The following is a 57,671-nucleotide window of genomic DNA, read 5'->3' as shown; positions in this document are numbered from 1 at the left end:
TGATTCAAATGGATGTAAGGAATGTAAAAGGAACGAAAGATTATTTGCCCGAGGAACAGTTGTTACGAAATAAAATTAAACGGACTTGTGAAGAAACTTTTGAACGATATGGCTGTAAACCACTTGAAACACCTACTGTGAATATGTGTGAACTTATGGCCTACAAATATGGCGGCGGTGCTGAAATTTTAAAAGAAATGTATACATTACGCGATCAAGGAAATCGCGAACTCGCACTTCGGTATGATTTAACAATCCCATTTGCAAAAGTAGTAGCAATGAACCCTGATATCAGGCTCCCATTTAAACGCTATGAAATCGGAAAAGTCTTTCGTGATGGACCGATAAAACAAGGAAGGTTCCGTGAATTTATTCAATGTGACGTTGATATAGTTGGCGTAGAATCTGTTATTGCTGAAGCTGAATTAATGGCTATGGCCTTTGATCTTTTCAAAAATTTAAACTTAGATGTTACCATTCAATATAATAATCGTAAGTTATTAACAGGTATCCTTAAGTCAATTGAAATTCCAGATGAACAAACAAACGATGTTATTTTATCATTAGATAAACTTGAAAAGATTGGGATTGATGGCGTACGAAAGGATTTACAAAGCCGTGGAATCATAAATGACACTGTAGAGGTTGTTTGTAATACTGTTGAATCTTGCACAACATTAGAGCTTGATGAATTTAAACAAACTTTCTCCAATTCACTTGTTACAGATGGAATCGATGAACTACAGCAATTACAGCAATATCTACTCGCACTTGGTACCCAAAACAATACCATTTTCAATCCATTTTTAGCAAGAGGGCTTACAATGTATACAGGCACAGTTTATGAAATCTTTTTAGCAGATGGAAGTATCACTTCCAGTATTGGTAGTGGTGGACGTTATGATAATATCATTGGAGCCTTTCGTAAGGATAATGCCTCCTATCCAACAGTAGGAATTTCCTTTGGCCTAGATGTTATTTATACAGCTCTTGCGCAAAAAGAAACGGAATCTTCTTCTGTCGATATTTTTATTATTCCCATTAACACCGAAGTGGAATGTTTACGAATTACACAACAGTTACGTTTTAACAGTAACTTCAAAGTTGAATTAGAACTGACTGGGCGTAAATTAAAACGTGCGCTTAATTACGCTAACAAGGAAAGTATTCCATATGTGCTTATAATTGGTGAAAATGAAATCAGCACAGAAACAATCGTTTTACGAGATATGAAAAACAGTATTGAAAGCACCATTCCCCTATCCTGTATTGAAGATGGGACTTTAAAGGACTATTTATAAAAAAGGATCTACTAAAAAAGTTAAGCGGTTCTCGTTTGAAGTATCCGTAACTATAAAAGTAGGTATAATAGCAGAGCAATTCGCACATGAATGCGCTCTGTTTTTTTATTGTTGTATCAATGATTTGTATACGAAAAGCATTTTGATGAAGAACTTGTTTATATATACTTTTTGCAATGCGGATACCTCAAAAGAGAACGGCTTGCTAAAAGGTGGGCCACTTTTCTATACATAATCTTTTAGCTATAATTACAAATTTAGTTCACATAATAATTTTATAGTATTCTATTTTATTTATCTAAATAGCAAATTCGCTCTTCACTTGTTAAAAACTGAAACCATCTCTGCCGAAACTTAATTTGAGCTGCATCTGCGTATACATGTGCCTCCATTTTTAAAGCTTCTGGTATGGGTCTTGGATGCTGACTTTCTACTACCACTTGATCTTCTTGAAGAACTTTCAAACTATACCGGCTAAAAATTGTATGTAGAAACGGCATTTTTTTCGCAAAGTTTCTTCCTGCTAATCCAAAAATCATCGTTTCTTCTTCATCTATCGGTGTAAAAGTAACAAAATTAATAAACTTCTTGTTTACTCCTTCTAACGGCTTTAACAGCCATTGCTGAGGAAACTTATAACATAAATAGGCCTCACCATTTTTCAAGGAAAAGGCATCTAAATCACCTTCAATTTGCAATTCTTCTAACTCAGGATTCGTACCTTTCCCAATTGTATTCTTATGAACAAAACTTAAATGGACAACATCTAGTACACTTTCTACAACTCTTGTAAAGTGAGCATTCCAATTCGCTTTATACGTTGAAAATACAAAGCTTGTATCTTCAACTTCTTCAAATAGTTCCAATACCGGTAATTCCTCATCACTTACCTGGCAGTCTGGATATACCCAAATCAGTCCAGCTTTTTCAATTACAGGATAAGACTTCGTGTGTGCAAATTTCGGTATCGGTTTCGAAGGCTGAGATGGAATGCATACACAAGTACCTCCTCCATCGAACTCCCATCCATGGTATGCACATGTTACTCTCCCTTTTCTCATGGAACCTAAAGATAAATCTGCCCCTCGGTGCGGACAATAAGCCGCTATTGCTTGTATATTCCCATCTTTATTTCGAAATAAAACCAAATCCCTTCCTATTATTTTTTTCTTTATCGGTCGTCTCGTAACATCCTTTGAAAAACAGATAGCATACCAAGTACACGGGAACATGCGATTTATATTATCGTCCATATGTGCCTCCTCATCACCCTAAACTAGTATTTTCACATTGTATGTACATTCAAGTTTCAATAGACACAAATAAAAGAAGAAACCTATATTGTTTCTCCTTTTCACTATACGTTATTTCATTTAAGAAAGTTTGTTTAAAAGCTGATTTAAATCTTGCTTTGTTTTCGTCGTCAATGATTTGATCCGTTTCACATCTATTTTTTCTTTTTCAGCTGCGACAATTAAAGGGTACATACTTTGCCCAATCGTTTTATAATCAGTTGGATGAGTCGCTTCTAACTCTTTTTCGATTACATCCCATTTTTCATTAATTTGCTTTCCTAGCTTATTCACTGTATCTAGCTTAGGGTTGGCAGCTAATTGTTTATCTAAACTGTCAATAAGTTGTGCAACTGCTTTCACATTTGTTTTCACAGCCGCACTTTTATTTGTATCTTTCGTTGCAGTTTTTCCGTTCGTAGATTGTTCTGTTGCTTTTGAATTCGTTTCTTTTTCTGTCGTTTTTCCATTTGTCGCTTGCTCGTTAGTTTTAGCATTTGTTTCTTTTTCTGTAGATTTAGCATTGCTCTCCGTTCCAGACGATTCTTTGGAATTTTTGTGATCTTTTTCTGTTTTTTCATTAGTAGTTGTACTTGTTTCTTTCCCGTCGTTCTTTGTTGCAGATGTTTCATCAGCATTCGTTGTTTTTGCTTCTTCTTGTGCGTTCGTTTGTTCCTTTTTCGCTTGATCTTTTTCTGCAGAAGGACTACAAGCTGTAATGGAGAGCATTGTACCAATTGCTAGTGATGCAATCGTGATTTTTTTCATTTTCATAAAAAGCCTCCTATATTTACAATTTTATCCTCCCCTTTACGATTCTATTTTGCCATAAAAATCCCTTTTTGTTCTAACTCTCATCTTTCCGACAGAAATCTTCATATTGATATGCGATTTGACCAATTGTTTACATTTAATATTCGAGCTTTTTCTACCCGATCAACCTTTCTTAACATAAGAGAAGGAGAATATATTGTCATATCAAGAACTGTATTCTTTATATGACAATATATTCCCCTATCAAAAGCCGCTATTTACTGACAATCTATTTATTTTATATAAAAATCAATTCAATAATTATTTTTCACTTCATATTATTTCTCAACCTTTTTGTTAACATAATAAAATTATAAACTATTAATAGAATCCACCATTCGAATGAATGACTTGTCCCGTTATCCATTTTGCTTCCTTGCTTACTAAAAATTGTATGAGACGTGCTATATCTACAGGCTCTCCTATTCTTCCCGCTGGAAATTTGGTTACTAAATACGATTGAACTTCTTCTGTCATCCACCCTGTATTGGTCGGACCTGGGTCAACAGCATTTACAGTAATCCCTTTTTCCATAGCAACAGGTGCTACTGACTTAGTAAAAGCTTCAATTGCCCCTTTCGTTGCGATATAAGCAAGTTCATTTGGCATTGGACCTAACGATTGGCCAGATGTAAGGTTTACAATACTTCCACTTGTTTCAAGTGAATAATGATTAATAAATAGTGTACTTAGTAACATCGTAGCGCGCATATTTACCGTATAGTGCCTATCTAGTTGCTCTACATCAAGTTCTTCAACAGTTGTATCAGTGGAATAAGCAGCATTGTTAATGAGAATAGACGGCTCTCCTAATCGTTCTGATACCATATATAATAACCGGTTTGGTGCATACGATTGTGATAAGTTCACCTCAGCCATTTCACAACGCACGCCATAATTTTCAATTTCTCTTTTCAATAAAAATGGTTCTTCCTCATTCATACTCCATGGCATTGCCTTATCATACCTAGGCCAGTACGTGAAAAAAATATCGATGCCTTTTTGAGCAAGTGCCTTACAAATCGCTGCCCCAATTCCATTTAAACGTGTCGCACCTGTAACAATTGCTATTTTCGTCACTGGTTTATTCCCCCTATTCCGTAAAATAAATCCCCTGCATGTATGCAGAGGATTTATCGTGTTATTTAATATTCGCTAAAATGCGCTCTGCTCCTAACTGTAAACTACGTGTTACAATTACATTTATAATAATAAATGCGATTAATAAAATACTAAACATTCCCCACATACCGATGCCAAAGAAAAAGTATAATCCAACAACTCCAGCTACGATTACTAGATCCATCGCAATATTTGCAAGGAAATTCCATAAAGTTGTGTACCTGCTTTTAAACAACTTTTGCTCCGAATCCCAATGTATATCCGCCGTTTGAGCGTCCCAACGTGTACCAATTAAGTTTGTTAACCAAAGACCATTTGCACTTAGTAAAAACCATAGCAACATAAAGATTGGTGACACACCAGCAACAATTGTCATAATAAGACCAAACACAGCTAAAATTGTTATATTAATAAGCCATGCTGTAAATACTTTTGCAAAAAATATATCTGATGCCTTTACTGGTAAATAACGATTGATAAACCACGAACTCCCATCTCTAGAAAAAGATGTTGTGGCAATGACATTACTTCCCATTAAGAATAAACCTGCACAGAAACCGATGCCAAGAGCTAGACCAGACCATTCCGGTTCTTGTATAAACTTAGTTAACCACTTTAAGTTTCCCTCTTGTATGAAAAGTATAAAGAATAACATAATTGGCATCACAAAAGTTTGCACGATACAATTTATAAAAAATTGTGGTGTTCGGAATAAAATTTTAAACTCTTTTTTGACATAAGCTTTTATGTGTGAGCTTTGTACAGTTGATTTTTTTAAGTTTTCTGCTGAGATGGCCTCTTTTTTTGCAGTGCTCGTTGAAAGTCCGATAACTCCTTTTAAATACGTACGCTGTGCAACATAGAAAAACAATCCAAAAAATGCTAAGGAAATCGCTGCAAAAATTAGAACATATATAATTCCTTTCCAAGAAGCATTTTCTATTAACCCCATCGCACCAAAGTATGTTGTCGGAAAATAATTTGTCATCTGAACGAATAGAGACGATTGATTATCAGCAAAGTAATTTGCCATCATATCTCCTGATACTGCACTTTTGTTTCGCCACTGAATAAATACATTAATACCTACGACAAACAGTAAGGTTAATATTCCAATAAATATATTACTACGATCTTTATTCTTAGCTATATTTGTATAACGCATAATAACTGTCATTAAAAGTGATGCAAGTACTAGCGGGATAATGGGGAAAAATATGTAAATAAGTATTACATATAAATAGTACGTAATAAATGCACCACTTTGCACACCATATACAATAAAGATTGGAAATAAAATGAAAGATCCCATTACATATTGTGTAATTAATACCGTAATAAATTTTGCTGTAATGATCTGTGATGGTTGCAGTGGTAAAGGTAATAAAGTTTCAACATCATTATTATAATAAAATACTGTTAAAATGTTCGTAATACTAATTACAAATACCCATATGCTCGCAACAGCTAATCCCATTCCAATTATCGATGTTTCTTGTCCGATTGTTTTCATTCCAGCGTACATTCCATATGTAAGTGGACCGATAAATATAAAGCCAGCAAATAATAATGCTAGAAATGAAAATGCATACGCCCATCGTTTCTTCTTATCCGTTATGATATCTGCATAATTTAATTTCAATAATACTTTTGTTAATGTCCAAATTTTATTCATTTCCTGTCATCTCCAAGAACATTTTCTCAAGTGGTTCATCGGATTTAAAATGATCCCTCATTTCATTTAAATTACCTTGGAACTGCAAATTCCCCTTATTTATAATCGCAACTCGATCACATAATTTCTCAGCTACTTCAAGCACGTGTGTTGAGAAAAATACTATTTTCCCTTTATCTGCATGCTCTCTCATCATCTGTTTTAAAATAAACGCTGATTTTGGATCAAGCCCTGTCATTGGTTCATCTAAAATCCATACATCTGGATCATGCAGCAGTACACCAATAATAATAATCTTCTGCCTCATTCCGTGTGAATAACTTTGAATTTGATCCGACAAAGCATTATAAAGATCAAACCTCTTAGTCAACGATTGAATTTTCTCCTGCCGGATTGCATTGGGAACCTCGTACATATCAGCCATAAAATTTAAATATTCAATTCCTTTTAAACGTAAAAACATGTCTGGGCTATCCGGCACATACCCAAATGTTTTCTTTGCCTCTAAAGGTTCCTTTGTCACATCTTTTCCATTGATCGAAATTGTTCCTTTATCTATCGCATGTATACCCGTTACCATCTTAATTGTTGTCGATTTCCCAGCACCATTTGGCCCTAAGAACCCAAAAATTTCTCCGCTTGGTACTGTTAAACTTAAATCTTTTACTGCATATGACGAACCATTATAACTCTTTGATACATTGACAATCTCAATCATTTTATCCAATCCTTTCCTCAATTACCAATAAACTATATCTCTATTATAGCATACTTCTATTTTTAGATTTTTGTATTTTTCAGATTAAACAGATCGACAAAATGTATCAGTTTATTAAGAAAGGTTATTGTCCATATTTATTTTGATTTTCCGATCGTTTCACTTAATATTTGGCTAAAACCGCTTCTACGCAAAAACAAACGCTCTCGTTTTATATTGGTTTTTGATTATATATATCTAACCATTAAAATAAATATATAAACCTAGTCCAACAATTAAAACCACTGCTAATAAAAGATAAATCATTGTAAGCCTTGTAATATTACCTTTCGTTGCTTTACTATAATTTTCATCTCCATTTTTCCCGACTACTATTGTTCCAACAACTATTACTGCCACAATCATTAACATAATTAACATCCACTTAATCATACATTGCCCCCTCCCTTCCTCTTGCAACCATTTTACGATATTTTTACTGTTGATAACCTAATAATATTATCATTTTTCTGAATTTTAACTAAATATATAACCTTCATTCGTAGAGAAAGGAAGGTATAATCCTTCTTTACAACTCGCGCATAACGTTGCGAAAGCATTGAATGCTTTCATTGATGAAATTCAAAAAATCCCTCCTATTTATAGAGAGGGATTTTTATAAGAGTTACACGTATTGTTAAAAGTAATTCCTATCTAATCAACAAATATTTATTCAAGTCCCCTCAGTTCTCCTTCTCTCCTACAATCCTTATAATCTCAGTTAACTCACGAATTTCATATGTTGGTTGAATACCTATATGATTTTCCTTACCATTTGGATTAAACCAACAAGTATCAATCCCGTAATTTATTCCTCCTTGGATATCAGAAGTTAAAGAATCTCCTACAATTAACACTTCCGTTTTATCAGTAATCTTCAACTTAGAAAATGCATATTCAAAAACACCTTGGTCCGGCTTCTGAAACCCAGCTTCTTCTGAAATGATAAGATGCTCAAAGGTATTACAAAGAGGAGATTCCTCTATTCTGTTTTTTTGCACATCAGTAAATCCATTTGTTATAATAGCTAGCCTGCACCCAGTAAGACTGCTGCACAATTCTACAGCTCCCGGTACAAGATGTACTTCTTTTCCTAAGTATGTAAGATACACACTGTTAAATGTAGCCGCGTCAATCTCTAAGTTATGTTCTAAAAACAACCTTCTAAATCGTTCTACACCCAATTCTGATACAGTAGTAGTTCCCTGTTCTAAATCTCTCCATAATACTTTACTAATCTCTTTATAGCTGTTTTTATAATCTACTAGTCCCGTAGGTAATCCAAATTTTATAAAAGCTTTATGTAGTGCATTTTTTTCTGACATACTGAAATCTAATAATGTATCATCCACATCGAAGAATATAACTTTGTATTTCATAACTTCCTCCATTACGCATCTGCTGATTAATAAAAACAATCCTGTATTACTGACATAATACAGGATTGTTTGATTACTTCTCTTCTAATAACAATGTCTTCATATTTTCTAACTGGTCTTTTGTAAAACCAAGTCCTTTTTCAGCATAGTTTTCAATACTGCCAAATGTGCGTGTAATTTCATCAATTGCTGCTTGTAAATACTCCGCACGAGCTTCAAACATAGCTCCTAATATTTCTTTACTTTCCTCATTTTGCAGCTTCGCACCTAAAAAGGCCATCATTTTTTGATTTAACTTTTCACGGAATCCATTACTTAACAAATAGTCTTGCATAACCGTTTCTTCTGAAACACCAAGAAGAAGTAATAATAGTGCTGAACCAAATCCTGTTCGATCTTTTCCGGCTGTACAATGGTTCACTAAAGGTAAATTTTCCGGATTTTGAGCTAGTTGTAGAAAACGTAAAAATGCCTCATTCCCATCTACAAAACCTTTATTCATTTTTACTAAATACTCACCTGGTTTTCCAAGCATTGATAAATCCCCCACTTGGAAAAACTCATTAATATTTAAATCTTTCGCTATATCTTGCATAACTGGCAAACAAACTTGGCGAGCACCAGCAATGCTCGGATTTGGTTTATGCGTCACTTCGAAATCTGTTCGATAATCACAGATTAGTTTTAAACCAGACTGTTGTAAATAAGCAATATCCCAGTCTGTTAATCCTGCTAATTCTTCTGAACGATATAATTTCCCCCACTTTACTTTATGGCCATCACTTGTTTCATAGCCACCTAAATCGCGGAAATTAAACGCTCCTTGTAATGGCAAACGACGCTCAGCTACAGTAACTGCTTGTCCATTACTTGCTACTAATCGGAAATAAGGACGTACGTTAGGGCTAGGATCTTCTATTGTACATGAAGCTGCTTTAGTAGCGTTTAATAACAATTGTCCATTTTCTTCAATATGTTCTGATGAAGTACTCCAATAAATAGTAACTTCTCCTATTCCATCTTCCCATACTATATGTAACTTATTATCTTGATTTCGTTCTACACTTGCTTGTAACCAGTTTTTTTGTTGTGTCATAATTTCACCAATACTTTCTCTGTATAATCCATTAAATAAAGCAATACTCTATTTTATTTTATTACAAATGCATGGGTCCTGTCGTGACTATATTTATGACATTCTTTTGTCTATTCTTTGAAATTAAGAAAAGATTTCTTGTACTTTTGCGAATATTGTACATGGAGTACCACGAAATACGTAGGCAATCTGCTCGTCACCTAAATCTTGATATACAACGGTGCCACGCTGAGGATGGTTATAAAATTCTAATCCATTAATCATTTGCATTGGGCTATAATTTTGAGTCCACGAAGATACTGGATAATAATTACGCTTTACATGACGACACGCCCAAAGTGCATATAGTTGATTCTTTTTATCCCAGTACACATATTGTATTTCGTCATCTCTAAAACCAACCGATTCAAGCCGCCAATCATCTAGTGTTGTAATTGGTAACGATTCAAATTGCACTTCATTTGGTGAATACCACTTACTGCATCTACTTATTTCACCGTCAATTTGTACTCTTGCTTGAAAACTTAATTGATGAAACGGCTTATTTACATGTTTTTTTGCTTTTTCTAGATCTAATGGCTGGAAACCTTCTAAAAACTGCTCCATTTCTTGTTGCTGCACGAATCCTTCATCAATCGAAATTTCAACCTGCGTTTTCCATTTAGAGGTGACATAACTGACTTTCCCTTTATAATTTAATCCCCTCCAATATACAAGATGATTATACTGAAAACATTCACCTTGCGCTTGATAAATGCAGCTATCAGGAAATGTTGGTTCCATAATATCTAGAAAAAATTCTTTTACCCGAAACACTCCTGTTGGTGTAAAAACTTGAAACCAAAGTGTTTCCCATTTCTCTCCTTCTCTGCGCTCCGATACATTTTCAATATGCCACCCATCAAATAACACAGCTGGGTATAGTACAATCATATGTTGAAGATTTTGTTTTAACATAAGCAGCGCCCCCCTGTTGACTACTTCGAGAGAGGTTATGATTTATCCTTGCATGAGCAGGATTGTCTTTGAATATATAGAATACTAGGAAACAATGCATTACGAAAGCATAGAGGAGGAGGAGCTTTGGATATCACCACATTGCAACAACAATTGGAGCTCATTCAGCAAAATGACTATACACAGATGCAGAACATCGATCTTAATGAGTTAAGTTCCCATATGATTGGGCATATTGGAACGACCGATAGCTATGTACGTAATCAATTAATATATAAAAGTTTTGCACATTTTATTCAAAATGAATTTCTATCCCATGATAACTTAGAAACTTTGTTAACAACCTGTCTAAGTGACGATTACTTATATCAAGAAATCTCCTCTCCCAATACAGATGGAGTTTTCACTCGTTCTTATACCACTTTATTAATAGGACTAATTATACAGTTCGATAATTCTCACTCGTTCTTATTACAAGAAACTGTGCAAAACGTAAAAGAAAAGCTTATTACATATACGAATCTTGAAATGGATTATCGTGGCTATGTACAAGATAAAGGCTGGGCTCATAGCGTTGCCCATGTATCCGATGCTTTTAACGAACTGGTACACAGTGCGCATATTACCTGTTCCTGTTATGAAGAGATTGCTCATTGCTTATTAAATAAAATCTTCATTTATTCTACCGTATATCATAATAATGAAGATGAACGAATTGTAACTCCCCTCTTATCTATGCTTTATTATGACTTTCCAAGGGATCAACTTTTTTCGATTATCTATAAAAAAATAAAACGTTTAACACAGTTAAAAATTAGACTTTCTTGTCATGAATACTTTATATTATGTGCAAATGTAAAAACTTTTTTACGCACCTTGTTTTTCAGAACAAAAACAGACCCTAACCTTACTTCTGTAGCAAATCGAGCTGAAAAAATGTTAAGGGAATTACCGAAGTATTGTTAATTCTAAAGGAGAAAATGAAAATGGGATATATCGAAGACATACGAAAACTTGTAGGGAACCATCCGCTTATCATAACTGGTTCACACGTAATCGTTTTAAATAAACAAAATGAAATATTACTTCAGCTTCGCACTGATTTCAATATGTGGGGCATTATTGGTGGCGCTCTTGAATATGGAGAAACATTAGAAGAAGCTGCAAAACGAGAAGCATTTGAAGAAACAGGACTTATTGTAAAAGATTTAGAACTCTTTCACACCTTTTCAGGACCAAACTTGTTTCAAATATACCCAAACGGCGATCAAGTATTTGGTGTCATGGCAGTTTATATTTGCCAAAATTATGAAGGTGAGTTGCAATGTGACCGTACTGAATCAAAAGGATTGCGTTTTTTCTCATTGCATACACTCTCACATAATATTGGCGCTGTACCTAAAATGATTATTGATCAATTTCAGCAATCGATTGCAATGAAAACAGAAAAATAAGGGAACGCTTATCGTTCCCTCTCATATCCAATCCTCTTTTTAATTTCAGCTAAATTCACCTTCGCTATTTCCCTCACACGCTTCGCACCTTTTTCTAAAGCCTCATACAACAAGTGAGGCTCATTCATATATCTCTCATATTTTTCTCTTGGTTCTTCTAATTCTCGGTTTACAACACGAAATAGTTCTTTCTTTACCTCTCCCCAGCCAATGCCTGTTCTGTACTGCTCTCGCAAACTTTTTGTTTCTTCCTCTGTGGCAAATTCCCTATATATCATAAATAACGTCTCAGGTTCTTTCGGTTCATGAGGTGATGAAGAATCCGTTTTAATTTTAAAAATTAACTTTTTAAGCTTTTCAGGTTCTGCAAATAGCGGAATGACATTTCCATAACTTTTACTCATCTTTCGTCCATCAAGTCCTGGTAAAATAGCCCCCTCTTCTTGCACTACATACTCTGGGAGTGTAAATGTCTCTCCAAAAGTATGATTAAAATACATAGCAATATCACGAGCGATTTCAATATGTTGAATTTGATCTTTTCCAACGGGTACATGACTAGACTGAAATAATAATATGTCAGCAGCCATTAATATTGGGTACGTATATAATCCCATATTGACACCTGTATCAATATCAACACTTATTTCTTTATTTTGTTCTATCTTTGCTTTATATGCATGAGCGCGATTCATAAGTCCTTTTGGAGTCAGACAAGCCAAAATCCATGCCAATTCTAAAATTTCCGGGACTTCAGTTTGTCGATAAAAGATAATATCTTCTCCAAGTCCTAACGATAACCATGTTGCAGCTACCTCTTTTGTATAATCACAAAATAGATTAGGGTCTTGTACGGCATTTAACGCATGATAATCCGCTATAAAGTATAGGGCTTTTCCGTCTTTCTTTTTAGACATGTTTAATGCTGGTTTAATCGCTCCTATATAATTTCCTAAATGCGGGTGACCAGTTGGCTTAATTCCTGTTAACATGATTTTCTCACTCACACTAACTCCTCCTTTCTACAATTAAAAGAGTCCCTCATCCTAGAAAAGGACGAGGGACTCCCGCGGTACCACCTTAATTAACTATTAGTCATAGCTCACTTGATGCTTCTTTAACGCGAAGCAAATCGTCTTAGCCTACTCATTTCAGCTAGAAGCTCCAGAGTCCATTCCATATTCATCCCTTACTGATTTCCACCAACCATCAGCTCTCTGTAAAATTCCGAACATGTACTATTCTCCATCATTGCTTTTGTTTATTTCTTACATTTTACCACGTTTATTTTTCTAATAAACATAAATTTTCTGTTTAATTTATTTTTTACAAAAATATGAATCGGAAAATGAAAAAGAGCTAAAACAAACACATTCTGTTTTAGCTCCTCTTTTTAAGAGTTCAGTTTAATAAATCTATACCCATGTGTAACAAGCACTTTTAATATCGCATATCCCGGAATCGCTAAGATAACTCCCATAATTCCAAACAGATTCCCTGCTGTTAAAATAATAAAGATAATGGTAATTGGATGAATGTCTAATTTTTTCCCCATGACTTGTGGTGAAATAAACTTCCCTTCTGCCAATTGTACAATCATCATCACAATAATAACTTTTAGAATCATGGCTGGTGAATCAATAAAGGCAATGATTAAAGCCGGTGTAATCGCAATAATCGGTCCTACATAAGGTACTACGTTTACAATCATCGCTAAAATAGCAAGTAAGACCGCATATTTAATCCCAATAATGAAATAACCGATTAATAACATAATCCCAATAAACAAACTAACAATAATTTGCCCTCTAATATATGAGCTAATGGCGTAATGCATATCATCTAATATAAGCTTAGCTGAAGGCCTTCTTTGTTCTGAAATAATCCTTAAAAAGTACTTCGGTAATTGCTCTCCGTCTTTTAAAAGATAGAATAATATAAAAGGTACCATTACAAATGTAAGCACGACTTCTGTAAGTGTACTTAAGAATCCAGTTACATTCCCAGTCACTGATGATAGCGAATTTGTAAAGTTCATTGTAGAATCTTTCACGATACTACCTACATCAATATTTAAGCTATCTTGAATCTTTCCAATTATATTACTTTCCCCAAATTTACGTGCTGCCCTTTCAATTTCATGACCGAAATATGGCAAGTTATCTATTAACGCATTTACTTGATCTTTAATAATCGGAATCACTGTTACAACAAGAAAAACAAACAACCCCATTACAAGTATGTATATAGAAGCAATGGAAATGATTCTAGAAACACCTTTTCTTTCTAAAAGCGAAACCAATGGATGTAAAATATAAAATAGTACCCCAGCTAACAACACTGGAAAAAAGATTGTTTTTAAAAAGACAATGAAGGGTGTAAATACAAACGAAATTTTTGTTAGTAATAATATATTCACAAACAGTAAGGCAAATCCAAGTAGCACTGCTAAATAATTTTGTTCTTTAAAAAACTTTTTCAGCTTATCTCTTTTTCGTAAATTGACTTTCTCCAAATATACCACCTCTCTAAGTATGAAAAGCCCTTGAAAAGGGCTTTATGAAACAATCAGTAATATATTTCTATTCATTTGCAGCTTTAACTACAAACGATACAACTACACCTTGTAATGCTAGTCACCCTTCTCTAAATAATGTACCGAATAAGCTAAAAATAATATTACCAAACTTGGAAAGAGAAATTTCTTATCTGTTATAGCACGATCCATCTCATTTTTAGGTCTTCTCTTCTATTAAGATGTAAATTTATGATTCAATAGAAAAGTTATACACACCCTTAGTTCATTACTGGCACTTTATAATTTCTCATTGAATGACAACCACTCATAACAGGAGAGTTACTATCATATCACGAAATTTATGTACATACATTGTATCCAAGGGAGCTAAAATTTGTCAAATTTCAAAGCGATTAATGTTATATAAATATATTTTTTATCTCACCTTAAATAACAATTATATCAATATTTAATACATATTTTTTCTTATTTTAAGATAAAATTTAACATACAAAAAGGAGATTAGATAATGATTCGTAAAATTCCACCTACTTCTATTAAAGTAGCATCAGCTATTTTAGCGATTCAAATCCCTGCTTATCAAGTTGAAGCAAAGTACATGAACAGCACAGCAATCCCACGTTTATATGATACGATAGAAGACATCCAAAATTGTAATGAAACCTTTTATGGCTACTTCTTTGAAAATAAACTAATAGGCTTTATTTCTTTTATAAATAAAGGGGCTATTATTGATATCCATCGCCTAGTTATATCTCCTGACTATTTTCATAGAGGAATTGCAACAAAGTTACTCCTTCATTTATTTAGCATATCCCCTGATACAAAGAAATATATTGTACAAACAGGGAAAGCAAACATCCCTGCACTGTCTCTATATAAAAAACACGGATTCATTGAAGTAACAGATATTATTTTACCTGACGGACTCGTTCTTACACAGTTGAAAAGGACAGAAAACGCAAAATAATTTGACTTTTCTAACAAGTTATGTTATCTTATTTTTTATAAAACCTTTTGCTGAATCCAATTTTTTGGAACGGGGGAACCATTTACGTAGCCTACGCTACTTGGGGCGAATCTTTTTTAAGTAGGGAAACTCTCACTTCCCGAGTCCGACAGCTAACCTCGTAAGCGTAATGGGAGAGGGAAGGTGCTTTTTACCTATGATACACAGTATCCCTCCTTAACTATAAAGTATGTGGAATCGTTGTCATTAGAAACCTATATTTATAGAAAAGGAGACTCGTACAATGTTACGTTTATCAGATCATGAAATGAAAATGATGGAGCAACGTATTCGATTGGAACAACAACGTACGTATCAAGCAAACAAAATTGTAGATAGTTTACATCACAAATACTTTTTTCAACATATTTTTCAGCCGAAAAGATGAAGTGAAATTCTTACCTATGTAAGATCATTTATACGTACAGTATGACGGAACATGAAAAAAGCTTTGCTATTACTGCAAAGCTTTTTTCTGTTACACTTTCTCTTTTGCACAAAAACTTATTTTCTTGATTTAACAATTAAAGTCGTTGGCGCTCTTCTTACTTTATCCAAAGAACAACAACTCACATAAAGTGAAACTTTAATCAGCCCTCACCAATCGGGCCGTTAGTGCGAGATAAAATCCCATCTGTTGTTCATTACAATCACTAGATGGCTCCCCCTTCTGCTCTTTCAATTATAAATCCCGCTTGAATAAGTTCATTTATGTATATGCTTAATTTTCTTTTATACAGCACCGCTTGTACATCTTCCAACTTCTTTCTTACTCATCAAGTTAAACAACATTCCCTCAATTCACATTTCCCTCTAAAGTTTACATCGTGTAACTCGATCTTCCTTTTCTCTTCTCCCGGTAATTTTTCACTTTCGCAATCGTACCACAAGCTCTTCCCTCTTTACTCCCTGCATACATCCCACACCAGCGCTTACTTCCGTTACGAGAATGATCATAAAAGACCCAGCGGCAATCTGGACATGCTTTCAACCGATTCCACCTCTTTTGTTCAATCGCAGTCAAAATAATTTGTAACATCATCGTATAGAAATTCCGTCCCCCAATTGGTTCATATGTAATAAACTCCATATTTTCCGTCACACATACGCCAAATGGATATTTTTCAAACCATTTCTGTAGTGTTCCTTTCTCCTCAATCACGAAACGAACGTCATCTCTAAATTGCTTCAGCTCATCCAACGTACCAAAAGAAAATTCCTCACTAAAATGGTTTCTCATAAATCGAAGTACATCATCTATTGTATTAAGCTCATCTACCTGCTTTCTTGTGTCATTTGGAATTCTCCATGTATTTAAAAACTCTCTTACGATTTCTAATTGTCCCGGCGCCCCTTGACTCTGACTCAAATCCATTCACCATCTTTCTAAAATTTACTTTTTTCTGACTTTATGTATAATAATAATATAAAAGAGTTAACCATTAAAAACTTTTACTGGTTACATTATAGAAAGGAGAATCTATGAAAAACTTTTCAATATCGATACGCGTTATACTCAGTTCGTCATTTTTCATGGCATTTGGATACTTTGCTGTATACGCTTTCCTCGCCATCTATTTATCGAGTTTTTTACACTTTTCCGCTGTGCAAGTAGGGACCATTTTAACCATTATGACGATTACATCACGAGTAATCCCTTTATTTTCTGGTATCATTGCCGATAAATTTGGATACATGATTATGATGATATCTGGTTTATTATTAAGAGGCATTGGCTTTATTTGTTTAGGAATATTTTCAGAGTTTCATACGATTTCAATTTCCGCTTCATTTATTGGATTTGGTACTGCGTTTTATGAACCAGCTGCTCGTGCTATCTTCGGTTCGCAGCCTGCTCACATCCGAAAAGATTTATTTACATACTTAAATCTTGCTTTTAACAGCGGTGCGATTATCGGCCCAATTGCTGGCAGCTTATTACTCATGTGGAATCCTTTGTATCCATTTATACTGACTGGACTTCTTATGCTATTCTTTGCAATTATTTTTTATCTTCTTAGATCCCACTTCCAAGTTTCTACTGAAAATGTACAGCTCTTATCTGGGTTAAAAGTCGTGTTTAAAAACAAACAATTTCTTTCATTTTCATTTATCATGATTTTCTTTTACATCATGTTTACTCAGCTCACTGTCGCTCTCCCCCTTCACATGACCAACATAAGTCATAGTGAAAAGGTAGGTGGTCTCGTTATTACAGTGAATGCAATTACAGGCGTTTTATTTATGATTGTATTTCGAAAAATATTTCATAAATACAACACACTTTCGATTGTAAAATGTGGTGTGCTATTCATGGGGCTTTCTTTTTTGATGATTCCTTTGTTCCCACACCCATATTGGCTGTTTGGTTGTGTCATTTTATTTACAATTGGTGAAACACTTGTATTACCTAATGCTGACATTGCAATTGCAAATTATAGTCATGAATCTTATACGGCCACATATTTTGGAGTTTATCAGCTTTCACTCGCTATTGGATTTACAATCGGTAACTACACTGGAACATGGTTTACATCACAGTTGCAAGAGACATATACACCTTGGTTAATTTTAGGCGCAATGGGTGTTACAGGATTTATTTTGCTTCATATGTTAAAAAATATGGAACAAAAACAAGAAAAAGAAATTATGAATACAGGATTATAAGCATATATAATACGATGAAAAGCACCGTCCAGTTTATAGGACGGTGCTTTTGATTCAATAATACAAATTTATACATTTACATAGTTTTTTAGTTTTAAACAGTAAACAAATTCTGGATGATGTCCCTCTTCAATCTCTCCTGTTGGCCTAAAACCCACTTTTTCATAGATCCGCTTTGCGCGTTCATTATCGTGAATAACCGATAAGAATATTTCTTCACATTTATATGTCTGAACCATACTATCTATTACTGCTTTTAAAATAGGAACCCCATACCCTAATCCTTGATATTGATGGCCAAGCATCATACTAATTAACTCATATTGCTTCGTTTCATTTCTAAACCCATACGTAGCAAAACCTATTAAAACGTCATTATCATATATAGCTTTCGGAGTAAACCCAAACGTTTGGCAAGCTGCAAGAAAGAAAGCATTGGAACCAACCCATCTTTCATATATTTGAATGTATTTCTCTTGGATTTCATCTGATTTTAAATTAATAATTTCAAAGAAATTTTCTTCCGTTACATCTACTAATTTTAAATTCATCTTTTCCCCTCTTTCTATTTTTTGCATTATCTACTCTAATTCTTCATCGTATTTTTTAATCCTCTATCTTCTTAACGGATAAAACTATTCAATTTTAAAAGCTAGATAAACGAAACAACACCATTTTAGTTATAGATGGTGTTTTTTTATGTTTCTCAAGCAATTATTTATTACAAAATGCAAATAATTATTTACATTTTGTAAACAATAATTTACAATATTAGTAATGAGGGAAGGGAAATTATAATGCTTGGAAACAGAGTTAGAGAATTACGGGCACGATTTAGGTGGACTCAGCAAGATTTAGCCGATGCCGTTGGCGTGACAAGACAGACAATTGGGTTAATTGAAAAAGGTGATTATTCCCCATCTGTTACGATGGCGTTAAAAATAGCTACTGCGTTTCAAGTTACTGTAGAAGATATTTTTTATTTAACAGGAAAGGAATGAATATTTTTGATGAAACATATTTTGAGGTCTCCACTTATAGGTACGAGCTTATTTGTATTGATCATTGCATTTTTACTATTTTCTCTTATGGATACACAAGTCGTTATAGCTAGATTGTGTTTTGGGATTTTGGTAATGTTTACTTTTTTGTGGTTCGTTCTTACAAAGCATTATAATCGGAAGAATCCTGATGATAAAATTAAATTATTTGGATTTATCCCATCCGAATTTCGTGAAATAGATGAAGGTCAACAATGGGTGACCTATAAGGCTTGTAGGAATGTGTATATTTACTATAGCTTTGCACTTCCAATAACAGCAGGAGTTTGCTTCCTCTTTTCTCATAATATTCTTATTCCTTTAATATGCATAGGATTACTAGGATTAGGTCAATACATTGTCTATTGGTTAACTACTATTCTGATTTTCCATCGTATTTAATCTGAACAAAACAGGGGGAACAATATGTTAGAATGGGCTCAAAATGCAGGTGAATTATGGCAATATGTGGTCTTATTTTTACTAGCCTTTGCTCCATGGATGGATGTATCAATCGTTGTACCACTCGGTATTGCATGGGGATTACAGCCATTTGCAGTAGGAGTGACAGCATTTGCAGGGAATCTTATCTTGGTTTTATTACTCGGCTTCTTCTTTAAGCAGTACACAAAATGGCAAGCAGCAAGAAAATTAAAAAAAGGTATAACAACACCTTCTAAAAAAGAAACTCGATCAAGGCGAATATGGGAACGATATGGTATTCCAGGGTTGGCTCTGTTAGCTCCAATTCTTGTAGGAACTGATATTGCAGCCGTATTAGCCTTAACATTTGGATCGAACCGGACACACGTCATAAGTTGGATGACGATCAGTCTAGCAGTATGGACAATCATTTTTACAGTTGCTGCGATGTATGGATTTAGCTTTTTAAATATTATTTAGAATCATATGAAGAGGCTGCCCCAAAAAATCGCTAAAAACGATCTTTTGGAGACAGCCTCTTTTGTATAGTTGATTTTCTTTTTTATTGAACTGTTTAATGGCCTTACATAGCTTTGTTTCTATACCCCAATAATTTAACTATAAGCCAGTTCTTTTTTACTTAAACCAAGCGTTTCCCCTGTTAAAGCATGAATTTCTTGGAAAAACTCTGGGTTTTCCGCTAGTGACACGCCATAAGAAGGGATCATTTCTTTTATTTTCAGTTCCCACTCTGTCATATGCTCTGGGAAGCATTTTTCTAATACTTCAAGCATAACATGAACGGCAGTAGAAGCCCCCGGAGAAGCACCAAGCAATGCAGCGATTGAGCCATCAGCAGCACTAACAACTTCCGTACCAAATTGAAGTGTTCCTTTACCGCCGGCATCAGTATCTTTAATTACTTGCACGCGTTGACCCGCTACCACTATATCCCAATCCTCGCTTTTAGCATTCGGAATAAATTCACGTAATTCTTCCATACGCTTTTCATTCGATAACATCACTTGCTGGATCAGATATTTTGTCAACGCCATCTCTTTTACGCCTGCCGCCAACATAGTGAGGACATTATTCGGTTTTACGGAACCTATCAAATCCAAATTTGAACCTGTTTTTAAGAACTTTGGTGAGAAGCCAGCAAACGGTCCAAACAACAATGTTTTTTTGTTGTTCATATATCTTGTATCAAGATGCGGAACAGACATTGGAGGAGCGCCAACTTTAGCTTTACCGTATACTTTTGCATGATGCCGCTCTGCAACTTCAGGATTATTACATACCATAAATAATCCGCTTACCGGGAACCCTCCAATATGTTTCGACTCAGGAATACCGGTTTTTTGTAGTAAAGGCAGACTTCCGCCCCCACCGCCGATAAAGACGAATTTTGCAGTATGGTATTCGATTTTACCACTATTGATATCATGCACTTTCACTTCCCAAGATCCGTCGCTAGTACGTTTAATATCCTGGACGCTATGCTTGTAGTTTATTTCGACGTTTTTACTCTGTAAGTGGTCAAACAACATGCGTGTTAAAGCTCCAAAGTTGACATCCGTTCCAGAGTCAATTTTTGTTGCCGCTATCGCCTCATTTGATGTACGGCCTTCCATGATAAGTGGAATCCACTCCTTCAGTTTTTCAGGGTCATCTGAAAATTCCATCCCCTGAAACAGCGGATTATTTGAAAGCGCTTCAAAACGTTTTTTCAAAAACGTAACATTTTTTTCCCCTTGTACCATACTCATATGAGGTATTGGCATAATAAAGTCCTGCGGATTACGAATCAGATTGCTGTTTACAAGATAAGACCAAAATTGTCTTGAAAGCTGGAACTGTTCATTAATTTTTATAGCTTTGCTAACATCTATAGATCCGTCAGATTTTTCAGATGTATAGTTAAGCTCACACAGTGCAGCATGACCTGTACCTGCATTATTCCATTCGTTTGAGCTTTCTTCTCCTGCATCTGCCAGTTTCTCAAACACCTTGATTTCCCATTCAGGTGCTAACTCTTTCAATAATGACCCCAAAGTCGCACTCATAACTCCGGCACCAATTAAGATAACGTCTGTTTTCTTCTGCATGTTGCTCATGATAATCTCTCCATCCCCTATATTGGCAAAAAAGACTAGGCACTTTTGGCTTCTATGCCACAAAAAGAACTGCGCCACCTAGGCCCCACCTAGGAATACATCTTTTCTGTCTCAATTATAACCCATCTCATAATCTATTATAATAATTAATAGACTAAAATATCTAGTATTATCTGATAATTTTAAACTATTTATGATAATAAAATAGTAAAAAACCCCTTTACAAAGCTCTAGGAACACACAATCATCAAGTCCTTAAGCTCAACTTTTAGCCGTTACTTATAATATGTTTCTCTGCACTTAACAGGGGAAAAACATTTTTCCAGAAATATTTAGTTCATTTACAATATATCATATGTCACATTTTCTCAGAGGCATCTATAAAGTTTGCCGTTTTAATCAAACAACAGAGTATACTTATAACATTACAAACGATGTAATCCATGATAAAATAAGGAAAATTTTCCAAAGGGGTGGATGTATGGATTTTTCAAATGTAATTGCTTTTGTCTTTGCGGCTATGCTCTTAACATTAATACCAGGGCCTGACATTTTATTTGTTCTTGCCCAAAGCATGAGCCAAGGTAAAAAAGCTGGTATTATGACCGCACTGGGACTATGCACTGGTATAACGGTACACACATTAGCTGCTGCTCTTGGGATTTCCGCAATTTTGTATCATTCTACAATTGCCTTTCAAATTTTAAAATATGCAGGAGCAATCTATTTACTATATCTTGCTTGGCAAGCATTTAAAGAACGTAATGAAGGAATTGGAGAACACGCTGCTGTTTCATTAAATTACGGCGCTCTCTATCGTAAAGGGATTTTGATGAATATATTAAATCCTAAAGTCTCTCTTTTCTTTTTAGCCTTCTTACCTCAATTCATAACCCCGAGTGCCGGGGAAGTACCAATGCAAATGATCACTCTAGGCATATTATTTATGCTACAAGCAATCATTGTATTTTCAATGATTTCATTCCTCTCTGGCACCATTGCAAATAAGTTCTTAAAGAATCCTAAAATCGCAAAAGGAGTGAACCTATCTAAAATAGGAATCTTTGCTATTTTAGGAATTCGACTCGCCTTAACGGAAAAATAAAGTGCTACACATTATATTTTGGTACATCATTTCTCTAGAGTGATGTACTTTTTTCTTTTATAAACACCTTTATTTAAAACATTTTTATCATACTATGAGAGAAAAGGCTTTTTCTAATTCTTCCAAAACCTCTGTGTAGTGTCGGCTTCCAGGATATTTTTGTGGAGATAGTGCTTTTGACGTTACCGGAAAATCATAAATGAAATTCAAGTCTTTATACTCCTTTAGATCCAATTGATTTAATGCATCTAAAACATCATTTTTGTTTTCACTCCATACTTGAAAGGTTTTAAAGTTTGTCACAAAAATCTCATTATAGGATGTACCATCTTCGACCGCGATTCCAAATTGAAGAAATCCATCATTTATCAGTTCAAATTTATATTCCTCAAAGAGATTCATGATTCGGTCAGATTTGGTAAAAGAACTGAAAGATGGCTCTTCACCTTTCATTCCTACAAATCCATAGGCTATCCCTTCTTTAAACATTATATTGACTAATGTCTCAAACAAGCGCCAAACTTTATCAGCATCAATATTGATTTCTGTAAAATACTGAAATTTTTCGCCTTCAATTGCTCTCATCTTGTAGCCTTCTACAATGTTCGCCTGCGCACGATTTTGTTGTATAGTGTCGTAATCATACCCCTTTGGGTAATCAATTTGACCTGGTATTTGTATGCCTAACGGTAATTTATACACGTTTTTCCTCCTCATATTCAAAATCTATCAATATGTGCAAATAAAGTAATTTACAGATTTCAGAAATATCCTCCCATTCATTTTTCATATTTATACACTTCTGTATATGCAATTCCCAGCTATTTCTGAAATAGTGTGAAACAACTATCATATTTATACCATTATATCAACAAATCACCTTTTCCTACTACACACTATTGCAGTTATAACGCACAAAAAAAGGATAGATCACTCAGATTCACTCTGCTTGCATCTATCCTTTTCTTTTTTATAAAATGTATAACATTATATAGATATGATTCTCAAAATGAGAATTCATTCGCTTCTTTCTTATGAAGCATGATCGTTCTTCTTCATTAATGCTCGTTTTTTCATCGCTTTTGTTAAATAGCCGCCTTTGAAAGAACGAATTTCATAAGAAGACATAAATGCTTTCGGTGCAATGCGATTAATAATTTCCAAAAGCTCTTTCTCACGAGAGCGCTTCGCAACGATATCTAAACGGTAACGAATCGAATTAATCCCTTCTCCCTCAAATACAGTTACACCAAACCCAGAGTGTCTTAATTCATCTACTAACTCATTACAACGATCTAGTAAACTAACTTGGTATGTAATATACCCAATTGCCAATTTATTTTCTATATAACCACCTAATAAAAGTCCGGCACTAAAGCCAATAACATAGGCTACAATATTCATCCAATTTGATAAATCTTGAAACACAATTCCTAAACTTACAATATAGATTGCACCCTCTAGTAATCCGACACCAGCAGCGGATCTTGTTTGGTTCTTTACAAGCAAAATCGTCCGGATTGTTAACACGGGAACATAAATAATTTGAAGTACAAAAATAAGTAGCGCTTGTAACATTTGCATCCACCTCTTTCAAAAAGTCTTTTGTCATAATAACATATATAACCTTGAGAAAGCGATGGGTTTTCTAATTTTTTTTATTTTTTCATGAAAAATAAAAAATAAGAAGATAAAAAAGAACCGTTTTCGGTTCCCTTTTATCTTCTTATTTTGAGTCCTGTGCACTCTTTTTCCTTTTTTCCTCTTCTTCTCTTGCTAACTGCATATTCGCATACGCTAAATTTGCAATCATTAAAAAGTGCCCACCTAAAATGCCTGTACCAAATGCCCACATTTCCATTTCATGTTCAATTTCATACATAATGATTGCACCCAATATCGCAGCTGCAAAACGATTTAAAATCCCAAGTCCTGGCGCACGTTGTTTTAATACAATACTTCTTCCGATCTTTTCAACTCGCCTTGCTAATAGCCAAAGGCAGTATGCACTGACTGCTAATCCGATTCCAAATCCAGTCACTTGCTTTGAAAAAGGCGTTATCGTCCATAAAAGTAGTAAACCACTAAAAATCATATATAACTGTAGTTTGTATACTCGTAACGCAACTTCAATCAAAATATCCGCTCCTTATTTCAAGTTTTCCTATAGCTAAAGAGAAAGCAGCAACTTACACAGTTGCTGCTTTTTCTTGTTGATGATCAATCTTCCGAATTTCAACGCGTTTAATTTGGTATGCATCTTTTTCAAGAACTTTAAATTCATATCCCTCGGCTTCCACACATTGTCCTTCTTCAATTTCATGGTTCTGCATCATAATCCATCCGCCAATTGTATCCACATCTTCTTCCTCGATGTGTAAACCAAATAAATCTTTTACTTCTGTAATCAACACTTTCCCATCAACAATTTTGTGATGTTCATTTACATGTTGGATTGGTGGATGTTCATCTTCATCGTATTCATCACGAATCTCGCCAACGATTTCTTCTAATATATCTTCAAGCGTTACAATTCCGGCTGTCCCTCCGTACTCATCATATAAAACAGCCATTGGAATTCGTTTTTTCTGCATTTGTAGAAGTAAATCATGGATTGGAGTTGTTTCCATCACTTCAATAATTGGACGCATATACGTGCGAATAGATGATAAATCTTTTGTATCGCCTTTCATATATCGAATAAAGAAGTCTTTTACGTTGACCATACCGATAATATCATCTTTATCTTCTCCAAAGATTGGATAACGTGTGTATCGTTCACTTTGGATAATTTTCATGTGTTCTTCTACTGAATCTTCGAGATAAAAACCAACGATTTCTGTTCGTGGTACCATAATCTCTTTCGCAATGCGGTTATCAAATTCAAAGATATTATTCACATACTTATATTCAGCTTGATTAATTTCTCCACTTTCATAGCTTTCTGAAAGAATAAGGCGTAATTCTTCTTCAGAGTGGGCCACTTCATGTTCAGAAGCTGGTTTCAAACCGAATAAGCCAGTTATGACACGCGCCGAACCATTTAGTATCCAAATAAACGGATACATCACTTTATAGAACATCATTAAAGGTCCAGCAAATAATAAAGTTACTCTTTCAGCCTTTTGAATTGCCATTGTTTTCGGTGCTAATTCTCCTACTACAACGTGCAAATACGTCATTGTCATAAATGCAAGGCCGAAAGTCAATACTTGTGAAATAGAAGGGTTTAAGTTCCATTTCTCAAATAATGGATGCAATAGCTTTTCTATTGTCGGTTCACCTAACCAACCAAGTCCCATTGCTGTAACTGTAATTCCTAACTGACAAGCAGATAAATATTCATCTAAATTTGTTGTTACCTTTTTTGCTGCTAACGCACCGCGTTTTCCTTCCGAAACAAGCTGATCTATGCGACTTGAACGTACCTTAACAATCGCAAACTCTGCTGCTACGAAAAATCCAGTAAATGCGATTAAAATCGCAACCATGACTAAATTAAATATTTCCAATGAATCCCCTTAGTTAAAAAACTAAGGTGTTCACCTCCTGTATACTTATAATGTTTTCTTATTCTCTGTTTCTCTAGAAAACATAGCGCTATACAGAAATTAAAAGAGTCGGATCCAACTTTAACTATAACAATAGTACTAGAGTTTGTATTAAAGCTGTCGTTTGACCAGATAAAGATTTCGATATTTTCTCACGTTGTGAATCTGTTAACCCATCTAACAGAGGTTTCAACTGTGTTAACTCTGCTTCTAATTGATGGATATGGTTTGTCACTTCATTCACTTGTTTCGAAACGTGTTCATTGATACCGAGCAGCTTCTTTCTCTCCTCGATCCTCTCTTTAATCTCACAAAGCGGCATATGCATTTCCTTGCATTTCTCAATAAATTGTAATGTTTCAAATGCTGTTTCGTCGTAATAGCGATAATTAGATTGAGATCGCTCCGCTTTTAAGATACCTAGATTCGTATAATAATCAATCGTTCGTTTCGATACGTGAGCCAAGTGAGCCAACTGTCCGATTCGATACACCTTCCCAACGATTTTTCCCTCCCCATTTATGTTAAGAACATCATACAATACATAAACTGTACAGTCAAACGTGATGGTTCGTTATTCACAATATATACAAAAAGATCTGCTATATGTGTTGCAGATCCCCTTACTTTTTATATTGATTTTCCTTTATTGTATGTAGATTCTACACATTCTGCTAAATGCTCAAGTTGTTCCGCATATACCGCACGTGACATCCAGCCTGTTAACTTATATAAAATGCGATAAAATAGATTACTAGGTGCATACTCCAAAATTAATGTAAGAAGTGTCCCTTCTTCCTCTTCTTCTAATACATATGTTGTCGTAGAATATCCTTGCTTCGTCTCACCACCGAGAGTAATGATATACGGAGGTTCATACTCTAGAAATTCCACTTCCGCTTCATATACTTTCTTTCCTAGTTTCTGTATAGAAATAAATGTATCTCCTACACGTGGATTTTCTTTCACTCGCTCGGACGGATAATGATTTTCGATTAAAAATGCATTCCATTCTTTTACTTTTTCATCATCTTTTACATAATCAAAAACAACTTCAATTGGTGCTTCAATCATTACTTCAATAGCAAAACTCATTCATTTTCTCCTTTTATATACCCTTACTTTTCTATCTATTTTGCGACAAAATGATTATGCCATATTTTATTTGGTGAAATACAAGTGTTATTTTACTATTATTTCTCTTATTTAGAGTTTCATGATGTTGAATTTAAAATTTCAACATCAGAGTAAAAAGAATTGATAGATACCCTTTAATAATCTGAAAATTAAGTTATAATTTTAATATAAAACTGATTCATGGGAAACAAATACACATATTGAGAGGAGAATTTCTAATGTACTACAACAACCTATTCGAAAACGATCAACCTGTAATCCGTCTATAATCTAAGGCGGGCATACGTATATTTTATCAAAAATATGCCTCGTCTTAGGATTTCTAATCACAATCCTACAAATAGACGGAGGTATTTCACAGTGAAACAAACCATTTTAGGGGCTATATGTTTATCACTTGCAGCAAGTATTTGGGGTGGTATGTACGTTGTCAGTAAATATGTATTAGATTTTGTTCCCCCACTTACACTTGTCTGGCTTCGCTTTATTATTGCCTTTGTAGTTTTGTACATGATTTTAAAAACGACAGAGCGAAAACAAAAAACAACGATACAAATAAACAAAAAAGATTGGCTACTCTTTGCTTGGATTGGTTTCATCGGCTACTTCGTTTCAATTACATGTCAATTCATTGGAACAAAACTATCTGATGCGCACACAGGCTCTTTAGTTACATCAGCTACGCCAGCATTTATGGTCGTATTCGCTACTTTGATTTTGAAAGAAAAATTAACGACTCGCAGAATACTCTCTACTCTCTTAGCCACAATAGGTGTCATAATTGTTATTGGTTGGGATATAGAAGTAGGATCTTATTTTATCGGCACAATCATTTTAGTTGGGGCCGCTATTACGTGGGCTTTACTATCTATTTATGTAAAAATTGCATCTAGTCGTTTTTCATCCTTAATCATTACAACGTACGCAATTTTCTTTTCATTATTTTTCATCACACCTTGCATGATTTGGGAGTTACAATCCAATCCAGTTGGAAACTTAAACGCCACTATCATTTTAGGCATTCTCTATTTAGGAATCATCTCTACTGCCGGTGCTTTTTTTCTTTGGAATAAAGGACTTGAGTTAATGGATGCTAGCATTGGCTCACTCTTTTTCTTTTTTCAACCTATTGTTGGTTCATTGCTAGGGTGGCTACTTTTAAATGAAACGTTAAATCGTAACTTTTTTATTGGGGGTGTTCTTATTATATTTAGTGTCGTGATAACTACACTTGAAAAGAAAAAATAATAAAAACACAGGCTATAAAAAATATAGCCTGTGTTTTTACATTATCTATTAAGATAAAATTTATATTTTTCTCACGCAGACCAATGCGCTGGACGAGAAAGTAAACTTGGTAATTTCGTGTTTACATCTCCTTTCGCTGCATTAACCTGAACTTGAGTCAGAAAAATACTCTCCGTAAGGTTCGCTCCCCTAAGATCAGCATCCCGTAAATCAGCACCAATAAAATCAGCCATTCTTAAATCAGCTTCTCGCAGATCAGCTGCAATGAGGTATGCTCCTCGTAAATTCGCCCCCTTAAAGTCTGCTCTTCTCAGCTTTGCCCCCATAAGGTTTGCTCCTCGGTGATTCATCCTTTTATTTTTTTTCGCACTCTTATACTTGTGACGTGATTCCGCCCATACTAGTTCGCTTGTTTTTAATAGAAGTTCATTTACATACGCTCTGTGTGATGAAACATTTACATCAATCAGCAAATCTGGGCTAAGATAAGAAAGTCGTTCCGTCTCTTCAATCGCAGTACGAATCTCTCTATGAATCGGTCGTGTTGCTTTTAACGCGAAAGCTTCATTCAAATACCAAAGCATCTCATGAAGCTGATGCATGATTGGAAAAACAGCGTACATTTTCTGCGCATGCTTAGAATCTTTACGCCAGTCAACTCCTTCGAAAGTAACCTGTGAAACCTTTTGTCCCGCACCGAAGCACTCAAATACAGTACACCCTTTAAAACCTTTCTGCCTAAGATTTTTATGAATGCTACAACGAAAGTCTGACTGTAAATTTGCGCAAGGCTTACCAGCATCTTTATTAACTGCAAAATCAGCTGAAGCTGCGAAAGGTAATGCAACGCAGCACAAACCGAAACAATTCTCACAATCAGCTCGTAAACTGTTAAAACTCATATCATTTTTCAAATTCAATTTTTGATAATTTTCCACTAAAACATATCCCCCTGTTACTGTATTACTTATTCAATTTTATATAAATAAGTATGAAAAAGAAATAATTTAGTATAAAAGAATAACTTCTAAACAATTACAAAGAAGTTCCTGTAAATACCTTAAAGAGTACTTTGCCAATCTTTTCATTTCTTGCAATCAAATATATGGTTCTTTGTTTTTGAAAATCCCGAATGGGTAAAGAGCGCAGCGGCAAATGTTCAATACGCTCTGAAATCGTTCGTGGAACAATTGTAATTCCAGCTCCTGCGGCAACCATGCCAAGAATAAAGTCTCGGAACGATACCTCAGAACAAATATCAGGGTCCGCATTCAATCTTTCAAACTCTTCTATAATCGCTCTTCGAATATCGCAACCGACTGGATACATAACTAATTTCTCTAATAATAGTTCTTTTATATTTACATTTTCTTTTTTACTAAACGGATGTGTCTTTTGAAAAACTACATCATACGGTTCTACAAATAACTTCCTATTCCAAAGATTTTTTGGTACCCACTTTTCATCTACTAAACCTGCCTCTAACTTTCCTGATAAAATATCTTCCATAATCTCTTTAGACATATCATATACCTTCGTTTCTAAATTCATATTCTCAATCTGGCTTCCAACAAGTTTTTCAGGAAGATAAAATGCCGCAAGACTAGGAAGTAATCCTAACGTTACGTGTATGGATTCTCCCATGTCTTTCATTTCTTGTCTAATACCATCCCATTCCTTAACAAATGGAAGGATTCTTTTTTGAAAATACATTCCTGCTTCTGTTAATTCTATACCTTGTGGAGATCTACTCACTAATTCCACTTCTAATTCAGCTTCTAATTTCTTTATTTGTTTACTTACTGCTGGTTGTGTCATATGAAGATGCTCTGCTACTTTTGAAAAGCTTTTGTATTGTGAGCAAAGTAAAAAGCACCGAAACCACTCTATCTCCATCCTCTTTATCTCCTTGTCCAAACTTTTCGTTATACCCTTCAAAAAAACTGGAAATTCTCAACATTTACAACAATTGATATCATTACCCTATAGAAAATATTTTTTGAAAAGGAGCATAACAAATGAATCACTTACCTAAAAATACTGCACTTATTTTAGTTGATATCCAAAAAGAATTCGATGATCCTCGCTGGGGAGAACGTAATAATATTGATGCTGAAACAAACATGAAACTCATACTACAAACATGGAGAAAAACAAATCGTCCTGTAATCCATGTGCAGCACATTTCCAATAAAGAAAATCATCCATTAAGAAAAGAAAATAGCGGAAGTAAATTTAAAGACTTTGCCATTCCGCTTCCAAACGAACCAGTATTTCAAAAAAGTGTAAATAGCGCTTTTATCGGAACAAATTTAGAATTTTATTTACGAGAACACAATTATAAAACTATCGTCATTATCGGCTTAACAACAGACTATTGTGTATCGACATCAGTACGCATGGCTGGTAATTTAGGATTTTCAACTTATGTCGTTTCAGATGCAACTGCTACATTTGGCCGCATTGCTTACGACGGAAATTACTATGCTGCAGAAGACATTCATAATATAGCATTAGTAAGCCTTCATAAAATGTTTGCTACAGTTTTAACAACTGAAAAACTACTAAATTTAATTTAAATCTAGCATCATGAATTGATTTAAAATTACTTTTTATAATAAAAATTTTATATTTCATTTCAAACGTTATATAAACTTCCAAATATACTTTCATTTGAAAAGGACATATTCTCCAACTTATATTATCATTAAATTACAAACATTCAAACACTCAGGAGGAAATCACATGTCATTGGAAATGAAAACAAACTGCCAAACTTGCAGCACTTCACTTCAAACGGATTCGGAAGCTTATATTTGTACGTACGAATGCACATTTTGTGCACCGTGCACAGAAAAAACGCATTATGTTTGTCCAAACTGTGGTGGTGAATTAGTACGTAGGCCGAAAAAGAAACTATAAAAGCAAAGCTACTCATAGCTTTGCTTTTCCTGTGCGACATCTATTTAAAGATCTCTTTTAATTTACTCCCCATCAACTCAGCTAAATATTCATAACCAACAACGCTAAAATGCAGTCCATCACGCTCTTCATTTTCTACAAACTTCTTATAATCTGATTCATGGGTCATATGAGAATGCAAATCAAGAAAGTGACTTCCTGTTTGTTTTGCCACTTCTTCCACTACTCTTGCATACTGTGATAAAACTTCATTTGTTCTTGCCTGCTGTCTTTCCTCATCCACTGGTGCCGGGCTAATTAACAGCACCTTTTCTGGTGAAATTTTTTTCACGATCTCAATTAGATTTTCTTCATATTCTTGTAGTGATACTTGCTTATGAAATGCTGCATCATTTGCGCCAAAAAAGACTGTTACAAATGTCGGATCATAAGATAACACATCTTCTTCTATTCTTCTTAAAGCATCGAACGTATCATCACCCGGAACACCTGCATTTTCTACTTTCCAATCTGGAAAATGCTCTTGTAAACGTGGTGTTAATCTCGGTGTTCCATTCCAAAATGTTTCATCAGCTGTAATACTATCACCAAAACATATTAATGTATTCATTTTTACTTCTCCTCTTTATGTATGAAACAATTTACCTTCTAACGCGGAAATATATCTCCGTGCAGACCGTCCTACAGCTTCATTCGCATTCTCTTTCACTACTCGGTGAAAAGCATTATACAAACGATTAAAAGATAGTGTTTTTACCCTTTTCGCCATCTCTTCTACTTTATTTGCTGGTAACGGAATTAAGTTTGGATAGCTATACATAAAGCTCACCCACTCTTGATCAGCTACAACTTGAATAATATCGCCTGTTAATAAAATACCTTTTCCATCATTCCCCTGTGACCAATGTAAAACAGAACCACCTTTAAAATGTCCACCTAGACGATGCACCGTAAGTCCATCAGCTAATTGCAATGATTCCCCTGACCAAAAAACAATATGTTTACTCGGACGCATTACCCACTGTTTATCATCTTCATGAATATAAATTGGCACATCGAATCTTTCTGCCCATTCGACTTGAGTAGAATAATAGTGCGGATGGGATAATGCAATTGCATCTAACCCTCCTAATTCTTTTACTCTCTCAATTGTAGTTTCGTCGAGATATGTAATACAATCCCATAGCAAATGATACGATTCTGTTTTTAACAAATAAGCAGTTTGACCAATCGCAAATTCCGGTTTTGTTGTAAAGCTATAAAGTCCTGTTTCTTCTTCAATCATTTCATTTTGATATTTGTTGCTCTCTTGTAAATCATCAAGCGTTATCCAAGATTGCCCCTTTGGATTCACATATTGTCGTTCTTCATTACAAATCATACAATTTGTTGGTTCTTCCACACTAGCTGCATATTGCACGCCACATGTTGTACAAACAAAATTTTTCATAACATTTCTCCTATCCCCATTTTATTTTCTATTTAACTTTCACTGTTCATGAATCAGATTCATCCAATAACGCCAAGCTTGTAAGTAAGCTTCTAAATTTTCTGGATGATGTCTCAAACAAGTGTCTAACCTGCAATATAAAACGATTACAACTTCTTCATATAAAGCTTCCCTCGCTCTATTATGAAATACACTCTTTTCTACTACCTCGTCTATTGTTTCCCTCGTTAACTCTTTCGGCGTCGAACAAAATGCATAAATTAAATCGTATATAGGATCTCCCAAAACTGGATAAGGGTCAATTACACCATATAATGTATGCTCATTAAATATAAAATTATGAAACCCACAATCTCCATGCAATAAAAATGGTTGATCACTATATGCCGTTCTATTTGGACTATGTACCAATTGAACAACGGTATGAAAATCTTCTTCTGTTATATAGGAAGTTACAGTTTCATTCGCCTCCCTCACCCTTTCTAAAAGAAAATCCTGCCAAGAGTCTACCGGATCTTCTTTCCATCCCCACTGATCCATTTTCACAGCTGGTTTATATGTATGAATGACTTTCTGAACAAGCGTACAAAGAATATCTTTTTTATTCCCAGCATCACAACTTACAGAACCAGGAATAAATGAATACACCATATATCTATATAATGGGTCAACATACAAAAGCTTAGGAAATATACTTTTATTCTCATAAAAGTTAAGAAAATATGCTTCTTCTTCAATAACCCTCGCTTCATTCAACTTTACAACACACTGTTCATTTCCTACTAAAAGATACAGTCTACTTGTCGTACCACCAGTTAACTTCTTGTAGCCTTTCGGATAATCAGCAATTCCTTCATTAACAACTAATTGTTCGATAATTTCTGAAATGTCCACCTTTTCCATTCCCATTCTTCAAGTATATTTAACCATAGAGAAAACAACTTTATTATTCGACAAACATAAGAAAAATCCTCTACTCCAAATGCTATCGTGGCAACCCGTCAATCTCATTTCACATTATCTTTTCTTTTATTAGTGCTAACTTTTAATTTTTATAAATATGGGCATGCTAGAAAACATATCTGTACATATTAGGAGGACATATATGAAACCCGATTTTTTACAAGCTGTAAATCAGGCTATCGGTAATATTGAACATATCCACATTGAAGAAAGCGGTGCAGATAGTCTGCTAATTCATCATGATGATGCCCAGCAATTGAAACAAGTTGCAGAAACGTTAGAACGTAGCAATTTCCATTCTGTAATGAGACAAAATGGAGATACTTCTTTTATTGAAGTATTAAATAGATAAAAAGTTCGGTCGTGTACCGAGCTTTTTTCAAATCGAAATTTGAAACTTATCTACATATACAGCCGTTCCCGAAATCTCGATTTGCAGTGAATGATCTTCCTGATTCTTTGTTACATAAACAGCCACACGACCGTCCTTATTCATTTCTTGTCCTTGTTCAACAATTAATTTCATTTCACTATCAAAATCTTGCTTCAAAAACGTAGCATAATATGCACCCATGACACCCGAAGCAGTTCCTGTCACCGGATCTTCAATTGTTCCGGAATAAGGTGATGAAAAATGACGACCATGCATATGTGCTGCTTCATCATACGTTTCTAAACAAAAAGGATGAATCGATGCCTTCGGTATTTCTTTTAAAATAGATGGAAACTCTTTATTATTTGGTTTCATTCTTTGACAAGCGTCTAACGTTTTAATTGGAACGAGTAAAGTCCAAATTCCAGTACTTCCATATACAATCGGCAATGTTTCATCTAAATCCGTTTCATGAAGTCCAATGCTGTGAGCCACATCTTCTCTCGAACCATTAAAGCTTTGAAACTGTGGTGCTGTTTGTCTCATCCTAATAAATGTTTCTCTCTTTTCATCTACATTTATACGTACTGGTAATACTCCCGCTTTCGTTTCTATTGCGAGGTTTTCCTTCCCCTTTAATAATCCTTTTTCATGAAGCGCATAAATCGTTCCCACTGTCGCATGTCCACAAAGATTCATTTCATGTCCTGGTGTAAAATAACGAATTCTCACATCCGCAACATTCGAAGGAAGTACAAATGACGTTTCGTTAAACCCTACCTTTTTTGCTATAAGCTGCATTTCATCACCTGTTAACCCTTGCGTATTTATTACAAGCCCAGCTGGATTTCCCATATTTGGCTTACTACTGAATGCATCATAATGGAAAACTTTTACTTCCTTCACTTTCTCATCCCCTAACTTTTATTTGAAAGTTTTGCAACATAGTTCCGTCTCTGCCCTTATAGAACAGCCGTTTTTCCAAAAAACCTTTTGCATCTTTTCATTTGTCAAATGGGTACTTCCTATATAATAGGTAGCTCCCATTTGTTTTAATAAATGTAAAGATTGGAGATGGATTTGAGCACTGATTCCTTTTCCACGTTCCTCTGGCAGTAATCCGAAATAAAACAATCGTCCTTCATCCTTTGTTCCAGGTTCAATATGAGGAATAGATATTCCAATCGGCTTATCCTTTTCATAAAAAACAATACACGATTTTTCCCAGCCCTGATCTAATTCTGCTTGTATAGCGTAAAAATGTTCATTAATATGAAGAGTTGATAATTGATTATCTGACCCTGACATACATCGCTCCCAAAGCGACTTAAATTCTTCTTCAGACAACATCCCTTCGTCTATAGAGCGAAATTTATACGGTTTTTCTGGAGCTTCCATATCCGCAAGCTTGCGAAACACTTCTATTTTCGCTGCGTAAAGTTGAAAGTTAAATTCACGTAACACTTTTGCACTGGGAGTATAGCTATTGAAACTTTTGTTTAGTAAAATATTCGCTCTTTTTACATTCCAATTTGCACAAACCTCTACAAATCTTTTTATCTTGTCTTTATAATTTTGAGGATCATACAGCAAATCTTCTTTAATTTCTTCAATTGTTATTGCATTCGGTAAACCATTTAATACTTTTTTGGAAGGTCCAAATATGTTTTGAACGATTGTAACATTGTACATTTTGTTCACCCTTCTATACAAAAATTAAAACTACCAGCCTAATTCTCCTAAAGATGGATCAATGAACTTACCTGAAACTTCATGATTTGTACTCATTACCCAATTGTACATGTTGTATGCCCCTTCACTTGAAGTCATATCCGCATCATACGCCCCCATCTCTGTTTTTAATTTTCCAGGATGAATTGCGGTCACCACGATGCCTGTTTCCTCAAATTCTTGTTGTAAACATAATGTCAGCATATTTTGTGCTGCCTTTGCAATGCGATATGAATAGGAAAACTGCCCTTGTGGAAATTCTTGAGCTGCCATTTTAGATAAAGAACCTAAACGCGAAGAGATATTAATGATTCTAGGATTTTTTGACTTGATTAAGCTACAATATGAACCTTTAACAGCTCGAATTACTCCCAAACAATGAATATTAAATACAGCCATTAATTCCTCCGAAGTAGTATGTAAAATCTCTGTTTCTTTTCCTGGTATTCCAGCATTATTGATAATAAGATCAACCACTTCTGTATACTGTTTAAGTTGCTCTTTTATCAGGTCAATGCTATCATCAGATGATAAATCTGCTAATATAGGAAAACATCGAGATGGAAATACACGATGTAACGTATCAATTTCTCCCTCTCTCCGAACTAGCGGAAAAACAACATGTCCATTTTCATGAAATACTTTGACTAGTTCGAATCCTAAGCCTCTGTTTCCACCTGTAATCAGTACTTTCATATGCAGTTCCTCCTAAAAGGATTTGTTTACATACTGTCGCAAAACTTCCCTAAGACTATTTTCTTTCTGCAACCAAATATAATGTTCAGCTTCTGCTATTTCAATAGCTTGGGCTCCGTTTATAATGGATGCAATTTGTAAAATAGGCCAAGATGGTCGTATATCTCTTTGGCCATGTATAAATAGAGACGGTATGTCAATTCGTGAAATCTCTTTTAATAAATTTGGTTGTTTAATAAAATTTCTCCAAGAATTTATTAAAGAGCGGTGTACATCCTTATTATAGGAATAAACCGAATTTGGACATATCTCTCCTCGTTCTTCCAATCCTTTTTTATATGCTGTTTTCCAATCCCAATCATTTTGAATTCCAGTTCCTGAAATTGAGACAAATCCTAACAGTGAATTAGGCTGTAATATTGCATACGCAAGAGCTAAATCAGCTCCCCACGAATGCCCCATAACGATCCACTTTTCAATTTTGTAATATTCTCGTATTCTTTCTATATCTTCTATACATTCTTTTACACCGTATCCTATACCATCGAACTCAGAACGCCCACATCCTCTAGGATCGAACCGAATTACTTCACATATATCGTCTATCAAACTAGCGACTGGTTCTAAATAATCGGCACAACCTGGTCCACCGCTTATGAGTAAGACCGGAATTCCTTGTCCTTGTTTTACTGTCCATAAGTGGCATTCACTTGTCTCTATAAACTGTTCTTCCAAATTTATCTCCCCATTCTATATGACTTTACAAATTCCTTTATCCACCCATCTGATTTTTATAATAAATAAGAAAATCAGTCCACTCATCATTTTCAAAAGAAAATGCTTTTCTCGTGCATTCAAAATCAAATCCTGCTCTTTCCGCCAGACGAATCGATGGCTCATTATCAATGTTTATGTGTAGTTCAATGCGGTGGAATTTAAGATGATCAAAGAATAGGTCCATAGCGGCCTGTACACTTTCTACCCCATAACCCATTTTCCAGTACTGATTATGAATCGAATATCCCATCATCGCCCATTGATAATCCATTCTTAAAATTGTAATCAATTCAATCTTACCAACATTTGCACCATCTTCTTTACGAAAAATTCCTAACACATACATTTCATCTCGTTCCGCTGCTTCCAGAAACCCTTGTATCCATTCGACAAACCATTCTTTTGTTGCATACGCCATATCTTGATAACCATCATCATACTTATACTGAGATGCCGACCGATTATGAAATCCTTCATACCAGCTTATATAATCCTCTTCTCGAAAAGGACGAAGGATAAGTCGTTCCGTCTCTACTTGTAACAATGACTTTCTTAATGTTTATCTCTTCTTTCATATTCAATTCTCTAAATTCTATTTCCGAAGAAATATTTTTTATCATTAGAATTTTCTTTATTATTTTAATAGAATTACAAAATTTAGTAAACCAATACGATATCGAAATAAACAAAAGTCCAGTTATGCACAAAACATAACTGGACTTTTTATTTTCAGCTTATTAAAACATCACTTTTCAACTCTCTCTTCAATACTTTACCTAACGCATTTTTCGGTAAACTTTTAACAAACACTACTTGCGGTATTTTGTAGCTTGCTAATTTTTGTTTACAGTACTGAATAACCTCTTCTGCTGTTAAAGATGTGTGAATATCTGTGACGATATAAGCTTTTGGAATTTCTCCCCAAAAGTCATCTGGAATTCCAACTACAGCAACTTCCAATACACCATTTATTTCATGGATTACTTCTTCTACTTGATCCGGATATACATTATCGCCGCCGTGTACAATAACATCTTTATATCGTCCCATTATATATAAGAAACCCTCTTCATCTATCATGCCGGCATCTCCCATATAAAACCAGCTATCTTTTAAAACTTTTTTGGTCGCCTTTTCATTATTCCAATAGCCTTTAAACATATATGGACTTCTTACAAGAATTTCCCCAACTTCTTTCTTTGGTAATTCTTCACCTGTATCAGGATGAATAATTTTCACTTCCACGTTTTTAATTGGCTTTCCTACTGAAGACATTTTCTCTTTCCCCATGTCTGGCCGCCAAGAGCTAACAACCCATCCTTCTGTACTTCCGTATCCTTGGACCATATAAATTCCTTTTTCCGCATAGCGCTGTATAATGCTCTCAGATACTTTTGTTCCACCACTTTGCGCTATCTTGAAAGAAGAGATATCACGTTCTTTTTTATTTAATTCATCCAGCATATAACTATATACAGCTGGGAATGCGAGCATCGTTGTAATATTCTCTTTCTCAATTGTATCCCAAATAAGTGCAGGATCTGAATCAGAAAGGAAAACCATCGTAACACCATGATAAATACAATTTAATACAGAAAGAACGCCACTCATATGAAAAAGCGGATGTACAGAAAGGAAACGCTGTCCTGCTGGAATTTCGCTTTGACCTGCTACTTCAGTAAAATAATTATATAAATTTCTGTGACCAATTACACATGCTTTCGCATTCCCTGTTGTTCCAGAAGTGAATAAGAAGATGGCATCATCATCTTCATGAACAGTTACAGCTGGTTCATTTTTGGATTGTTTTTGTAACAATCGTTCAAATGACGGTGCCACATCCATCTGGTGTCCAGTCTCTATTGTCATTAGAATCTCTTTTACTGCATCAATTTTAGATAATACTGCTTTAAACTCAGTATCATAGAATAACATTTTTAATTTTGCTTCTTGTATAATCGTTTCTAATTCATAAGAAGTAAGCTGATGATTAAATGGGATCAGTATCGCACCAATTTTCAAACTTGCCATCATAATTGTTGGAAATGGATGATTATTCTTACACAAAATTCCTATACGGTCTCCCTTTTGAATACCTAATTCTAATAAGAAGTGTGCCAATTGATTTACTCGTTCATTATACTCTTTAAATGAATACCTTTTTCCTCCTCCAACAAGCGCCTCTACATCGGCTGATTGTTTTGCTCTTTTTTGTAAAAGTTGTTGCATCGTACTCAAGAAAAACGCCCCTTTTTCATTTTTTAGATTTTTATTTTACTACATTAACTATTAATTTACTAAAGATTAAACTTGATAAATTTTATTTATAATGTAGCTTTGAAATACAGTCACGATTTTTTAGAACATTGACGTACATAAAAAATGACTCGTGAAAACTGAGGTCTTTTTTATGCCTATTGATAGAGATTTTTATTAGAAAGTTATTTGAAAATTTTTAAGAATTTATGCAAGTAAAGCCTGTATCCACTTATAAGAGGACTAGGAAATAATTCTAGCTCCAGTCCGATTATGGCTGGAAACACCTTAAATGGTCACTGCTCGTATTTATAAAAAAACAGGGATAGCCCGCCATGCCCATTAAGCTAAAATTTTGAAGTATCGCCAAAATGAAATTTTTATCTCTCTAAAGTTACTTATATAAATATAGCTCTTTATTTCCCTTCTAACAGGATTCAAAGACTTGATATGGTTGATTTGAATAGGCTACACTGAATTGGACAGTTATTAAATTCTAGTAGCTTAATAACAAATCTTTAGAGAACGTCATGGAAAAACGTGAGTTTGAGGCGATAGCCGCAGAATGGAGGATGTTATGATAAAAATCGGTATAGATGGTGAAGCCTACTGGAGTGAAACAGTTGATTTAGGCGTTTTAAGTAAGTTCGATAGCATTTTTATAGATCTAGATGAATGTGACATAACAGGGGCGACAGATGATATGTCTCAAGAAGAGAAGATAGAAAAAGCTACAAAATATTATGGTAATAGATTTAAGGAGCTAGAAGCAAATGTAGGTTTTATAAATGAGCAATTTCTGATGTGGATTATAACGCACTTATGTGACATAGAATATCCATTTTGGGAATTTGGTGATGAAGATGAAGGCAGTGAAGATTATCCAAATTATATAGTTAAAGAAGAAATAAAAAAATTCGAAGATGAAAATGGACAATTAAAACATGATCCGTATAGTCTAAGTCCAATTTACAAAGAAATTCAGGAATATAATGCAGATAATAATGCAGATAATTTATCAAGCTATGAAATGATAGCGAAATATTTACCAGTTCTTGATTTTAAAAAACTTGTAGATACAATTAGAGCTGATAGCATAGATACATATGAAGATAACATAAACTTTCAAGTAAGTAGCGAGATTTGTGATGGTATGTTACTTTGTGCTACTTACGGAACAATATATGCCAATAATGAGCTAGAAGTTACGCATAATTGTTAATACAAAAGTGACTAGTTGTAGCTTTGGAATAAAGTTTAATTAAATTAACTCTATAAACCTTGATAAAATAGTAAATAGAAAAAGCGTGTTTTGAAAAAAAGATTGATCAAAACACGCTTTACATATATTCAATTAAACCATTCGTTTATAAATAAGTTTGATCATTTCTTGATCCTTGTGCCATTAAAGCGCCCGATTGTGAAATTGACAAAGGCAGTCTAATTATCGAATAGCCCTCTTCCTCTCAGATTTGCGGAAACAGGCTCTTTTCCTATTTCACGTGCCCATATAGATAACTGGCCGATATGGTGGATTTCGTGGACAATGACATGACGTATGATCTCTCCGTGTGTACATTCAATGACTCGGCGCCTGATTGGTGCGTCTCTAGAGCTAATCGGTTCTTCATTGAAATCAGTTTCTGAAAGTTTCCGAGAATCCATTTCATTTGTCCAAGATGTCACAAAGGGCTTCACTTTCTCGTGGTATTGAGCTGAAAGATTTTTCACTTTTTGTAAGCTAGCATAATCTTCAAACAATGGCTCCTCAGGCACTGGTTCACCTCGCAAACCTAAGATCCACATATATTCCACATCTACAATGTGAAATAAGGTATGTAGGATACTACCAAACCCACCGACCCGTTTCTTTAATAGTTCATCATCCGGTATGTCTTCGCACAATGTAAACCAATCATCACGAACTTGCCAGTTATATTGAAACAGTTTCAACATCACAACAACCTCCATCTTTTAGATTAACATTTAATATTCACCAAAAGACTTCACAATCCTTATTTAAATAATACCTCTAAACAAAACTGTTAAAATCCTCTACAAACTGGTGTATAGAGAGAATAAAGGTGTTTAATTTTGAATAGAAAAATAAGAACTTTATTACAATTCACATGTAGCAAGACTCTTTAAGTTTCTTTAAATGTAAATCAATCTATTTAAGTTTCCCCTCAAAAATAGATAATAAAGATGTTTAATTATGAAATCTTTATGTAAAAACTTTTATTTTACAAGTGTTAACACATCATCTTTATATTCGAATGAATAATCACTTGCTTTTTCTAATAGAACCGGTAAATATTCCTTTACCATTTCAGCAATCCCTAAATTAGAGGGATTCAGTATCCAACCAATGTGCTTCCAATCGAGAATACCTTCTCTTGTTTTTTTCATAGATTCACTATCTAATACTGTATCTATTTCAAATAAATACACATATAATCCATCTTTTTTACGATCACTAGTATCCCATGTAATGATACCCTTTGAATAATACTGATTTACCTTGAATCCTGTTTCCTCAAACACTTCACGAATTGCACCCTCATCAGCAGTTTCACCTACTTCATTTTTACCACCAACACCGTTCCACACTCCCATAATCGGTGCCTTTTCACGATTCAACATCAAGACTTTATCCTTATTTTTTAAGAAACATACGTTATATTTAAACACTTAATCAGCCCCACACTTAAATTTATTCTTTATTTATAGAAGTATACGATACAAATACCCCAAGTACCATTTCTATACTTTATAACACCTTTATTTGTTTTTAAATAATTTTATTATTTTTTAAACAACTTTATTATCTCATTATAACTGGCCTTTTAATTGAACATTCCAACAGGAGATTATTATGCATGCGATTATGAAGAATATATATTTAAAACAGATAGGAGTATCTATTTTTTCAGTATGTGAGTACACGATTTAAAATATAATATACATTACATAAAAGCGAGGCTTCTACTTACGTTTTAAGCAAACTTTTTTATAAAGTGAAATGTTCATCCAGACAAACAAAATCCATTTTGCTCAAACTTTATTTCAAACTAATACATTACATAAAAAATATCCCAATACCTTAAAAGGAATCGGGATATTTTCAAATCATATATAAAGATTACTTTTATTCATAATATATTTAACATAATCAGCTGCACTTCTTTCGATATCTTCATCCTTTAGTTCGTACTCAGCTCCATACAACGTAAATGTTGGTATGAATTTCATCCCTGTATATAGACAAGTTGCCTGGAATGGTTTTGTTAGTTCTTTCATTGTAAACCCATCCTTATACTGCGTTTCTAATCCCCCTATAGAAATCGCCAATCCAAATTCTTTATTACGCACTTTATCTCCTGTAGAACCATACGCGAAACCGTATGTGAGTACATCATCAAACCATTTTTTTAATAATGGTGGTGAACTATACCAATAGAATGGAAACTGAAATATGTAGCGATCGTGTTCTAATAATAGCCTTTGTTCATGCTCAATATCGAATTCCCAATTAGGAGCCGTTTTATACAATTGATGAACCGTTATCTCATCAGAATATTTCTCCAGTTCTTTTATCCATCTTTTATTAATTCTTGATTTTTCAATATCTGGATGTGCTACAATTACAAGTGTTTTCATCAATTATTTTCCCCCTTATAAATAAATGAAATCCTTTAGTATTAGTATGTATTAGTTACATATAATTGAAAAGTACGTACTTTCAGGTGCTATAGGAACCTCAAAGTACCTATGGAGGTGTAATATGAAGATAAATCAGAATCAAAACTTCCCTATCGCTACTACCCTTGAAGTCATCGGAGGAAAATGGAAGAGTAGTATTTTATGCATTCTAATGAATGGAGAGAAGCGGACACACGAACTGAAACGTGCTATCCCAGAGATTACACAAAAAGTTCTGACGCAACAATTACGGCAACTTGAAGCTGATGGGATTATCCATCGAACTGTATATCAAGAAGTTCCACCAAGGGTCGAGTACACAATAAGTGAATACGGAAAATCTTTAATTCAAATTATGAATGAAATGTGTGAATGGGGAAAAGATCATCAAATCAAGAAAACAACTAATTGAGTTAGCACAGCAAATGTTATAAATCTAATTTAAATACAAGAAAGAACTTGGCATATCACCAAGTTCTTTTAACTTTTACTCTCCAAAAATAAATTGCTTGAAACTCCCTACACTCTCAATAATTTATGTTTTTCTAAAAATTAAATGGAAAACAAAGAATATTCCGTTTTTTTATTTATAAAACTTCAGAATATTTACAATACTACAAAAACGATATACATTTTAGTTGCAAGAAAAATCTAAGCAAAAAGGGGATGTTGGTATGTTTAAGAAGTTAGCAGTAGGAGTATTAGCAGCAAGTTTTGCATTAACTGGAGGGCTGGGAACAGTATCAGCAAATGCAGAAAAAGATTATACGATTAAATCGTTCGACTATGTAACTGTAGATGGAGAGAATGTAGATTCTCTAGCAACAGTGAATACCCCATCTAACGAAGACATAAAAATAACGATGGTTCTACCTAAACAAAATAAAAACGGAGATTGGTTAGCATATGGTTTTACAAGCAAAGAAACCTTGGATGCTTTCATTGAAAAAGATAAACAAAGACTAAAAAACAAAATACAGCCCCTAGGTAGTGGTGCTGGTAGTACTGATTTCTATGAACATAAAAATAAAGGTGGACAATATATTTATTGGAGTAGCGGGTTTAAAAACTTACCTTCTAGCTGGAATGACAGAATTTCCTCCGTAAGTACGGCGTCACCTTCTGCAAGCTATTCAACGACACTGTGGGAGCATACTTCAACTCAAGGATATGGCAAAGGCGTCTTATTTAGACACTCTGATTGGTATGGTAAAACTGCGAATCTAGCTGCGGATTGGAACGATAAGGCTTCAGCAATTGAAATCAAGAAGTAATGGTAGATTTCAATTGACTAGGTGAAGAAATTGAAAAATCACTATTCTCTCATCGATTTAGAAGAAATGAGAGAATAGTGATTTTTTTAGAATGTTTTTGCACTGAGAAACAGAGCGATTATCCCACTTTTTTAGCCCCATACCATCCACATTCTCTCCAAATACCTTTTAAGAAAAAACATGGATAAAGTAATAAATACAGATTAGGAATCCACCAGGAAATATCGAAATCTAAACGGATTGTCCAAAATGCTAGAGCTTGTAAACCTGAACAAAAAGTTAAAATTAATGATAAGAACGCAAAATGACTCCAAGTATGCTTTTGTTTAGCATACAAATATAAACTTAATAATCCCGTCAGCGAGATGAATAAATCCAATGGTAGAAATGACCAGTTCCATGCTACTAAAATAGGATTTTGATAATCTTTAAACAAATATTCTTGTGGAATCATATGAAAAATTGTTATGAACCAATATATAATAAATCCAATATCAGTAATAAGGAAAAAATATTTTAAACGATTCAACGTATACGTTCCTCCACTACTTCTTTTTTCTTCTCTTCATGTGCCGTACTACTAAAATTTAAGATCACGACTCCAATTAAAATAAAAAACATCGCTAGTATTTTAATCACATTGATACTTTCTCCAAAATAAAAGAAACCAATAATTGTAATCGTTACAATTCCCATACCTGACCAAATTGCATATGCAACTGATACCTCCAGTCCCTTTAATGCAAATGACAAAAATGAAAAGCTTACTACATAAAATACAAAAATAAGAATACTTGGGATAAGTTTCGTTAATCCATCAGATAGTTTCATCGCAGTTGTACCCGCTACTTCAAATAAAATTGCTAAGCATAAATAAATCCACTGCATTACTCTCCCACCTTCTATTTTGAATTAGAAATTCCGTATAGCAACATGTCCATAATAGATTCAAGCATACTCCCCAATGTATAATCACTCTTTTCCATAAACATAGGATCATATATGCGATTCAGTGCTCCTAAATATAATTCAATAAAAAATGGAATTTGAATTTGTCTAATACTCCCTTCTCTCATTCCCTCTTCTATTAACCGAATTACAGTAGACCAACCTTCACGTAAAAACTGATCTAATTTCCGCCATTGATTATAATGATATTTTTTTAGTTCTACTAATAACCGTGCATCCATGAGTTTAAATTGTTGTGGAATACAAATTAAAATGCGTCTTATTTTTTCAACTGTTTGTAACGTTTCATCATCTGCGATATCTTTTTCCTTTTCTTGAATACTTTCTATTACACTACGAATAACTTCATCTACGATTTCATCCTTTGAAGAGAAGTGCTCATAGATTGTCCTCTTACTCACAGCTAGCTGTTTTGCTAAGTCACTAATTGTAAATGTAAACCCCTTCGTTTGAATTTGATACATTGTTTCTGTTATGATTCTTTGTTTCATAATCCCCCTCCTAAACCTTTGGTACTTATCTGTTTTTATTAGTACCAATATCATCTTACAATATTTAACACATATGAACAACTATCATTTCACAAGCTCTTTTCCATCTAATGAATGAAAACGCTCAAGGCATAAGCCTTGAGCGTTTTTAACTTTTATATAAAAATTATTGCTTACCACTCTCGATCCATTTTCACGCCACAATTGTCACACGTATAGTTTTTTCTGACAACTTCAATTTTACTGAAGATTAAACTTGATAAAATTTATTTCCAAATAAAGTGAAACTTTAATCAGTGAGGGTTTTCTTCATTCCCCACTGATTATTAGCCCTCACCAATCGGGCCTTTACGGGCAGTAATACTCCCACCTAACTTCTTTAGAAAAGCGGAAGCGGCTCGCTCAGAATCGCAGGACGTTGGAACCCCCGACAGAGAGGCGCTTTTTGCCTCGTCCGAGGGAGTGAAACGACCGGAGATTCTAGCTGCTAGAGCTGGACTTTACTCCCGCCGAATTTTGAAGTGGGAGTATTACTGCCCTAAAGTAGCGGGATAAAAATATCCCGATTCCAATAAAAGAATTGAGATATTTTCAAATCATATATGTAACATACTCAGCTACACTTCTTTCGATATCTTTAGCCTTTCATTTATATTCTGCCCCGTATAACGTATTAGAATCTACTTCATACCATACTTTTCAAATTCTTCTACAGTACCACGAAACACATTTAAATCAATAAACTTTTCTTTTCCACTATATCCTTTTAGCCTACCTCTATTACTATATTGCCAAAACGTCCATGTTCTATCATCTGACAAGCTCGGCTTTGTCAAAACACTCCGTATCCATATATCACATTCAAGATAATTATCCTTTATATATAAATCATATGCCTCTGGCGTGGCATACAATATAACCCGTTTTTGATAATGCTTTTCTAATATTTGTATCATCATCGTTAGTTCTCTTGCAACATCTTCACGCTTAGGAGGATTTGCTTTTTTATTACCGTAAAATTCTACATCAATTACTGGTGGTAATGCTTGTTCAGTTTTTGGTACAGTTCGTATATAATGCTCAGCTTGCGAGCCACCTTTACTATCAAAACTAAAAAAGTGATACGCACCAATACGCATATTTGTCCTACTAGCATGATTCCAGTTTTCTGAAAAATATTGATCTACAAAAGAGCTTCCTTCTGTTGCCTTTATAAAAGCAAACTTGATTCCTTGTTCTTCTACTTCTCTCCAATCTACTTCCCCTTGATATGACGCTACATCTACACCTTTCACTGAAAATTTATTTGCATTGAAATAATTCGGTATCCATATTCCTTGAAGTATTAACATAGCAACTATAGCTACTACACCAATTATTGAACTGAAAACAATCAAAATTAACTTTCTTTTCGAACCTCTATATGAATCTTTTATATATAATCCCTCCCATACTTATTTGACTTTACACAAAATACCATCCACATTCTTTGTTAATCTTCCTTTAACCATACTCTCTCTCTATTGATTTCCATCTTTTCCTGAAACGCTTCCTCCAAATCAATTTCTAATTTATTCGCTAAATCACATACATTCCAAATGACATCGAACATTTCTAAACCTATTTCTCTTTTGGTATCCTTATCATCACTTCGCTTTATAATCGCCTCTGTTAGTTCCCCTAACTCCGCCATTAAATACATTGTACGTATTTCAATTGTTGTATTCTGAAATCCTTTTTCTTTACTGAAGCTTGATACATATTGCTGAAATTCGGAAAGATTCACTTTATATCCCCTCTTTTTTTATAAATTTCCTCTATCAATCTCTTATCTTTTTTATATTTACAACAATTCGGCTGCCCTTCTGCACGATGTATTTTCAAGCTATTTAACTCATATACAACTGAATATAATGTCCCAAAATTATATTTTTTCAGATTCAAACAGATATGCTCTTTACTATTCGACAAAATATCCTGTGCACTTTCTCGATTTAACTGCGAATTTTTTCTTAACTGTTCTTCCATAACCTTTTTTCAATTTTTCCCACCTAACTCATATTTTACTATAAAAATCATTTATTTTAGACAAATGAAAAAACGAGTTTACATACAACTCGTTTTCCACAAAAATGATTTTAAATGTTCGTACGCGGTTCCTCCAATCTCTCCTTATTCCTCCTCTTAAACAAACTTTCAGGCCTAGTTTGCTGCCCTGGTTTTACAAACCACATCGCTCCCATTGCTATAGCGGCCAATACTGCAGCTACAATAAACATAGAAGGATAGCCGTAGCTTACAACTAAGTATCCCGTTAAAGTCGGGGCTAAGATTGTCGCGATATTCGCGATGAAATGCATAATTCCGCTATACGTTCCGGCTTGAACAGGAGCTGTGTCAACAATGATTGCCCAAAATAATGAACTTGGCAAGAAAGCAAATGCATTTCCAAGTGACATGAGTGCTAATACTGCAACATAATTATTCATCATTGGAATGAAACTGAAGCAAACCGCTGTAAGGAACAAAGCAATAATCGGCAATCCTGTTCGAGCTAAACGGAGGTTTCCTGTTTTATGTAGAATACGATCAGATAACTTCGCACCTAGCGGTAAAGTAATACAAGCGCCAAGCCAAGGAACCATTCCAAGATACCAAAGAGAAGATAATTGAAAATGGAATACATCTTGTAGATATTTCGGTGTCCAAGTTAAGATTAAGAAATTAATATACTGGAAACAAAAATATGCTAATGTAACCAAAACAAATGTTGGCACTTTAAAAAAGGAATACCATGGCTCTTTTTTGATTCCTTTCTCTACTTTTACCGATTGAAGTACGCCTTCAGCACTTCGTATTTCAGCTAGTTCTTCTTTCGTTACTCGCGGGTGATCCTCAGGCATATTGGTAAAAGTAAAATACCAAATAATCGCCCATACAATTCCAATTACACCAAGGATAAAAAACATCATTTTCCAGCTTGTAAAAGAGAGTAACAGAACCGCCACAGGTGCAGTTAATACTGCGCCTAACGGAACACCAACAAAACCAAGGGATGTTAGAAAAGCTCTTTCTTTTGGCGCTGCCCAGTTTGCTGCTGTCTTATTCGAAACCGCGAAAGATGGCCCTTCTGTGAATCCAAATAAAACGCGGAACAGTGCAAATCCCGCTAAAGCAGATCCTCCAAAAATAGCCATTCCTATTTCTCCAGCAAAAGCGGTCGCAATTTCAAAAATAGACCAAGTCGTTGCTGCTACAATCCATACAAATTTTGGTCCTTTTTTATCCGAAAAAATCCCTCCTAATAAAGAACCAATCATGTAACCGTAACCAAAATACCCTAATATCGCTCCCCATTCTTTCGGATCAAACCCATATTCTTTTATAATGAAAGACTGTGCATAAGCGATAGCTCCGCGATCAATATAATTCACCATCGTAATTAACGTGAGCATCGCAAAAACATAATAGCGGAATTTGTTCTTCATCAAAATCCCCACTCCCCCTCGTATACTACTATTTTCTCTCTAATCTTTTAATAAAATGACATGAACCTTACCAGGGCCATGAACTCCAAAAGCTAATTCCATTTCAATATCACCCGTCCTACTTGGTCCAGTGATAAAGTTAATACAAGCAGGGAGTCCATTTGGAACATGTTCATGTACTGCAGCCACTCCTTCTGTTAAACGCCTATAAATTGTTTGTTCTGAAAGAATTGCCACATAAACTGGCGGCAAAACACTAACTAAACGGCCACGCCCACCGCCATTCCATAAAACAACCGTTCCAGTCTCAGCTAACCCCATTTCTGCATATGTAATTCCCATATCAGCCTGAGCTACATAGTCTCGTAGTTCCCGTTCATCTTCTTTACTCTGCCAAATTCGATGAGAAACGAAATTTCTCGTTAAATGCTCTACTATTTCAAGCTGATGTAATCTGTCATCATCCCAATACACCGCCGATTGAACATCAAATTTTCCCACAACATACTGAAGTGCCTTCTCTATTTCTGAACGGTATATGTGACTTACTTCTGTATGCAATGCATTCAAGTTTGTAATAAACTGCTCTACTAAACTTTCGTGATCTATCTCTTTAGGAAAGTGCCTAAGTGGATCTTTATTCCACTTGGGAGGAATTACCCCGGAGCGACGGTTTCGCCCTAGTTTACGTGCAATATTGTATAAAAAAGATTCTTGTACATTTGTCATGTTATGAATCCCTCTTTTCTTTTTTCCACCAATCCCGGAATGATTGCTTCGCAGGGGTTGGAAAATCTCTACTTTCTGTCCACCCTTTTAATGGACCTGGACCATTCGCGATATAACCATCTTTTGCAAATATCGATAATCCGGCGTGAGCCATTTTAACAGCTTTATTATAAACAAATGGATGACTCGCCATAAACGCGAAACTTTTAAAAGCCAGTTGCTCAGTTTTTGTTATAAATCCTTGTTCCACCTCATCTTTACGATGCTCAATGAGAAGGTCGTGTAATGGGATTTTCACCGGACAAACATCCGTACATGCCCCGCACAAACTCGATGCAAACGGCAATTCTTTTAATTCTTCATATCCTTCTAATAAAGGCGCTAATACTGCCCCAATTGGTCCGCTATACACACTTCCGTACGCATGTCCCCCGATATTGCGGTATACAGGACAAACATTTACACACGCTCCGCAGCGAATACACTTGAGTACTTCTTGGTAAGCGGTTCCTAAAATATCAGAACGGCCATTATCTAGAATAATTAAATGAAATTCTTCAGGGCCATCGATATCTTCATGTAAACGCGGTCCATTAATTCCAGTCACATACGATGTGATTTTTTGACCCGTTGCACTTCTTGTTAACATAGAAACGACAATATCAAGGTCTTTCCATGTCGGGACAAGACGCTCCATCCCCATAATTGCGATATGAACTTTTGGCAATGTAGTCGTAAGGCGAGCATTTCCTTCATTACTGACGAGAACAACAGATCCAGATTCCGCAACAGCAAAGTTACAACCAGAAATACCAATATCAGCTTCTAAAAACTCTTTACGCAACTTATTCCTAGCAAATTGTAGTAGTTGATCTGTATCAACTGGAATTTCCCTACCAGCTTCCTTAGAAAAAAGCTCCGCTACTTGTTCTTTCGTCTTATGAATAGCTGGAGCAATTAAATGTGATGGAGCTTCTCCAGCTAATTGAATGATATATTCTCCAAGATCGGACTCTACCACTTTTAATCCTATCTTTTCTAAATTTTTATTGAGATGTATTTCTTCCGAAACCATGGACTTCGATTTAATCACCGATTTTGCCCCTCTTTTTCTTGCAATTTCAGAAACATACGATACTACATCTTCTGCTTTCAAAGCAAAATGAACATGTCCCCCATTTTTCCGAACATTCGTAGCTAACTGTTCTAAATAACTATCTAAATTTTCGATCGTATGCATCCGGATTTCAGATGCTGCTTCACGCCATTCGTCAATATTCCCTAATTCAGATGTAGCTTGTTCTCTCCCTACCCGAAGCCTGTCTTGTGTAAACGGAACTGCACTTCTCATTTGCGAATCGTGCAATGCTTTATCTACTCTTCCCAAAAATTCTAGCCCCTGCACTACATTCATTTCTCCAGCCCCTTCGCCAGTACTTCTGCTATATGTAACACTTGAATCTCTTTATTTTCCCTCCTAAGTCGCCCGCCAATATTCATAAGACACCCCATATCAGCTCCAATTAAGAGATCAGCTTCTGCCTCCTCAATATATTTTATTTTTTCATCAACCATCGTTTCGGAAATCGAACTCATTTTCACCGCAAAAGTTCCACCAAACCCGCAGCAATCTTGACAGTATCGTAATTCTTTTACATCTAGCCCTTTTACTTGTGAAAGCAGCTCTAGCGGTTCGTCTTTTATCCCAAGTCCGCGGCTCATATGACAAGATTGGTGGAAAACTGCTGTCCTATCTAGACTAGAATTCAAATCATTTTTTCCAAGTACGTTCATTAAGAAATCCGTTAATTCATACGTCCTATTTGCTAAATGCACTGCTTTTTCATACCATTCACGATCCTCCTTTAACAGCTCTTTATAATAATGATGAACCATGCTAGCACAAGATCCAGAAGGAGTGACAATATATTCACTATGCGCAAATGCTTGTATCATTTGCTTTGCTGCTAGCTTTGCTTCTTTTTGGTATCCACTATTATAAGCAGGTTGACCGCAGCAAGTCTGACCTTCAGGAAAATCTACTTCTACTCCACATTGCTCCATAATTTCCACAACACTCTTACCTACTTGAGGAAAAAAAATATCTGATAAACACGTAATAAATAACGAAACTTTCATAAACAATTTCCTCCTCGAAACGTGATCATATACTTTTCAGTTATGAATCTACCAAAAATCACTTTTATATTTTAAATTTTTAGAATTTTCTATATTTAAAACCTTTCATTTATGATATCATGTGACTTATTATATAAAAACTATTTATAAGGTTGTTTTTGTATACAAAAAAGGTATAGAAAGAGGATTAAAGATGGATATAAGACAACTTCGATATTTTATTGCAATTGCGGAAGAAAGGCAGCTTACGCGTGCCGCTCATCGACTGCATATGGCACAACCACCTTTAAGCAGACAACTATCATTACTAGAACAAGAATTATCAGTAAACCTATTTGAAAGAAGCGGCCGAAACATGCATTTAACGGAAGAAGGTAAAATCTTATATATAAAAGCGAAAAGTATTATCGGACAATTAGAGGAAACCATTACAGAGATTAAAGATACTGGTGAGGGGTTAAGGGGCAATCTATCTATTGGAGCATTTCATTCTTGCATTCCTTTTCTATCTGAAAAAATCCGTTATTTTCAAAAAAACTATCCGAATGTGAACTTAAAAATATGGGAAGGAGGCCCTTTATACTTAACAGAACATCTAACAAATCGGAATATCGAGTTCGCGGTCTTGCGTACCCCTTTTAATAAGGAGATTTTTTCAAGCATTCGCTTATCAAAAGAGCCGTTCGTATTAGTCGCGCCCGCTAAATGGGAACTACATCACTCACAACTTCCAATCTCCGTAGACAAACTTCATCATATCCCTCTTTTACTAGTACATAAAGATAAAGAAGATAGCTATCATCAACTCGTCATTGATGAATGCAATCGCCGTGGTATAAAATTAAATATAGCGTGTGAATGTCCTGATTCTGCATTCGTACTTATGCTTGTCATGGCGGGAATCGGAGCCTCGATTCTACCAAAAAGTGCCGTATCTTATATCCCGCAAGAATTTATCAGGATAGTAGATTTAATAGATTTTCCGTTTCAATCTGAATCATCGATAATTTGGTTGAAAGATCGGAAACTCTCTAACAGTGCTAGACGATTTATAGAATGTACCTAAGAATAATTTTGGAGGTGAAACCATGGCCCTCTTTGCTTCTCCATCATTATGTATCATTGCTATGATCTCTTTCGCATTATCTTACTTTATAGGCGTTAAACAGTATACATGGCTCTTATCTGGGTTTAACGAAAAGCGTGTACAAGATAAACATAAACTAGCAAACATAGTTGGACTTTACAATTTAAGTGCAGGCGTCGTTGCAACAATTGGTAGCGTCTTCACTACACCAAATACACAAATTATTGTTCCTATTATTATCGTTGGACATGTTGTATTGGCCGCTTACGTAAATACGAGAATGGTTCACTAATGCTTCTAAAAAGAAAAAAGATAAGCAAATTTGCATATGCTTATCTTTTTTCTGATTCCCATTCACTTAAGTATAATGGCATATTAAGTTATGACTCTGTTTATACGGTTATAAAGCATCCACATATTCCTTCGCTTCAAGCAATGAATAACCAAATGCTTCTCGCGCTTTCTTAATCGCTGCGATTGTTTTTCCATCTCTCACAAGCTGCCTTAGTTCATGGTTAATTTCAGGCTCTACCTCTCTAATTCCCATTTGTTTTACGATTAACTCTAATCTAGTTTCTATACGCTTTAGTCTAGCGTCTGTTCTTTTTTCCATACTTTTTATCTTTTCCCCAATATAAATGATACCAAAAACAACTATTGGGAGTATCATCAAAAAATCCATATGCTCATCTCCTTATCATCTATGTATTCCGTATCAATCCTCTCAATTCAAATTTTACCATAAAATGTATTTTTTCATAATATCGTTATTATATTCATACGAAGGAGAGCATTTCCCTAAAACCTTTATGTCCTAATAGATATGTTACATACTCCTTGTCTATTTATCTCAATTTGTTTTTCATGATCAATCTCTATCATTAACGGATGCACTTCTGCATCTACATCCGAAAAAAACTACCGACGCCCCGATGGTCCTAATAATAAGTAGACTCCTTTTTCTCCCATAAACTGAAAACCATCACGTAACGCTTCTCCGTCTCTTACTGGAATCCCATATTCTATCAATTGGTTCCCTACTGCGAGAACTTGATCTGTCGTCATACTCATTTCACTTACATTCAATATAGAATGAACCGAAAAAGGCTCATTACTTTCTGGATATATAGTATGCCTAGAGATAAACTCTACAATATTCCCTGAAGGATCCATAAAATAGAACGAATGTGCATTCAATCGTGAAAAATATACTTCATCCTCTCCATCTTCTATATTTAAAACGACCTTCTTTTTTGCCCATTCTTTCGCTTCAGAAAACTGATTGGACGGAATATTGAAAGCAAAATGATAAAAAGGTTTGGTATTCGAATTACTTTTTCGAAATTCTAATTCACTCTCTCCTACTTGAATGCTAAAACTCACTTCACTACTATGTAATAACTGAAAACCCAATGTATGTAAATAGAATTCTTGCATTTCTTCTAATGCTTGAATGTTTAGAATCACTTTATTTATCAACATCATAAACTCCTCCTTCTATTCTAATTCTATATTCAAATCATATAATTAATAACTTAATTTTACAAATAATTGAATTAATAAGAAAATTAAATTATAATTAGAACCAAGTATTAAAACTTAGTAATAAAATAGGAGGTATTGATATGAAATCAAAAGCACGAATTACAGCTGTTGGGACTTATGTACCCGAGAAAGTTCTATCAAATGAAGATTTATCAAATTTTGTTGAAACGACAGATGAATGGATTGTACAGCGAACTGGTATGCATGAGCGTAGAATCACTTCCCCTGACGAATTCTCTACAACTTTATGTATCAGGGCTGTCCAAAACTTAATCGATCGATTTCATGTTTCTATTGATGATGTTGATTTAATTATTGTCGCAACTGCTACACCAGATTACATGTTTCCCAATACCGCTAGTCAAGTTCAGGCTCATTTTGAAATACCTCATACAGGCGCAATTGATCTAAGTGCAGCTTGCGCTGGATTTGTATATGGATTAATTGTTGCCAACGGTCTCATTACTTCAGGTACTAACAAAAAGATACTTGTGATTGGCGCTGAAACTCTTTCAAAAATCACAGATTATAGCGACCGCACTACTTGCATCCTATTCGGAGACGGCGCTGGTGCAGCTCTTGTAGAATACGATGAAAACAACCCTAGTTTTTTAGGAACTCATATGGGATCAAAAGGTTCTGGCGGAATCAACTTATACCAAACTGCCTTATCCAAAACCATGAATGGAACTCCATTACAAGACACCCCTTACCTTGTGCAAAACGGACAAGCGGTTTACAAATGGGCTGTAAACACAGTTCCGCAAGGCGTACAACAATTACTAGAAAAAAATCATTTAGATGTAACAGATGTTGATTGGTTTATTCCGCATAGCGTTAATTTAAGAATGATTGAATCCATTTGTGAACGAACTGGCATTTCTCTCGATAACACACTCATGAGTCTACAATATTGTGGAAACACTTCGGCTGCTTCCATTCCGTTAGCACTTGATATCGGATTAAAGGATGGAAAAATCAAGAATGGTGATACTTTACTTTTATACGGATTTGGCGGAGGACTTGTACATGCGGGACTCATTTTAAAATGGAATATATAACAGAAAGGCTGATGTCTTATTACATCAGCCTTTTCTATTCCTTATATTGTATAATGGACGTAATACTAAAAAGGAGAGTAATCATATGGCACTAGGAACATTACATATATATGAAAGAATGAAGGAATATTCTGTAACTGGACTAAGCTTAGCTATGATTCGTGACGGAAAATTAGAACACATTGAAAGCTTTGGCTCACTAGAATCGGGGACAGCTAGAGAAGTGAACATAAATTCTATTTTCAACGCTTGTTCCATAAGTAAATTCCTTACAGCGATGCTCGTATTGAAATTAACAGACCAAGGAATACTAGATTTAGATGATGATGTAAATAATAGGCTTACCTCATGGAAAGTTCCTGAAAATCAATTTACTTTTGATAAAAGAATTACATTACGAAATCTATTAAGTCATCAATCAGGAATTATAGATCCACCTGAAAGCTTTGATATATATCATTCTGCAAAAGGTAACCCTACCATTCTTCAAATTCTTCAAGGTCACACATCTTATTGCCCAGTCCCAATTGAAATTCAACATGAACCAGAAAGTATCTTTCACTATTCAGATGCTGGATTTTGTATTATAGAACAACTCATAGAAGACGTTACTGGAGAACCTTTTGATCTATTATTACAAAAATTCATATTTAAACCTTTACATATGAATAATAGTACACTAGACTTTCCTAAGCAAACGATCACTAATAATCGTTTCGCTTGTGGTCACGATAGAAACGGACATGTGGTAGATGGAAAGTATCCATCTTATCCATATTCAGCTGCTGCAGGAGTTTGGTCAACTCCAACTGATTTAGCCGCTTTAGTAATAGAAATCATCCAGTCTTTACAAGGCAATAGTAAACTCGGTCTTTCCTCAAAAATAACAGAAGAAATGATTTCTCCACAAGGTTGTTCAAGGTGGACTGGATTAGGTGTATTTCTGGACAACCCAAATGAAGAAATAGAAATTTCGTCACTTGGCTGGGGCGTTGGATTTCAATGCATGATGGTTGCATATCCTTATAGAGGTACTGGCGCTGTCATTATGACGAATTCAGATTTAGGTGTTCATCAAAATGAAGGAATGATTGGAGAGATTGTTAACTTATTAGGACTATAAAAAATTTGGTGAAAAGATTATAATAAAAAAGCTAGCAAAAGACTAGCTTTTTTCATTCTGACAAGTATAGCAAGATCTAATACTACACAGCGTGCAGAGCATTCAAAGCTGATTCTTCATCTGTTAAAAAGAATACTGCCTTTCCTTTATTGCATTCATATATAAAATCCGCTAGACTTTTACTATTATATACACTAAAGTCCCCAACAATAG

At 34.8% G+C, this 57,671-nt stretch carries 66 protein-coding genes, 2 pseudogenes, 1 riboswitch and 1 other annotated feature (1 of these 70 only partly in view); of the genes and pseudogenes, 21 read left to right on the top strand and 47 right to left on the bottom strand.

Annotation, left to right across the window (positions count from 1 at the left end; genetic code table 11):
• The first annotated feature begins 8 nt into the window (after nt 1-8).
• Entirely contained in the window at nt 9-1,301 is a 1,293-nt protein-coding gene (locus KFD70_RS10475) for a histidine--tRNA ligase (RefSeq protein WP_336452345.1), read from the top strand.
• A 290-nt stretch (nt 1,302-1,591) separates the two neighbouring features.
• Here the strand turns inward: KFD70_RS10475 and KFD70_RS10470 are convergent, their stop codons facing one another.
• From KFD70_RS10470 to KFD70_RS10430, 9 genes are all read right to left on the bottom strand, one after another.
• The gene (locus tag KFD70_RS10470; protein WP_336452346.1) at nt 1,592-2,554 is read right to left on the bottom strand and encodes an aromatic ring-hydroxylating dioxygenase subunit alpha; all 963 of its coding nucleotides are present in this window, start codon (nt 2,552-2,554) and stop codon (nt 1,592-1,594) included.
• Between the two features lie 120 nt (nt 2,555-2,674).
• Nucleotides 2,675-3,367 (bottom strand): hypothetical protein, encoded by a 693-nt coding sequence (locus KFD70_RS10465; RefSeq protein ID WP_336452347.1) that lies wholly within the window; start codon nt 3,365-3,367, stop codon nt 2,675-2,677.
• Between the two features lie 360 nt (nt 3,368-3,727).
• Nucleotides 3,728-4,486, bottom strand: coding sequence for an SDR family oxidoreductase (locus KFD70_RS10460; protein WP_336452348.1), 759 nt, complete (start codon nt 4,484-4,486; stop codon nt 3,728-3,730).
• 61 nt (nt 4,487-4,547) lie between these two features.
• Nucleotides 4,548-6,203 carry a putative ABC transporter permease subunit gene (locus KFD70_RS10455; RefSeq protein ID WP_336452349.1) on the bottom strand — a complete coding sequence of 552 codons (1,656 nt, stop codon included), beginning with the start codon at nt 6,201-6,203 and terminating at the stop codon, nt 4,548-4,550.
• A complete protein-coding gene (locus KFD70_RS10450; protein WP_336452350.1) occupies nt 6,196-6,921 on the bottom strand; it encodes an ABC transporter ATP-binding protein in 726 nt (241 codons plus the stop codon). Before KFD70_RS10450 ends, KFD70_RS10455 begins: the two co-directional genes overlap by 8 nt.
• 237 nt (nt 6,922-7,158) lie before the next feature.
• Nucleotides 7,159-7,353 (bottom strand): hypothetical protein, encoded by a 195-nt coding sequence (locus KFD70_RS10445; RefSeq protein WP_241816601.1) that lies wholly within the window; start codon nt 7,351-7,353, stop codon nt 7,159-7,161.
• 290 nt (nt 7,354-7,643) lie between these two features.
• Nucleotides 7,644-8,339 (bottom strand): YjjG family noncanonical pyrimidine nucleotidase, encoded by a 696-nt coding sequence (locus KFD70_RS10440; protein ID WP_336452351.1) that lies wholly within the window; start codon nt 8,337-8,339, stop codon nt 7,644-7,646.
• A 73-nt stretch (nt 8,340-8,412) separates the two neighbouring features.
• Nucleotides 8,413-9,435, bottom strand: coding sequence for a tyrosine-protein phosphatase (locus KFD70_RS10435; RefSeq protein ID WP_336452352.1), 1,023 nt, complete (start codon nt 9,433-9,435; stop codon nt 8,413-8,415).
• A gap of 123 nt (nt 9,436-9,558) precedes the next feature.
• Nucleotides 9,559-10,392, bottom strand: a complete 834-nt coding sequence (locus tag KFD70_RS10430) for a hypothetical protein (RefSeq protein ID WP_431613181.1) — start codon at nt 10,390-10,392, stop codon at nt 9,559-9,561.
• Nucleotides 10,393-10,518: 126 nt separating this feature from the next.
• On the opposite strand from KFD70_RS10430, the gene KFD70_RS10425 reads away from it, so the two are divergent.
• The gene (locus KFD70_RS10425) at nt 10,519-11,358 is read left to right on the top strand and encodes a DUF2785 domain-containing protein (RefSeq protein WP_336452354.1); all 840 of its coding nucleotides are present in this window, start codon (nt 10,519-10,521) and stop codon (nt 11,356-11,358) included.
• Nucleotides 11,359-11,378: 20 nt separating this feature from the next.
• On the top strand, nt 11,379-11,846 hold the full coding sequence (locus KFD70_RS10420; RefSeq protein WP_336452355.1) for an NUDIX hydrolase: 468 nt from the start codon (nt 11,379-11,381) through the stop codon (nt 11,844-11,846).
• An 8-nt stretch (nt 11,847-11,854) separates the two neighbouring features.
• On the opposite strand, the gene KFD70_RS10415 is transcribed toward KFD70_RS10420, so the two are convergent.
• Nucleotides 11,855-12,853, bottom strand: coding sequence for a tryptophan--tRNA ligase (locus KFD70_RS10415; protein WP_336452356.1), 999 nt, complete (start codon nt 12,851-12,853; stop codon nt 11,855-11,857).
• A 42-nt stretch (nt 12,854-12,895) separates the two neighbouring features.
• Nucleotides 12,896-13,107: a binding site (T-box leader), on the bottom strand.
• 132 nt (nt 13,108-13,239) lie between these two features.
• Complete coding sequence (locus tag KFD70_RS10410; RefSeq protein ID WP_431613180.1) at nt 13,240-14,361, bottom strand: AI-2E family transporter; 1,122 nt, start codon at nt 14,359-14,361, stop codon at nt 13,240-13,242.
• Nucleotides 14,362-14,893: 532 nt separating this feature from the next.
• On the opposite strand from KFD70_RS10410, the gene KFD70_RS10405 reads away from it, so the two are divergent.
• Entirely contained in the window at nt 14,894-15,355 is a 462-nt protein-coding gene (locus tag KFD70_RS10405) for a GNAT family N-acetyltransferase (RefSeq protein WP_336452358.1), read from the top strand.
• A gap of 38 nt (nt 15,356-15,393) precedes the next feature.
• Nucleotides 15,394-15,538: riboswitch (cyclic di-AMP (ydaO/yuaA leader) on the top strand.
• A gap of 100 nt (nt 15,539-15,638) precedes the next feature.
• On the top strand, nt 15,639-15,782 hold the full coding sequence (locus KFD70_RS10400; RefSeq protein ID WP_017151706.1) for a hypothetical protein: 144 nt from the start codon (nt 15,639-15,641) through the stop codon (nt 15,780-15,782).
• Nucleotides 15,783-16,062: 280 nt separating this feature from the next.
• Here KFD70_RS10400 and KFD70_RS10395 read toward each other — a convergent pair.
• Nucleotides 16,063-16,158, bottom strand: a pseudogene (locus KFD70_RS10395) (SAM-dependent methyltransferase); the annotation flags it as partial.
• Between the two features lie 56 nt (nt 16,159-16,214).
• Nucleotides 16,215-16,769 (bottom strand): CGNR zinc finger domain-containing protein, encoded by a 555-nt coding sequence (locus tag KFD70_RS10390; RefSeq protein ID WP_336452359.1) that lies wholly within the window; start codon nt 16,767-16,769, stop codon nt 16,215-16,217.
• Between the two features lie 107 nt (nt 16,770-16,876).
• Between KFD70_RS10390 and KFD70_RS10385 the strand changes: the two genes are divergently transcribed.
• Nucleotides 16,877-18,061, top strand: a complete 1,185-nt coding sequence (locus tag KFD70_RS10385) for an MDR family MFS transporter (protein ID WP_336452360.1) — start codon at nt 16,877-16,879, stop codon at nt 18,059-18,061.
• Nucleotides 18,062-18,129: 68 nt separating this feature from the next.
• Here the strand turns inward: KFD70_RS10385 and KFD70_RS10380 are convergent, their stop codons facing one another.
• On the bottom strand, nt 18,130-18,612 hold the full coding sequence (locus KFD70_RS10380; RefSeq protein ID WP_336452361.1) for a GNAT family N-acetyltransferase: 483 nt from the start codon (nt 18,610-18,612) through the stop codon (nt 18,130-18,132).
• Nucleotides 18,613-18,855: 243 nt separating this feature from the next.
• Between KFD70_RS10380 and KFD70_RS10375 the strand changes: the two genes are divergently transcribed.
• The 3 genes from KFD70_RS10375 to KFD70_RS10365 are packed head-to-tail and all read left to right on the top strand — an operon-like array spanning nt 18,856 to nt 20,004.
• Entirely contained in the window at nt 18,856-19,062 is a 207-nt protein-coding gene (locus KFD70_RS10375; RefSeq protein WP_336452362.1) for a helix-turn-helix transcriptional regulator, read from the top strand.
• Between the two features lie 6 nt (nt 19,063-19,068).
• The gene (locus KFD70_RS10370; protein WP_241816588.1) at nt 19,069-19,503 is read left to right on the top strand and encodes a hypothetical protein; all 435 of its coding nucleotides are present in this window, start codon (nt 19,069-19,071) and stop codon (nt 19,501-19,503) included.
• 24 nt (nt 19,504-19,527) lie between these two features.
• Nucleotides 19,528-20,004 (top strand): small multi-drug export protein, encoded by a 477-nt coding sequence (locus KFD70_RS10365; protein ID WP_336452363.1) that lies wholly within the window; start codon nt 19,528-19,530, stop codon nt 20,002-20,004.
• A gap of 134 nt (nt 20,005-20,138) precedes the next feature.
• On the opposite strand, the gene KFD70_RS10360 is transcribed toward KFD70_RS10365, so the two are convergent.
• The gene (locus KFD70_RS10360) at nt 20,139-21,641 is read right to left on the bottom strand and encodes a malate:quinone oxidoreductase (RefSeq protein ID WP_336452364.1); all 1,503 of its coding nucleotides are present in this window, start codon (nt 21,639-21,641) and stop codon (nt 20,139-20,141) included.
• 481 nt (nt 21,642-22,122) lie between these two features.
• Here KFD70_RS10360 and KFD70_RS10355 point away from each other — a divergent pair, with 481 nt between their 5' ends.
• Nucleotides 22,123-22,746 (top strand): LysE family translocator, encoded by a 624-nt coding sequence (locus tag KFD70_RS10355; protein ID WP_336452365.1) that lies wholly within the window; start codon nt 22,123-22,125, stop codon nt 22,744-22,746.
• An 87-nt stretch (nt 22,747-22,833) separates the two neighbouring features.
• Here KFD70_RS10355 and KFD70_RS10350 read toward each other — a convergent pair whose 3' ends face one another.
• From KFD70_RS10350 to KFD70_RS10325, 6 genes are all read right to left on the bottom strand, one after another.
• The gene (locus KFD70_RS10350; RefSeq protein ID WP_431613179.1) at nt 22,834-23,448 is read right to left on the bottom strand and encodes a hypothetical protein; all 615 of its coding nucleotides are present in this window, start codon (nt 23,446-23,448) and stop codon (nt 22,834-22,836) included.
• A 330-nt stretch (nt 23,449-23,778) separates the two neighbouring features.
• On the bottom strand, nt 23,779-24,324 hold the full coding sequence (locus KFD70_RS10345; protein ID WP_017151696.1) for a DUF2179 domain-containing protein: 546 nt from the start codon (nt 24,322-24,324) through the stop codon (nt 23,779-23,781).
• A gap of 148 nt (nt 24,325-24,472) precedes the next feature.
• The gene (locus KFD70_RS10340) at nt 24,473-24,883 is read right to left on the bottom strand and encodes an ATP synthase subunit I (protein ID WP_336452367.1); all 411 of its coding nucleotides are present in this window, start codon (nt 24,881-24,883) and stop codon (nt 24,473-24,475) included.
• 52 nt (nt 24,884-24,935) lie between these two features.
• On the bottom strand, nt 24,936-26,258 hold the full coding sequence (locus KFD70_RS10335; RefSeq protein WP_336452368.1) for a hemolysin family protein: 1,323 nt from the start codon (nt 26,256-26,258) through the stop codon (nt 24,936-24,938).
• A gap of 124 nt (nt 26,259-26,382) precedes the next feature.
• Nucleotides 26,383-26,790, bottom strand: a complete 408-nt coding sequence (locus KFD70_RS10330; protein ID WP_336452369.1) for a MerR family transcriptional regulator — start codon at nt 26,788-26,790, stop codon at nt 26,383-26,385.
• Nucleotides 26,791-26,927: 137 nt separating this feature from the next.
• Nucleotides 26,928-27,392, bottom strand: coding sequence for an SRPBCC domain-containing protein (locus KFD70_RS10325; protein ID WP_336452370.1), 465 nt, complete (start codon nt 27,390-27,392; stop codon nt 26,928-26,930).
• Nucleotides 27,393-27,794: 402 nt separating this feature from the next.
• On the opposite strand from KFD70_RS10325, the gene KFD70_RS10320 reads away from it, so the two are divergent.
• Nucleotides 27,795-28,682: a DMT family transporter gene (locus KFD70_RS10320; RefSeq protein WP_336452371.1), complete on the top strand. Its 888-nt coding sequence runs from the start codon at nt 27,795-27,797 to the stop codon at nt 28,680-28,682.
• Nucleotides 28,683-28,753: 71 nt separating this feature from the next.
• On the opposite strand, the gene KFD70_RS10315 is transcribed toward KFD70_RS10320, so the two are convergent.
• Both KFD70_RS10315 and KFD70_RS10310 read right to left on the bottom strand, forming a co-directional pair.
• Nucleotides 28,754-29,584 carry a pentapeptide repeat-containing protein gene (locus tag KFD70_RS10315; protein ID WP_431613197.1) on the bottom strand — a complete coding sequence of 277 codons (831 nt, stop codon included), beginning with the start codon at nt 29,582-29,584 and terminating at the stop codon, nt 28,754-28,756.
• Between the two features lie 133 nt (nt 29,585-29,717).
• Nucleotides 29,718-30,578: a LysR family transcriptional regulator gene (locus tag KFD70_RS10310; RefSeq protein WP_336452372.1), complete on the bottom strand. Its 861-nt coding sequence runs from the start codon at nt 30,576-30,578 to the stop codon at nt 29,718-29,720.
• 122 nt (nt 30,579-30,700) lie between these two features.
• On the opposite strand from KFD70_RS10310, the gene KFD70_RS10305 reads away from it, so the two are divergent.
• A complete protein-coding gene (locus KFD70_RS10305) occupies nt 30,701-31,261 on the top strand; it encodes a cysteine hydrolase family protein (protein ID WP_431613178.1) in 561 nt (186 codons plus the stop codon).
• 166 nt (nt 31,262-31,427) lie between these two features.
• Nucleotides 31,428-31,604 (top strand): DUF1272 domain-containing protein, encoded by a 177-nt coding sequence (locus tag KFD70_RS10300; RefSeq protein ID WP_336452374.1) that lies wholly within the window; start codon nt 31,428-31,430, stop codon nt 31,602-31,604.
• 40 nt (nt 31,605-31,644) lie between these two features.
• Here the strand turns inward: KFD70_RS10300 and KFD70_RS10295 are convergent, their stop codons facing one another.
• From KFD70_RS10295 to KFD70_RS10285, 3 genes are read right to left on the bottom strand one after another with little or no spacing between them, the layout of a single operon-like run.
• Nucleotides 31,645-32,214, bottom strand: a complete 570-nt coding sequence (locus KFD70_RS10295; RefSeq protein ID WP_336452375.1) for an SGNH/GDSL hydrolase family protein — start codon at nt 32,212-32,214, stop codon at nt 31,645-31,647.
• A 15-nt stretch (nt 32,215-32,229) separates the two neighbouring features.
• Entirely contained in the window at nt 32,230-33,054 is an 825-nt protein-coding gene (locus KFD70_RS10290) for an MBL fold metallo-hydrolase (RefSeq protein ID WP_336452376.1), read from the bottom strand.
• A gap of 39 nt (nt 33,055-33,093) precedes the next feature.
• Nucleotides 33,094-33,957, bottom strand: a complete 864-nt coding sequence (locus tag KFD70_RS10285) for an aminoglycoside phosphotransferase family protein (protein ID WP_420792353.1) — start codon at nt 33,955-33,957, stop codon at nt 33,094-33,096.
• A gap of 202 nt (nt 33,958-34,159) precedes the next feature.
• On the opposite strand from KFD70_RS10285, the gene KFD70_RS10280 reads away from it, so the two are divergent.
• Nucleotides 34,160-34,369 (top strand): hypothetical protein, encoded by a 210-nt coding sequence (locus KFD70_RS10280; protein WP_336452377.1) that lies wholly within the window; start codon nt 34,160-34,162, stop codon nt 34,367-34,369.
• A gap of 27 nt (nt 34,370-34,396) precedes the next feature.
• Here the strand turns inward: KFD70_RS10280 and KFD70_RS10275 are convergent, their stop codons facing one another.
• From KFD70_RS10275 to KFD70_RS10250, 6 genes are all read right to left on the bottom strand, one after another.
• Entirely contained in the window at nt 34,397-35,296 is a 900-nt protein-coding gene (locus tag KFD70_RS10275; protein WP_336452378.1) for a PhzF family phenazine biosynthesis isomerase, read from the bottom strand.
• Nucleotides 35,297-35,314: 18 nt separating this feature from the next.
• Nucleotides 35,315-36,082 carry a GNAT family N-acetyltransferase gene (locus KFD70_RS10270; protein WP_431613177.1) on the bottom strand — a complete coding sequence of 256 codons (768 nt, stop codon included), beginning with the start codon at nt 36,080-36,082 and terminating at the stop codon, nt 35,315-35,317.
• 30 nt (nt 36,083-36,112) lie between these two features.
• The gene (locus KFD70_RS10265) at nt 36,113-36,817 is read right to left on the bottom strand and encodes an SDR family NAD(P)-dependent oxidoreductase (RefSeq protein ID WP_336452380.1); all 705 of its coding nucleotides are present in this window, start codon (nt 36,815-36,817) and stop codon (nt 36,113-36,115) included.
• 12 nt (nt 36,818-36,829) lie between these two features.
• Complete coding sequence (locus tag KFD70_RS10260) at nt 36,830-37,552, bottom strand: alpha/beta fold hydrolase (RefSeq protein WP_336452381.1); 723 nt, start codon at nt 37,550-37,552, stop codon at nt 36,830-36,832.
• Nucleotides 37,553-37,589: 37 nt separating this feature from the next.
• Entirely contained in the window at nt 37,590-38,138 is a 549-nt protein-coding gene (locus tag KFD70_RS10255) for a GNAT family N-acetyltransferase (RefSeq protein ID WP_431613176.1), read from the bottom strand.
• Nucleotides 38,139-38,323: 185 nt separating this feature from the next.
• Nucleotides 38,324-39,832, bottom strand: a complete 1,509-nt coding sequence (locus tag KFD70_RS10250; protein WP_336452383.1) for a class I adenylate-forming enzyme family protein — start codon at nt 39,830-39,832, stop codon at nt 38,324-38,326.
• A 595-nt stretch (nt 39,833-40,427) separates the two neighbouring features.
• Here KFD70_RS10250 and KFD70_RS10245 point away from each other — a divergent pair.
• Complete coding sequence (locus KFD70_RS10245; RefSeq protein WP_431613175.1) at nt 40,428-41,072, top strand: hypothetical protein; 645 nt, start codon at nt 40,428-40,430, stop codon at nt 41,070-41,072.
• 218 nt (nt 41,073-41,290) lie between these two features.
• Here the strand turns inward: KFD70_RS10245 and KFD70_RS10240 are convergent, their stop codons facing one another.
• From KFD70_RS10240 to KFD70_RS10230, 3 genes are all read right to left on the bottom strand, one after another.
• Nucleotides 41,291-41,806, bottom strand: coding sequence for a DinB family protein (locus KFD70_RS10240; RefSeq protein ID WP_336452385.1), 516 nt, complete (start codon nt 41,804-41,806; stop codon nt 41,291-41,293).
• A 282-nt stretch (nt 41,807-42,088) separates the two neighbouring features.
• On the bottom strand, nt 42,089-42,541 hold the full coding sequence (locus KFD70_RS10235; protein WP_336452386.1) for an NUDIX hydrolase: 453 nt from the start codon (nt 42,539-42,541) through the stop codon (nt 42,089-42,091).
• A gap of 438 nt (nt 42,542-42,979) precedes the next feature.
• Nucleotides 42,980-43,510, bottom strand: coding sequence for an NAD(P)H-dependent oxidoreductase (locus tag KFD70_RS10230; RefSeq protein WP_336452387.1), 531 nt, complete (start codon nt 43,508-43,510; stop codon nt 42,980-42,982).
• A 130-nt stretch (nt 43,511-43,640) separates the two neighbouring features.
• On the opposite strand from KFD70_RS10230, the gene KFD70_RS10225 reads away from it, so the two are divergent.
• Entirely contained in the window at nt 43,641-43,964 is a 324-nt protein-coding gene (locus tag KFD70_RS10225) for a winged helix-turn-helix transcriptional regulator (RefSeq protein WP_336452457.1), read from the top strand.
• Nucleotides 43,965-44,226: 262 nt separating this feature from the next.
• Nucleotides 44,227-44,826: a hypothetical protein gene (locus KFD70_RS10220; protein ID WP_431613174.1), complete on the top strand. Its 600-nt coding sequence runs from the start codon at nt 44,227-44,229 to the stop codon at nt 44,824-44,826.
• A 118-nt stretch (nt 44,827-44,944) separates the two neighbouring features.
• Here the strand turns inward: KFD70_RS10220 and KFD70_RS10215 are convergent, their stop codons facing one another.
• The 9 genes from KFD70_RS10215 to KFD70_RS10175 form a co-directional block, all read right to left on the bottom strand.
• Nucleotides 44,945-45,355: a DUF5360 family protein gene (locus tag KFD70_RS10215; RefSeq protein ID WP_336452389.1), complete on the bottom strand. Its 411-nt coding sequence runs from the start codon at nt 45,353-45,355 to the stop codon at nt 44,945-44,947.
• Nucleotides 45,352-45,714, bottom strand: coding sequence for a DMT family transporter (locus KFD70_RS10210; protein WP_336452390.1), 363 nt, complete (start codon nt 45,712-45,714; stop codon nt 45,352-45,354). The genes KFD70_RS10215 and KFD70_RS10210 overlap by 4 nt, the downstream gene beginning before the upstream one ends.
• A gap of 14 nt (nt 45,715-45,728) precedes the next feature.
• The gene (locus KFD70_RS10205; RefSeq protein ID WP_336452391.1) at nt 45,729-46,286 is read right to left on the bottom strand and encodes a TetR/AcrR family transcriptional regulator; all 558 of its coding nucleotides are present in this window, start codon (nt 46,284-46,286) and stop codon (nt 45,729-45,731) included.
• 680 nt (nt 46,287-46,966) lie between these two features.
• Entirely contained in the window at nt 46,967-47,638 is a 672-nt protein-coding gene (locus tag KFD70_RS10200; RefSeq protein WP_431613173.1) for a glycoside hydrolase family 25 protein, read from the bottom strand.
• Nucleotides 47,639-47,778: 140 nt separating this feature from the next.
• Entirely contained in the window at nt 47,779-48,072 is a 294-nt protein-coding gene (locus KFD70_RS10195) for a MazG nucleotide pyrophosphohydrolase domain-containing protein (protein ID WP_431613172.1), read from the bottom strand.
• A 352-nt stretch (nt 48,073-48,424) separates the two neighbouring features.
• A complete protein-coding gene (locus KFD70_RS10190) occupies nt 48,425-49,774 on the bottom strand; it encodes an MFS transporter (protein ID WP_336452459.1) in 1,350 nt (449 codons plus the stop codon).
• A 39-nt stretch (nt 49,775-49,813) separates the two neighbouring features.
• Complete coding sequence (locus KFD70_RS10185; RefSeq protein ID WP_336452393.1) at nt 49,814-50,503, bottom strand: LutC/YkgG family protein; 690 nt, start codon at nt 50,501-50,503, stop codon at nt 49,814-49,816.
• 1 nt (nt 50,504) lies between these two features.
• Complete coding sequence (locus KFD70_RS10180) at nt 50,505-51,917, bottom strand: LutB/LldF family L-lactate oxidation iron-sulfur protein (RefSeq protein WP_336452394.1); 1,413 nt, start codon at nt 51,915-51,917, stop codon at nt 50,505-50,507.
• The gene (locus tag KFD70_RS10175; protein WP_336452395.1) at nt 51,914-52,642 is read right to left on the bottom strand and encodes a (Fe-S)-binding protein; all 729 of its coding nucleotides are present in this window, start codon (nt 52,640-52,642) and stop codon (nt 51,914-51,916) included. Before KFD70_RS10175 ends, KFD70_RS10180 begins: the two co-directional genes overlap by 4 nt.
• 193 nt (nt 52,643-52,835) lie before the next feature.
• On the opposite strand from KFD70_RS10175, the gene KFD70_RS10170 reads away from it, so the two are divergent.
• Both KFD70_RS10170 and KFD70_RS10165 read left to right on the top strand, forming a co-directional pair.
• The gene (locus KFD70_RS10170) at nt 52,836-53,708 is read left to right on the top strand and encodes a LysR family transcriptional regulator (protein ID WP_336452396.1); all 873 of its coding nucleotides are present in this window, start codon (nt 52,836-52,838) and stop codon (nt 53,706-53,708) included.
• A gap of 22 nt (nt 53,709-53,730) precedes the next feature.
• Nucleotides 53,731-54,021, top strand: a complete 291-nt coding sequence (locus tag KFD70_RS10165) for a DUF3784 domain-containing protein (protein WP_336452397.1) — start codon at nt 53,731-53,733, stop codon at nt 54,019-54,021.
• A 108-nt stretch (nt 54,022-54,129) separates the two neighbouring features.
• Here KFD70_RS10165 and KFD70_RS10160 read toward each other — a convergent pair whose 3' ends face one another.
• Both KFD70_RS10160 and KFD70_RS10155 read right to left on the bottom strand, forming a co-directional pair.
• Entirely contained in the window at nt 54,130-54,411 is a 282-nt protein-coding gene (locus KFD70_RS10160) for a hypothetical protein (protein ID WP_336452398.1), read from the bottom strand.
• A gap of 125 nt (nt 54,412-54,536) precedes the next feature.
• A pseudogene (locus tag KFD70_RS10155) lies at nt 54,537-55,211 on the bottom strand (VOC family protein).
• A gap of 143 nt (nt 55,212-55,354) precedes the next feature.
• Here KFD70_RS10155 and KFD70_RS10150 point away from each other — a divergent pair.
• Complete coding sequence (locus KFD70_RS10150; protein ID WP_336452399.1) at nt 55,355-56,335, top strand: ketoacyl-ACP synthase III; 981 nt, start codon at nt 55,355-55,357, stop codon at nt 56,333-56,335.
• 85 nt (nt 56,336-56,420) lie between these two features.
• Nucleotides 56,421-57,458 (top strand): serine hydrolase domain-containing protein, encoded by a 1,038-nt coding sequence (locus KFD70_RS10145; protein ID WP_336452400.1) that lies wholly within the window; start codon nt 56,421-56,423, stop codon nt 57,456-57,458.
• A gap of 82 nt (nt 57,459-57,540) precedes the next feature.
• Here KFD70_RS10145 and KFD70_RS10140 read toward each other — a convergent pair whose 3' ends face one another.
• Nucleotides 57,541-57,671, bottom strand: partial view of a DUF4180 domain-containing protein gene (locus tag KFD70_RS10140; protein WP_336452401.1) — the 3' portion only. It continues 235 nt past the right edge of the window; only the last 131 of its 366 coding nucleotides appear in the window; the start codon falls outside the window, past its right edge; the stop codon is at nt 57,541-57,543.

The organism is Bacillus pfraonensis (genome assembly GCF_050768835.1).
Taxonomy (GTDB): domain Bacteria; phylum Bacillota; class Bacilli; order Bacillales; family Bacillaceae_G; genus Bacillus_A; species Bacillus_A pfraonensis.
This window is presented reverse-complemented; position numbering and strand designations above follow the sequence as displayed.

What these genes read in the sequence shown, in the direction of transcription:
- KFD70_RS10475 (WP_336452345.1), top strand. Translation starts at nt 9, where the DNA reads ATGGATGTAAGGAATGTAAAAGGAACGAAAGATTATTTGCCCGAGGAA.
- KFD70_RS10470 (WP_336452346.1), bottom strand. Translation starts at nt 2,554, where the DNA reads ATGGACGATAATATAAATCGCATGTTCCCGTGTACTTGGTATGCTATC.
- KFD70_RS10465 (WP_336452347.1), bottom strand. Translation starts at nt 3,367, where the DNA reads ATGAAAATGAAAAAAATCACGATTGCATCACTAGCAATTGGTACAATG.
- KFD70_RS10455 (WP_336452349.1), bottom strand. Translation starts at nt 6,203, where the DNA reads ATGAATAAAATTTGGACATTAACAAAAGTATTATTGAAATTAAATTAT.
- KFD70_RS10450 (WP_336452350.1), bottom strand. Translation starts at nt 6,921, where the DNA reads ATGATTGAGATTGTCAATGTATCAAAGAGTTATAATGGTTCGTCATAT.
- KFD70_RS10445 (WP_241816601.1), bottom strand. Translation starts at nt 7,353, where the DNA reads ATGATTAAGTGGATGTTAATTATGTTAATGATTGTGGCAGTAATAGTT.
- KFD70_RS10440 (WP_336452351.1), bottom strand. Translation starts at nt 8,339, where the DNA reads ATGAAATACAAAGTTATATTCTTCGATGTGGATGATACATTATTAGAT.
- KFD70_RS10435 (WP_336452352.1), bottom strand. Translation starts at nt 9,435, where the DNA reads ATGACACAACAAAAAAACTGGTTACAAGCAAGTGTAGAACGAAATCAA.
- KFD70_RS10430 (WP_431613181.1), bottom strand. Translation starts at nt 10,392, where the DNA reads ATGTTAAAACAAAATCTTCAACATATGATTGTACTATACCCAGCTGTG.
- KFD70_RS10420 (WP_336452355.1), top strand. Translation starts at nt 11,379, where the DNA reads ATGGGATATATCGAAGACATACGAAAACTTGTAGGGAACCATCCGCTT.
- KFD70_RS10405 (WP_336452358.1), top strand. Translation starts at nt 14,894, where the DNA reads ATGATTCGTAAAATTCCACCTACTTCTATTAAAGTAGCATCAGCTATT.
- KFD70_RS10400 (WP_017151706.1), top strand. Translation starts at nt 15,639, where the DNA reads ATGTTACGTTTATCAGATCATGAAATGAAAATGATGGAGCAACGTATT.
- KFD70_RS10390 (WP_336452359.1), bottom strand. Translation starts at nt 16,769, where the DNA reads ATGGATTTGAGTCAGAGTCAAGGGGCGCCGGGACAATTAGAAATCGTA.
- KFD70_RS10385 (WP_336452360.1), top strand. Translation starts at nt 16,877, where the DNA reads ATGAAAAACTTTTCAATATCGATACGCGTTATACTCAGTTCGTCATTT.
- KFD70_RS10380 (WP_336452361.1), bottom strand. Translation starts at nt 18,612, where the DNA reads ATGAATTTAAAATTAGTAGATGTAACGGAAGAAAATTTCTTTGAAATT.
- KFD70_RS10365 (WP_336452363.1), top strand. Translation starts at nt 19,528, where the DNA reads ATGTTAGAATGGGCTCAAAATGCAGGTGAATTATGGCAATATGTGGTC.
- KFD70_RS10360 (WP_336452364.1), bottom strand. Translation starts at nt 21,641, where the DNA reads ATGAGCAACATGCAGAAGAAAACAGACGTTATCTTAATTGGTGCCGGA.
- KFD70_RS10355 (WP_336452365.1), top strand. Translation starts at nt 22,123, where the DNA reads ATGGATTTTTCAAATGTAATTGCTTTTGTCTTTGCGGCTATGCTCTTA.
- KFD70_RS10345 (WP_017151696.1), bottom strand. Translation starts at nt 24,324, where the DNA reads ATGTTACAAGCGCTACTTATTTTTGTACTTCAAATTATTTATGTTCCC.
- KFD70_RS10325 (WP_336452370.1), bottom strand. Translation starts at nt 27,392, where the DNA reads ATGAGTTTTGCTATTGAAGTAATGATTGAAGCACCAATTGAAGTTGTT.
- KFD70_RS10315 (WP_431613197.1), bottom strand. Translation starts at nt 29,584, where the DNA reads ATGAGTTTTAACAGTTTACGAGCTGATTGTGAGAATTGTTTCGGTTTG.
- KFD70_RS10310 (WP_336452372.1), bottom strand. Translation starts at nt 30,578, where the DNA reads ATGGAGATAGAGTGGTTTCGGTGCTTTTTACTTTGCTCACAATACAAA.
- KFD70_RS10305 (WP_431613178.1), top strand. Translation starts at nt 30,701, where the DNA reads ATGAATCACTTACCTAAAAATACTGCACTTATTTTAGTTGATATCCAA.
- KFD70_RS10300 (WP_336452374.1), top strand. Translation starts at nt 31,428, where the DNA reads ATGTCATTGGAAATGAAAACAAACTGCCAAACTTGCAGCACTTCACTT.
- KFD70_RS10295 (WP_336452375.1), bottom strand. Translation starts at nt 32,214, where the DNA reads ATGAATACATTAATATGTTTTGGTGATAGTATTACAGCTGATGAAACA.
- KFD70_RS10290 (WP_336452376.1), bottom strand. Translation starts at nt 33,054, where the DNA reads ATGAAAAATTTTGTTTGTACAACATGTGGCGTGCAATATGCAGCTAGT.
- KFD70_RS10285 (WP_420792353.1), bottom strand. Translation starts at nt 33,957, where the DNA reads ATGGAAAAGGTGGACATTTCAGAAATTATCGAACAATTAGTTGTTAAT.
- KFD70_RS10280 (WP_336452377.1), top strand. Translation starts at nt 34,160, where the DNA reads ATGAAACCCGATTTTTTACAAGCTGTAAATCAGGCTATCGGTAATATT.
- KFD70_RS10270 (WP_431613177.1), bottom strand. Translation starts at nt 36,082, where the DNA reads ATGTACAATGTTACAATCGTTCAAAACATATTTGGACCTTCCAAAAAA.
- KFD70_RS10265 (WP_336452380.1), bottom strand. Translation starts at nt 36,817, where the DNA reads ATGAAAGTACTGATTACAGGTGGAAACAGAGGCTTAGGATTCGAACTA.
- KFD70_RS10245 (WP_431613175.1), top strand. Translation starts at nt 40,428, where the DNA reads ATGATAAAAATCGGTATAGATGGTGAAGCCTACTGGAGTGAAACAGTT.
- KFD70_RS10240 (WP_336452385.1), bottom strand. Translation starts at nt 41,806, where the DNA reads ATGTTGAAACTGTTTCAATATAACTGGCAAGTTCGTGATGATTGGTTT.
- KFD70_RS10230 (WP_336452387.1), bottom strand. Translation starts at nt 43,510, where the DNA reads ATGAAAACACTTGTAATTGTAGCACATCCAGATATTGAAAAATCAAGA.
- KFD70_RS10220 (WP_431613174.1), top strand. Translation starts at nt 44,227, where the DNA reads ATGTTTAAGAAGTTAGCAGTAGGAGTATTAGCAGCAAGTTTTGCATTA.
- KFD70_RS10210 (WP_336452390.1), bottom strand. Translation starts at nt 45,714, where the DNA reads ATGCAGTGGATTTATTTATGCTTAGCAATTTTATTTGAAGTAGCGGGT.
- KFD70_RS10205 (WP_336452391.1), bottom strand. Translation starts at nt 46,286, where the DNA reads ATGAAACAAAGAATCATAACAGAAACAATGTATCAAATTCAAACGAAG.
- KFD70_RS10200 (WP_431613173.1), bottom strand. Translation starts at nt 47,638, where the DNA reads ATGTTAATACTTCAAGGAATATGGATACCGAATTATTTCAATGCAAAT.
- KFD70_RS10190 (WP_336452459.1), bottom strand. Translation starts at nt 49,774, where the DNA reads ATGAAGAACAAATTCCGCTATTATGTTTTTGCGATGCTCACGTTAATT.
- KFD70_RS10185 (WP_336452393.1), bottom strand. Translation starts at nt 50,503, where the DNA reads ATGACAAATGTACAAGAATCTTTTTTATACAATATTGCACGTAAACTA.
- KFD70_RS10180 (WP_336452394.1), bottom strand. Translation starts at nt 51,917, where the DNA reads ATGAATGTAGTGCAGGGGCTAGAATTTTTGGGAAGAGTAGATAAAGCA.
- KFD70_RS10175 (WP_336452395.1), bottom strand. Translation starts at nt 52,642, where the DNA reads ATGAAAGTTTCGTTATTTATTACGTGTTTATCAGATATTTTTTTTCCT.
- KFD70_RS10170 (WP_336452396.1), top strand. Translation starts at nt 52,836, where the DNA reads ATGGATATAAGACAACTTCGATATTTTATTGCAATTGCGGAAGAAAGG.
- KFD70_RS10165 (WP_336452397.1), top strand. Translation starts at nt 53,731, where the DNA reads ATGGCCCTCTTTGCTTCTCCATCATTATGTATCATTGCTATGATCTCT.
- KFD70_RS10160 (WP_336452398.1), bottom strand. Translation starts at nt 54,411, where the DNA reads ATGGATTTTTTGATGATACTCCCAATAGTTGTTTTTGGTATCATTTAT.
- KFD70_RS10150 (WP_336452399.1), top strand. Translation starts at nt 55,355, where the DNA reads ATGAAATCAAAAGCACGAATTACAGCTGTTGGGACTTATGTACCCGAG.
- KFD70_RS10145 (WP_336452400.1), top strand. Translation starts at nt 56,421, where the DNA reads ATGGCACTAGGAACATTACATATATATGAAAGAATGAAGGAATATTCT.